The organism is Peribacillus sp. NPDC097284, assembly GCF_044761765.1.
Classification (GTDB): domain Bacteria; phylum Bacillota; class Bacilli; order Bacillales; family DSM-1321; genus Peribacillus.
Genome location: NZ_JBIWCZ010000001.1, coordinates 921,880 through 979,550 on the forward strand (window position 1 = coordinate 921,880; position 57,671 = coordinate 979,550).

The following is a 57,671-nucleotide window of genomic DNA, read 5'->3' on the forward strand; positions in this document are numbered from 1 at the left end:
GTTCAAGATTTTGATGATTAGTACTTATAACAGGTAGTTTAGATAACTGTCCCACCCCATAATCAAGTGTAGGGCTAATAAAGGAAAGAAAAATATTACTCACTTTTGTCATTAAAAATCCTAAATTCACTTTTAAATCATTTTCACTTTCAAAAAATACAGATGAACCTTTGGTATCAAAAATGAAACCTTGAGGAGAATATCTTGCTGCTAGAGTGCCTGAACTTAACGCTGACCATGTTATACAACTTTTAAAATAGTATGATTCATTACTAATTTTCCATCCTAAATTATCTCCTAGTTTAGGGTACATTTTTCTAGTATTATCTTTTATTTCCTGTCCATTATGCTCCCAATTTACAACATAGTCTTGATTTCCATACCATTTACGAAATGTCCCACCCTTATTATATGGAAACCACTTTTTTTGACTTTCAAAAGCTTTACCTCCATCTGGCATATTTCTACCAAACTTCTCCACATTTATTTCATGCCATAATCTCAAGAATCTTTGGTTATCTCCTGTCCTCATTCCAATTTTGATATTTGAAATTTCCCCCAATTTAGAGTAATTGGTAAAAATATATCGCACTTGATTAGAAGCCCAGTAAGCAAGCGGCATACTAGGTATTTGCTGAAAATACTTTTGCGGAAGTATATACCAATTATCACCAATCAGGAATCCCTTTTCTTTTTCAATATGGTTTGAGTAACTTACCAGTCTTTTGTATTTTCCTTTATAGCTGTTTATATATGCATTTCTCATCACATAGCTAGTACTTTGAACAACTTCTCCACTAATTTCCTCAAATGCTCTAGGACCTAAGTGAATCAATGAAGTAACAATTTGATTATCCAGTATTTTTTCTCTGAGCTTTTCATAACTACCTAAAAACATCCAAGAATGCTGATTAATTTCTGCATGATATCCATTTATCTTAGTGAATTGATTACATCTTTCCATAAATACTGCAAATAAATCATTTTTTGAATCTTTAAAGTGCTTTTTTACATATTCACTTAACGTAGGATTCATCCCTTTAGCGCCCATATAAGGAGGGTTTGTAATCACAATATCATACTGGTTACTCAATATTTTCCCCTGTAATAACAATTGTCTTATTTCTTCTATATGGTCATATACTTCAAATGTTTCAAAATTCATTTGTGTAACATTTGACTGCATATTTTCTATTCTTGCAAGGTATTTATCATAATCCAGCTTCTCAGGCTGCAAAATTGAACCATAGTTTTTCGCATCCATAAATCCATCTAGCAATGCGTTTATTTCTATTTTCTCGTTTTCATTCTCGCCTAAAACCTCTGAAATCCCTTCAATTAGTACCTGATTTGATTCTTGTATAGAAATAACATGTAACTTCGGTGGATTACGGAATATACGTTTTGATTTTTCACGTGCCTTCATCATTAGCGCAAAGGAAGCAAGTTGGGCAGCACGATCGTCAATTTCTATTCCAAACAAGTTATTTTCTAAAATTAATGTTGAGATTTCACGTTGAGAGTAGCCTCGTTCTTCATAGATTTTATACAGTAAATCAAACGCATATACCAAGATATGTCCTGACCCACAGGCTGGGTCTAGTACGGTAATGTCTTCTGGGCGAAGGTTTGAATTTCTTAACTCGTCTAGTTTCTTTTGAACGTCTTCTTCTTGTTCCGCTGGTTCTACATAATATGTCATATCTTCTTTTAAGTCGGACTCTGGATGACTTTCTACCCACATTTGGCCCACTGAGTTTTCGACCATATACCGTACGATCCAATGTGGTGTAAATAATTGAGTGGCTGCCGGGATATTTTCTTTAGTGATTTTCTTATTCTTACGCAATCCTTCAAATATTTCATCTTTCTTTTCCGAAATGTAATATTGATAGAGCCATCCGATTACTTCCACTTCTTGAAAGTTACTATCTTCCATTTCTTTGGCAAGTTTATTAATGAAAGAATCCGCATGCAACAATGATTCTGGCAAGAGTAACTCGGTATAATCGGTTACCTTTTCAAACAAGAATGGCATAATGCTATGTAATTCATTACATTGCGCGACCAGTAATTTGCGATATGCTTGGTCACGTTGGCCATTATGTAATAAATCACTGACTTCATTCACAAGATTCTCAGGAAAATCTGCATGACGATATTCCGTTAATAGATCCGGATCAATCTTCCCTTTTGTTTCACTTGATAAGACACGGATGCGGGAAGGTAGGTAGTCATGAACTTCCATGTACCGTAGTGCAACCAAACGGTTAAACCAAGTGTAAGCTACTTCTTCGATCACATAGTCAAAGCCTTTCGTTTCCACTTCTTGAAAGAGCTTTTCAAAACTTTTTTTATAGCTTAAGTCGTATTTCTCGTTATTTACTTCGACATAATCGGAACCTGCGTGCAACATAGCACAACCTTTGGATGTCACTCCAAAGGTTGCGGCACGAAGAATGATTTGGCGACGAAGTTCATTACGAGCGTAAATAGCAAATTCTTTTAACGCGCGTTTGTTCATCTTGTTTTTCTCCTTTATTCCTTCGTTATCTTAATATGTTTCCCAAAATGTAGTTGTTGAAGAAGTTCTTTTTTCATAGCTTCCAGTAGCTCATTTAGTTCGTTTTCATTGGTTATCGTTACTTCATCTTTTTGAAGAAGTTGCGATGGTTTAAATGTAATGACTTCAACTGGATCGTCACCACCACCAATAATCTCCATGTATTCTTCCCATAATTCTTTAACCCGTGTATTTAATCGATCATAACTTGTTTCGGCACTTTGACGATAAACATATACTTGTGATATACGTTCTGTATTCTTTAACTGTTCTATCCTATTTTCCAATTCAGTTAATTGCTTTGTCACTATTTCTTTAATAGTTTCTATATCATAACTGGTTAATAAAACTTCCATTTTTTTTCGGATGTTTTCTAATTCTGTTACATGCTTGGTTAATTCTCGCTTCACAAAGTTTGTTAACTCTTCTTTTAATTGTCCGTTCAAAATGGGTAAATCTGAAATAGACGTATATGGTTTTTCCATCGTTAAAATCGTGATGATTTTGTTTTTTATACTTTGTACGGTTGAATTATCATTTGCGATATCTAAATCATCATGGCGTTCCTTTAATAGATTCACACTATCATCAAAGTGACGAATCATACTTCCATGATAAAAACTACGAATATCCTGAAGTTGCTTAGACCACTCGATAAAATCCTCTTCCATATCAATAAATTCTTCGACTAAGCTTTCACTATTCATTTCGCTTAAAAGCTCATCTAATGAACGACGAATTCGGGAAATCGTCGTTCCTTCAGGATAAGGGTAACTCCTATTTTCTCTTTCTTTTTTACTTAACATGTTCGCAATCGGTTCTTTATACTGCTGGGTGACTTGCTCTCGGATATTGCGAGCAATTTCCTCATACGTTTCGCCAACTTCATAAAAATCAAATGCCTCTTTCATGACATCAAGAACGTCTTTACGAACACGCTGCGGTACGATTACAACTGCTTCAATAACCATTTTCTCCCGTTCCGAAACTTTCATCATTTTTGGAACTAATTGAGGATAATCAGCTGTAATTGTTTCACTTAGATATGAAACCTTTATTTTGGCATCATGCAATAGACCTGCAACAAGACCTATCACATCTAAGTCATTCCATCCTGTTGGTGCTTTACTAAAATGTTCGACTAAGCTTTTTAAATTAATAATCTCGCGGCCGCGACGCTCATCTAAATAACGAAGAACATCATCATACGCATTTTGATTTTGACGTTGTCCATCTAGTTCAAATGGGATCCCAGTAAGTGCATACTCTGAAATTCTTTTATCTGCATCTTTTACTTGAATTGGGGAGGTAATATAACCTAACTTACCATACGTATTCATGACTAATTTTTCAAAAGCATGATTCACTTGGGTATCAATCGTTCCAGAGAACGTATATTCTTGCCCTTGAATGAAATAAATGGCACTCTGAGCAGCTTCTTTCAGAGCTTCTTTCGCTTTCAACTCAAATTCACTAACTTGCTGGCGCTTCTCTTCTAAAATACGACGTTGTTTATCAGATAAACCGGATCCCATCTTTTTACTAGCATAGGCAGTAATTTGCTGGGCATATTTCATTGGTTCATAAAATTTTTCAACATATTCTTCAGCTATATATAAAACCAAATTACCTGAATTGGCTTCTATACGAGCCTTATCAATCGTATATTCGTCACCTGTATACACTTGTAAAGTTAGTTCATGGGAACGAGTTCCTCGACTAGCAATATTGAAGAATTTATTGAAATCAAAATTCCTTATTTTTTGATAAGAGTACGCACGCATTGTGACTACATCATCAAAAAATAGTTTATGCAATTCACTTTGGATGTTAGCTTCGTTGATGTTTTCATTTTGAATTTCACGATTCATCTCTTGCTCGTCGTCACTTAAAAACACAAAGGTACGATCGGCATTTTCAGATACTAATAATTTCAATCGTAATCGCACAAGGGATCTTTTTACATCTTTCTCTAATTCATTTTTAATACAATCCACACTGTCTACCATCAGCGTTGTAATATTTTCAACAGTAGCTTTAATTTCGTCAATGCCTTTTATCATAAACAAGACTTTCAATACTTCTACATCAAAGTCTTCAATATCACGTTGTTTAGCATTTGTAATCGTGGAAGATACAGATGTGTTTAAGAACCGTTTTACTGAATCATAAAAAGCAGAAAAAGGAGCTAATTCACTTTTTTCTTTATCCATTAATAACTTAGCTACGTCTTGGAATGCATTCAATAATGAACGCTCTCCTCTAGAAAGATGGGCACCTGCTTCACCTTGATGACGGACTTTGTTAAATACTTTTTGAAGTAGTTCAACTTGGTAGGGAACAAAAGGATAAATAGCAGCATAATCTTCTTCATTTTTATATCCATTTAATAAGACAGATTTATCATCAAACATTAGGGTGTTATTTATACTTTGTCCACTTAAATCGAAGTCTACTTTTAGGCTGTCGGCCATGATCGGTTTTTTATCTAAAAGTCGTCGTTTAATGACTTCATCTGTATTAGAACTGGTTAAATGAATTTTTGTTCCAAAACGACCTTGTATTTTTGAAAAGTTATCATAACCTGAGATCTTCGTTACGGTATCTAATTGCTCCTGAGAGGTAACAACCACCCAAACCTTCCCATCACAGTAGTTTCCAATGTCTTCAACTACTGATTGAAGGTTTAACATTAGATCATTATTATCACCTATATATTGCCCGATTTCATCCACTAAAAACGTTAAACGAAAGCGGTCGTCCTGCTTATTTACATAGCTAGCAATTAATTGAGCTAATTCGGTTGAGCTTATTTCAAAAGTGTTTGTCGCAGATTTTAAAAATCCATCAGCCGTGGCTTCATCGTAACCTAAATGGGCTAATGCACTTATAAAAGATTTACGCTTCAATTTAACCCGAGCTCGAACCTCTTTCCAAGGGGAACCGTCTATTTCTTCAAATTGCTTAATGAAATCTTGGTATATTCCTTCTTCTTCTAACTGCCTCTCCATGTTTGCAATCCAAAGCGTCGATGAATAACCTAGATATTCATTAAATACCTTTAAAAACACTTCAACGATCATTGCCTTGTCTTTATTGCCAGCAGCCGCTTTTGAATCGATATTAAATAGAATGGAGTCATTTTCATAATGAGAAGCTAGCTTCATAAGCTCTAATAATCTTGCGTCTATTACTTTTTCTTCAAAGTAATCAACAGCCCGTTTTCCCATTGCTGTTTCATTATTAAGAAGATAGGATAAGATCTTCAGAAAGTGAGATTTACCACTACCGAAGAAACCCGAAATCCAGACTCCAATTTTTGTTGTATCATGAGTCAAACTATATACATAATTCTCATAGAAATACTTCATATTTTCGTTAATTTCTTTCGTCATTACATATTCGTCAAGTTCTTCTTCTACTACCTTCTCATCACTTTGCCCTGCTTGGACTACTCCATTTATTTCACGATCGATTTCTTTTTTAAACAATTCTTTAATTGTAATGGCATCTTGTAACAATCTATTTCTCTCCCTCTTTACCTAAACCTCAAATGCTCGGTAGTACCCATTCGTTTCAAATTCATTAAACAGTTTTAAACCTTGACCTGTATATACTCCCGGATAAAAAAGAATAATAGGTGTATTGGTAACCTGTGCATGTAGCTGATTTAATAATTCATGAGCTCGAATCAGTTTATAGACACTACCTATTCCTGTAATGAATACTAATTGTGAATCCGTTGCAACATCACTAATGATCCTTACCAAAGCTTCTTCTTCAATAGTAGGCCGTATAGCTTCAAAAAGTTCCTCCGTTCCTTCATCCTCTTCAAATTGCTTTAATTCCTCTAAACCTATATCTTCAAATAATGAAATCATAGCTTGAAGCAAGTTTACTTCTTTGACTTTAAAAGGAAGGCTTCTTAACATATGCTTTACGCGTTGGCGAACAAACAACTCATCTTCGGGCTTATAGTCAAAAATAAAGTAGGGCACTTCATTTCCTAATCCCCGCATTTGTAAAAAATCCTCTTTTTGAATTTCTTCAAAAAAACGATTTAACTTTTCTTTAATATCCACATTTCATCCTCCCGTTAATCATTTAAAGTGAAAAGTAAAAAATCACGTTTTTTCTGTAGTTCTACATACTCCTGTAATTCTTTACTTATTGGAATTGAAGTGATGGTATATTCTTTTCCGTTCTTCACTAATAACTCTGCTTCAACAAGTGTTTTTAACGTAACTTGTTTGATTTTATATCTAGTTTGTTTCGACCATTTCCGAACAGATTCATGTTGCTCACTTTTTTCATCTATGAATGTTTCAACATTACCGTCCGTAATGCTATAGTTAAATGTCTTCCATTTGTAATGGATAAGTTCTAATACTAAGTCACGTGGAAAAGCAAAGTGTTTTAAAAATACATATAGCAATAATGCATTTTGATCCGAACGTGATCCATATAATAGTAATGATTTAAAAGTCTGATCTAAGTACTCTGTTCTGTTATAGACCCTTGGAAATATATCTTTTATAGCAGCTGCACTACGGCATTGCAACAGATTATCCGCAAATACTTTTTCGCGAATTTCCTCTTTGTTAAATCCCTGTAGCTGTAGTTCAACAATTATTTTCATTTCTGGGCGATACAATCGTTCTGCTGTAAAGCCACCAGAATACACTTTCATATTTCTCCTACTTTCTTACTTCATTTTCTTCTTCAAGTCTGCCCAACGACGCCATACTTTTAACCAAGCCTGATAATCATAATATCGTTCTCGATCCTCTTCAAATCGTTCTAATATCAGTTGATTTGCATCATCTTCAAATAATAAAAGGGTCTCTTCCATTTGAATAGACTTTAGTTCCTCTACCTGCGGCTCTATAAACGGATCACCAATATCAGTTATTAACCATTCTTCGAAAGACTTCCGAGGCTTTGGTGGGCTATCTATATCACGATCTTCTAATAGAGGAGATACCATACCTCTATAAAACAACTGTAATTCATGGTGTGCACGGGTTATAGACATATACAACATTTTTGCATGCTGAGTCTCATCTTTAAAGGATTCATTACTTACATCTTGAATAATAACAGCATCGAACTCTAATCCTTTTACTAAATAGGAAGGGATGATTACAACTTCTTTGCGAAGTGTTTGATTCCCTTCAACGATGGCTTCTACACTTGATATGTGACGCCGAACTAATTGATCATGTGTATCAATAGCATCCTGCTTCGTATTTGTCAGTATTGCAATTTTATAATGACCTTGCTTCTTAAACTTGTCTATACATAGTACCATCTTATCATATAGATCACCTAGGCTACTTACCTGTTGGATATTTGGAATATTCCCCATACGATTTACTGGAATAACTAACGGGAAATCATAATTACTGTTAATTATAACGCGATTAGCTAAATCCATAATTTGTTTGGTAGAACGATAGCTAACTTGTAAATATAAACGCTTCAATTCATCTTCTTCAAATACATAGCTCTCTATTTCCTCCCACCGTTCCAACCCGTAAAAAGAGAAAATACCTTGTGCGATATCACCTAGAATTGTCATCGATTTCGCATAATCTTTCATGATAGCTAATTGAAAGGGACTGTAGTCTTGTGCCTCATCAATGAAAATGTGCTCATATTCTAATTTTTTTCCATTGATCTTGGCATCTAAATAAATTAATGGCGTAATATCTTCATAAGAGAAGCGTTCTTGCTTAATCATTTTGCCATTCTTCAAAATCAAGGATAATAAGTTTTCTTCAATATCCTTGTGGAACATATCAAACACTCGCTTTTGGAACACCGATTTATACATTAATAATGCCGGAATATCTTCCATTTTCTTTAGAAGTACATTCAATTCACTTTTCATATTCTCTGCACTTATCTTCAAGCGAATATCACGCGCTTTTTCTAAGGAATCATATAAGTTTTTCCGAATATCTCCTTCTGGCAATACACTTACCCATGTACGATATGTTTGTTCGAATTCTTCTTCAATTCTATCTTTATCCGAATTATCATACTTCTTACTCCATTCGGTTATATATCTCTTGACCTTTTTCATGCGTTGATTGAGTGGTAAATGCTCACATGATTCATAGTAACGAATAATATCTTCTTTTTTTAGTATTCTATCTATATCAATTATAATATCTCCATGCGGCAACATGGTTCTTCCTAAATGATCGACAAATTCGTCTAAAAGCCTTTTAAATCGGAGTGAACCTTTATACTTAGCAACCTTAATCAAATCATCACGATTTGAACTTTGTTGCAACGATACATATTGTTCATGCAAATCGGGAATATCATTCACGTCGGTAAAATGTGTAGACGCCCAATCATAAAACGTACGTTGTTCTATCCCCTCTATTTCTATCTCAGGAACAACTTCCTTAATATATGATAGAAAAATTTCATTGGGAGCTAAAATTAATACATCACTAGGACGTAGCTTCTCTTGATATTGGTAAAGTAAATAGGAAATACGATGTAAAGCAATAGTTGATTTCCCACTTCCCGCTGCACCTTGTACAATGACGGTGTCTTTTAGAGGTAAGCGAATGATTTCATCTTGCTCAGACTGTATGCTAGCAATGATATCCCTTAGTTGGTGCCCTTCTCCTGTATGCGTTAATATATTATTAAGATAATCATCCATGTATTTAACTTTTTTTCCATCAGTATCTTCCAGTATTTCTGTCTTCCCCATATCCGTAACTCGTTCTACTATGCTATTATCAATAATAATTCCACGTTTCCCTTTAATTATTACTTCTTGATTCGAAGGTAACAAAAAAGATGGTTGCGTATCTAGATAAGCGTTATACAATTTCCCTAAATCAGTACGCCAATCTACAACGACTAGCTCACCGTTATCATCAATTCCTTTTTTTCCAATATAAATCGTTTCACTGCCATAGCTATCTTCAAAGTCCAAGCGACCAAAATAGGGATTATTACGACTATTTGTTAGATGGGCTACCGTTTTCTCATACATTGCTGCAATTTGAACTTCTATACTATCTGACACATTCCTTTGCGTCTTTTCAGTAACTTCCTCTATTAGTCTATCTATAGTTTGAATCACCTGATTTAAATTTGACTGTTCTTCTTCTATTATTTCACTCACCATTTATCACCTAATATTCTATTTTTTGACCGATCCTTAACTTTCAATTATATTTAGTTCAATAATACCATATACCTATTAATCTATTTATAGAAAAATATACCATTTTTTAAATTAAATAATCCTGCTCAGTATAAAATTGAGCAGGACATTAAGGATAGTATTCTCTTTTCTAAGTTCTACTTAGCCTTCCGCTCAAAGTGATAATGCAGCCGATATTCACATATGCCCTTCGTCATATCAAATAAGGGCTGCTGATCCTCTGATGCAATATCGAAATTTAGCTTAAACGTATCATCTTCATACGAAATGAGTCCCTTAGAACTTCCACTCCACTTGGTCATCGGCATCGTTGCTATCAACTTACTAACTCCAGTTTCATCATACTGCCATAGCTTCTTAGAAGATGTTTCCGCAAAGTCGATTTGTTTACGATATTCGGTTTCAGTTAAGTAACCATGGAAGAAAGGAGCCGCTTGCCTGGATGTAATGGGTTGGAACCAACTATTCTGTCCACGCTCTAACATCGCCAGTAGAACCACCATCTTATAACTCTTCGTCATACCGGTCTTTTCTACTTCCACCAACCATTGTTCATATTTATGAAAAACGGCTGATTCACTTTCCGAAAGCTCCCCCGCCCATTCTAAAAATCCATAATAAGACGAGAACTCCTGCCGATACTGCGGAGAATTAGAGGCCCCTTTTAAATGCAATTCCAAATACGTCGGTCTGCTTCCTAACTCCTGCTTTAATGCTTGATAATCGCTCAGTAGTTTGTCTCGTCTAGGCTGCTTCTTCCTCGCCATTTCATTTAAGAGATTGATAACCTGAACATCCAATTCCATATCACATAATTCAGGCAAGACCGGCTCAATGGCCTTGCCTTTCTTTTTGCTAAAATCTTTATCAAACAAACTCAACTTAACATCTGCGTTACGGTAGTTACCGATCAAATCGATGATTACGCAATGGTCCTTGGTATCATGGAGCCGTAGCCCTCTGCCAATTTGTTGTGTAAAGACGGTTAAAGATTCAGTCGGTCTTACAAACAAAAGCGTATCTACAGCCGGAATATCGACTCCCTCATTGAAGAGATTGACTGTAAAAATAATATCCAACATGCCATCTGCAAGCTGACTTATAGCGTCATCTCGATTAAGACCCACTTGCTTGGAATGAAGGCTAGCCGTTCGAAATCCCTTCCTATTAAAATAGGTAGAAAGAAAATCGGCTTGTTTAATCGAAGAACAGAAGCCTATTGTCCGGGTTTGCTTTTTGTCCGTCCAAGCCTTCAGTACCTTCTCCGCCATTTCATCCCGTAATTGAAGCTGAAGTAATTCGGCTTCATCATACCGATTCCCGAGCCATGTAATCTGACTATAATCTGTCTCATCATATACCCCATAATACTTAAATGGAGAGAGCCAGTTCCGCTCAATCGCCTCCAAGAAATCCAGTCGGAATGCAACATTCCCACCGCAAATCGCATACACATCCTTGTTATCGTTTCGATCCGGTGTGGCTGTTATCCCCAGCATGAATTTCGGCTTAAAGTATTCCAGGACCCGTTGATAAGAGTCCGCTGCCGCATGATGAAATTCATCGACCACAATCAAATCAAACTCTTCAGGATTAAACACTTGGAGATGTCGTTGCATGCTTAATGTATAAATGGATGCAAAAGTGGTGTGTCCGCTCGTTTCCTTCACCTTGCCATTATAGATAGAAAACTCATGATCAGGCATGACCGTCTGGAATGATTTCTTTGCCTGATGCAGGATTTCTTCAAGATGGGCAATAAACAGGACCCGTTTAAAATTACGAGCAAAGAAACCAGCAAGATAGGTCTTTCCTAATCCGGTCGCCATCACGACCAATGCTTTATCATAATCTTCTTCCAGTGTTTTATTCAGTTCTTCGAGCGCTTCGATTTGTGCAAATCGTGGATAGATTTCTCCATACGGAGCCGGTGGGTCACGAATGACTTCCGTTGTTGGAATGGGTTCTGTCTCGCTTGGAAGCATTAAATCCATTTCTTCTGTCTCCGTCCATTTTTGTGCAAGATTTGGCGTATGTATATGAAACTTCTCATACCGATCTTCGTACTCTTTCAGCGTTTCTTGATTCAACGGAATCGTTTGATCGGCATAAAACGTTTCTAAAAAAAGATGTAAGCCTTCGGAAAAGACATCCTCATCATCACTAACGGAAAGACTCCACTCCACCCCATGACTTAAAGCCGACCTTGATAGATTGGAAGAACCAACAAACAAGCAATCCTGATTCTCCGTTTGGAAAAGGTAGGCTTTGGGATGAAAGGACACACCATTACTCTTCCACAGTCTGACCTCAATCCTAGAATCAATCTCTAAAAACATTCGCAATGCTTCTGGCTGCGTCACAAATAAATAATCGCCTGTACACACCTTAATCTCTGCCCCACGTTCAGCTGCCACTTTCAAGGCATCTCTCAGATACTGAACACCAGACTTCATGACAAAGGAAGTCAAAATGCATATCGAAGAAGCAGACTGGATCTGTTCCAATAAGTGCGTTCCAAGTTGATGGGTGATTAACTGAACCTTACTCATCTTCAACCTCAATCAGATAAATCTTCTCCTTAAAGCCACCACGTTTAGCAGCCTTACTTCTCCGCACTTCTTCTATTTCCTCCATTGAAGATCCATGATACTCAGCTAGTGCATGCATGATTTCCAACACATCTGCCAATTCTTCAAGCGCATCTTCTTTGTTATCCGTATCTATATATTCCTGAAGCTCCTCAAAGCTCTTCTTTTTCAATTCATCTATGTATTCTTTATCATTTAACACTCTGGTTGTATATTTCTTACCCGTAGCTTCGATTATTTGTGGGATAAGATCACGGACTAATTTATTGTGGACTGGCATATTACGGCCTCCTTTAAGGTTTATATCATGATTATATCAAAAGACCCTCTTTATTTTGTCATTTCCACACAGGCTCTCAATCATGATATTATTTAAACATAGCAAAACCATAGGAGGATACCATGAAGAAGCTAGTTAAAGTAGTTGCAGCCATTATCGAAAACGAGAAAAATGAAATACTATGTGCGTTACGCTCTCCAGACATGAGCATTCCGAATATGTGGGAGTTTCCCGGTGGAAAAGTGGAAAAAGGGGAAGATGCCTTTTCTGCTTTAATAAGAGAGATTGATGAAGAATTGCAGTGTAAAGTAGAAACAGAAGGGGCGGTATTTAATGATAATACCCATGAATACGACACCTTCATTATTAATTTATTATCCATAAAATGTAGGATCATTGAAGGGACACCAAAGGCAAGTGAGCATTCCAAGTTCATTTGGTTAAAACGGGAAAATTTAAGCTCTATAAAATGGGCACCTGCTGACATCCCAGCAGTCGAGCAATTGATGAACGAAAAAAATAGTCTTCTCAAATGAGAAGACTACACTCTTTTCGTGAATTCTGTATATAAGCTTGCAGGAATTTCATTCTCCAATTCCATTTTAACGGTTATTGGCTTTTCTCCTTCATACTCCACGGTATTACCCTTGCCTATATAAATATAAGGTTCTATCTTGCCATCTATTTCTTTATACTTTCTCACAAATAGGTGTAGATGAACTCCTCTTTCCTGGTTAAATACGATATTTTTTCCTCTATCAGAGCTTGGAGCTGTACTATTTGGTGTCTGCCATTGGAAATATCGCTCATTTATAAATTCATCATGATAGTTAATACTTTCTTTAATGTCCTCTTCCTTATGCAAGTCAATAAATAAGAAATACTCATTCCCATTCGCAAGCAACCCTGATCCCCTAAAGGCACTATGACTTTTACGATAATTTGATAAAAGTGCGACATCACCCATTTGGTATTGTTCATACAATTTTAAATGTGGCACACCATAGTACTCTTCCTTAAATTCTTTCTCGTATCTAATAATCCCGTAAATAATAAGATCTTCGATATATTTTCTATACTCTTCATTCTGTAGAACTGTTTCATATACTGATGTCTTCGATAATAATCCATTTTCAAGTGTAAATAATTTAAGATTTCTTTTCCTTTGACCAGGATCATAAAAATTCTGATTTAGACATTCAAGAGCGTGCAGCACACTATCTTCATCCACCTCTTTAACCCACTTCAATATCTCATGTTTTGCGGTTTCTAAAGAGATCACATCATGATCTAATAAGTATTTAGAGATCACAAATTCGTATACCCTCTTAAGTGGCAACTTACTTGATAATTCTTTTAATGCTCCTTCAAAAGCTTCGTCTAGTAATAAACTTTTTAAGTGATCATTTTTCTCTACTTTTGCTACGAACTGTAAATACGTTTTATCCCGGTTAATAAATTTAATAGGATCAGGAGCTCCGTCAAATTTCATATAGTCCATTAAAAACAATGGGATTTTCCCTTGATTCATTTTCTTGAATTCAAAATACTCTTCCTTCAAATATTTCAAAGAGTTAAAGTTCTCTTTATCAATTTGAGCAAGGATTCGTTCTTCCGAGATTTTATCCATTTGAATATGCGTACAACCTGGTATATTGGCAAAACCAGTTGCGATGGCCACCTTCAAACTTTCTTTATCATAATAACGAGTCCCATTTAAAGCGATCGCAATCAAGAACGTTTTACTATGATTTCCGATAAAATCAAGGACGGTAAGAAAGCTTTTATCTTTATGTTTACGAAGTCCACGTCCCAACTGCTGGATGAATACAATTGGTGAATTAGTAGGCCTTAGCATCAAAACCGTGTTAACAGAGGGAATATCTACACCTTCATTAAAGATATCGACCGTAAAGATAAATTCTAACTCATCCGCATCATCTTCTAGCTTATTCATATAATAGGCTCTTCGCTCGACTGAATCCTCTCCAGATAAACAGATACTATGATAGCCTCTATTATTAAACTCTTGGGCCATATATTGGGCATGTTCGATCGTTACACAAAAGCCTAGACCTTTTCTCTTATCCCCATCATGGCCATAGAAGTTCATATTCTTAATAATAAAGTCTACTCGCTCGTTAACCTTTAATCTCTTTGTGATCTCCGCTACATCGTCTATATCAACATCACTTAAATCGATACCCTCAATGTCGGTAATACCAAAGTAATGAAAAGGAATAACAAGCTCATCTTCTAAAGCCTCATGTAATCGAACCTCTAACGCCACGTTATTATCAAATAAATCAAAAACGTTTTGTTGATCGCTTCTTTCAGGAGTTGCTGTCATTCCTAATGTGAACTCCGGTTCGAAGTACTCCAAAACAGCTTGATAACTTGGACTTGTAGCATGGTGGGCTTCATCATAAATTATATAATCAAATGCATCTCGTTCGAATTCCCGGAAGTATTTAGACATGGTTTGTATGGTTGAGAAAATATAATCCTTATCCTTTTGCTTATGATTCCCTGTTAGTAATCCAAATGATCGTTTTTCATTAGGAAGGAGCTTTTCAAAGGTCTCCTTGGCTTTTTTCAATATTTCTTCTCTATGTACAATAAATAACAATCTTTTAGGCTTAACGACCTTTACATCAAAAGCCGACATATAAGTTTTACCTGTACCTGTTGCAGCTATAACCAGCGCTTTATTTTCCCCAATAGATCTAATTCGTTCGAGATTTTCTACCGCTTGCCTTTGCATCTTATTCGGAACAATATATTCGGAGCTTTCATAAATAAATGGCTGTGTATTGGTAAACCCACTTAATTTACTCAAGAACTCTTCATATTTACTAATAAACACGTCATCCGCAACCACACTACTATTCCATAGACTATCATATTCTTTTAATACATCTTTAAGGAACTGTGCGTCCTCTTTCGTAATGATCTCAACATTCCATTCAATGTTACTCTTGAGAGCACTCTGTGTAATATTCGAAGAACCAATAATCACTTTATACGAGTCCTTAAACTCAAAAATATAAGCTTTTGTATGAAATCCAATCGCCTTATCTGTTTCAAAAACTTTCAAATCGATATGACTAAATTCATTTATTTTCTTAAGTGCCTTAGCTTCGGTGAAATTCAGATAAGTAGAAGTAATAATCTTCCCCTCTACTCCTCTTTTGCCTGCTTCCTTAAAAGTATCCAATAAAAGCTGCAGCCCACTATAATTAATAAAGGCAACACTAAAATAAAATTTTTCACATTCGTTTATAGAAGAAATGAGTTCATTTAATAGATTGGTTGTGTCTGAATTTACGATTAAATTTTTCTCAGTATACATGACTTACTCCTAACTGCACTTTAACATCTTGAGATAAAATACATGTTTGTATCATGATATCATACAATTCAAACCAAAAAACAGCCAACCAAAGGCCAGCTGCTCTCCATTTTATTTCTCTTCCTTTTCCCTCACTCTGTAATTAATATCTCCAGGATCCTTACATAAGGTAAAGCCACTTTCCGGTTCAAATAAAAAGGTCTTTATTCTTTGCGTGCGTGCAGCTAAGGTTGTATGCAGGAAGGCAGATTGATTTTTCTTGAAATCGATTTGATTGAGACTCATTGGTACGGATATACGGTGACCATAATTTGTAAGGACCATGGTCTCTTTTTTACTAATGGGTATTAAGTCACGTATGTGTATATAGGAAAACCAGATGCCTCCGGTTTTCCTGAAAGAGTTGGATGAGAACCAGACCATCCCAAGTTCGGCGTTAATGCAGACTGGTAGCCGGTATTTTCCACCCAGTACAGACTTGGCCCCTTTAAGGGCGCCCTCCAGATTATAGCCTAAATAGATGAATGTATTATTTAAGATAGTCAGAGGACTTTCTTTCACCAGAAACATCTCTTTTCCTTCTATTACTCTAGTCATTTCTTCTCCGTTTACGTGGTATTCCCCTACCATTGCTTCTGTTTTCTGGTTTATTAGGTACCTTTTTCGTATAACCACTTCATCTGCCCCCATCTAATAATTTTTTCTATAACAAGATTTACTGGACATAGGATCAGGTGTATTCCTGCTAGATGTCCTTGTGTAATGATTCCCTACACTTTCTAAAGTAGATTTTTACTCTTCTTCCATCACCCTACATGCTCTATGTGACTAACCCCTGAATCCTGTCCAGTGTCCAATCTTGTTGACTATCTAGTATGTATTTTGCCTAACATCATTGAAATCATTATCCTATTTTATGTATTTTTTGTAAAATAAACCTAATTATTTAGACCTATAAAAAACTTGTTCTTTTTGATTCATATTCCAGTTAAATGAACTTACTCTTTACAAAACAGACCCACAAAGGCATAATTTTTACATTTTCTCAATGAATTCATTTATTTTCACTGATTTTCTAGTCATTTTGTGAAGTTTAATAGAACTTTTAGGTCCGGCTTCTTTGAAAATGACAATTTCATGAAATGTACAGACATGGAGCTCCACCAATTAGTTATTGACAAAAATCGGTTAACCATATATGGTTATACACATAAGTATATAACCATATAAGTCTTATTATGGTGATTCTGAAAAGTGGTGAGGGAAATGAAACCGTTCAATCAGGATAAACCGATTTATTTACAGATACGCGAGAAAATCGAGGATCAGATTGTGAATGATCAGTTAAAAGAAGGCGACCAGGCTCCTTCCACGAACCAACTCGTCAGCTTTTATAAGATCAATCATGCTACGGTGTCCAAAGGGGTTAATCAGCTGGTGGAGGAAGGGATTCTTTTTAAAAAAAGGGGGATTGGCATGTTTGTAGCGGAAGGTGCTAAAAGCAAGCTTGTTCAAAAACGGAAAGAGGCGTTCGTCGATCAGTATGTCATCGGATTGGTTCAGGAAGCAGATAATCTAGGCATCAGTGAACGTGAAATAGTGGAGTTCATTAGACAGGTGAAAGGACGTGGGTTGCATTGACGGTAGAGGTTGTTGTGAATAATCTTGGTTTACGCTACGGGGAGCACCATGCCCTGCAGCATATTGATTTCAAGCTGTCTGGACCGAAGATTTACGGTCTTCTCGGAAGAAATGGGGCAGGAAAAACCTCCTTACTGTCCATTCTCTCCTCATTCCGCTCTCAAACGGAAGGTACGCTTACAATCAATGGTGAAGAGCCTTTTGAGAATGCAAAGGTCATGTCATTGGTTAATTTCATTTACAGTAAGGATTATAAGGAAGAATCCGAAAACGCTAAAAACCTTCTCAAGGACGTCGAAAGGTATCGAGCGAATTTTGATCGTGACTATGCGGACACCCTCCTCACGAAGTTCAATTTACCGGTCAATAAACCTTTGAAGAAATTCTCAAAAGGGATGCAATCTGCCTTTGATGTGGTGGCCGGCTTGGCTAGTAGGGCACCGATCACCATTTTTGATGAAGCCTATCAAGGGATGGATGCGCCGACACGTGAAATATTTTATCGGGAAGTGTTAGAGGATCAATCTCACCATCCGAGGATTATCATCCTTTCCACTCATTTAGTTTCGGAAATGGACTATTTGTTTGATGAAGTAATGATTCTGCATGAAGGAAAGCTGTTACTTCAGGAAGAGTATGAATCGTTCATCACGAAGGGTGCTTCGATCACCGGAGAAACTGATGAGGTAGATGATTTTGTGCGTGGCCTTGAATTGAAGCAGTTAAGTGAACAGCAATTGGGCGGCACCAAGTCTGTAATGGTTTTCGGGGAACTTAGTGAAGCCAAACGAAAAGAGGCGCAGCACCGTGGACTCGAAGTGGGACCCGTTTCGCTTCAAGATTTATTCATTCACTTGACTGGAGAGGATGTCTGAAATGAATCAAAAGCCTTACTTACAAGTAACGAGGGATATGTTTTGGATGCAGTTTGTTTGGACACTCAGCTTCTTTGGCGTCATGTTGCTTATCCATGTAATTAAAATAACCACTTCTCAGTTTAGCGAGGATGAAGTAAGTACATTTTTCGCCTCGTCTTCCATTACTTCCAATATATTTATGCTTGTCATCGGGATTATTTCCTCATCTAGTTTCATCAAACACTATGTAGGCCATGGAATCACAAGGAAAGATTTCTTTTATGGTGCCACTATCGCTTCCATCACCTTGTCGATCATCATTCCCTTAATGTCAGCACTCATTACTCAGGTGATTTCGTTTATCATCAAGCTTGCTGATTTACCGATCGTTTTTCAAGGATATAAGTCGGAGCATATAGATGATGGCGGAAACCTCATTAGTGATATGATCCAATCCGTTATTTTAACACCGATTGTAGAACTTCACAGTGACCCGCTATTAGCCCTATTGATCTTCTCATTAAATATCCTCACCTCTTATATAGTAGGATGGCTCATCGGGGCGGCCTTCTATCGGTTTGGAACCATTGCCGGCCTTGGCAGTATTGCATTGGGGGGCTTAGTTCTTTATACAGAAGACGTTCTCATGCATGCCGGACTCGCAATTGGGATGTATAACTACACCTTCACGATGCCTTTGTATGTATCGGTCTTCGTGGTGCTGGTGATAGTAGGAATAATTCTTTGTATCATTCGGCAATTTACTAAAAGGGTGGCCATTAAGGTTTAATAGGGATGAGGATGATGTTAATAACTATAAACGTAAAAGCCTCACTACATGTCGCATGTAGTGAGGCTTTGTTTTTCAGTTCAGCTGGTGGCTGTCACTCATCTTCATCTTCTTCGTCTTCCCACACGGTTAATCCGCTTAAGAACGTTTCGAAGTCAGGAGCTAATTTAATGATTTTCTCATCTTCCACATCAACGAATATAACAGGCGGGTTTTCTTTCGTCTTCCTGTAATCGAGGGCCGTCCATGTATGTCCATCGCCGGAGATAAGGACAATATTTTTCGGCAAGTCCCATTCTTCGATTAAATATTCGCTATCCAGGATGCCATCTTCTTCGGCAATTCCGCTGATATAGTCCACGTTCACATGGTCATCCGCCCATGATGTCGGAACATCAGTTGGATAGGCGTTGCATTCAATATAGCCACCGTTCTGTTCTTTAAGGAGCGTTATATAAGCTTGCGGTAATTTTACTTTCAGCTGTTTTTCCGCCATTTTGACCATTTCATCTGTTAATGGTGCTAACTTCTCTATTTCTACATCTTCTAACCAGATGCTTTTCCCCATTGTTTGCACTTCCTATACGTTCATATTTTCATTCAAGACACATGTTACATGGTTCATTATTACTTGTATAGGATTTTTATCCTTTTCCTGTTCAATATTCATGTTACGAATGTTTGGACTCCCAAAACTTAAGCTATATGTAAAGAAGATTCACGAACCGAAATACTCAATGATCTCAAAACCTGCATAATCTGTTTTGTCTGGATATTCCACATGTATTCACCAACTTTAATGTGCTTACTGTTCATTTTTTTTCAAAGACCCCGTTAGTTCAAGAAGGATCTTGATTATCATAGGCTCTAGACCAATGAAATGGTTGGATTTCCTCCAGTGTTTTATATACAAGTCTTTGATCTGGGTTCGTAATAGCTGCTTTTACATGAGGACCCCAATACCAAAGTCTTTCTTGGCATACCCCACAAGGAGTTAAGACTTTAAATTCAGCCTTTTCGTTATCTCTTACAACGCAAACAGAATGTGTAATCTTTGTGTTCAGCTTATGTGCCTCAAGGATCGCACCCGTTTCCATACATAATTCTGTCGATGCATTGATGACCTCTGGTGCGACACTTGTCAAGAATTTACCATCTTCCGTATACATCGCTGCGGCACCGCCCCATCCAGAAGGATATCTCCTTGTAATCAATTCGATTGCTGCTTGATACAGTCTTTGTTCAATATTCATGCTTCTTCCACTTTAAGTGTAAACTCTAACAATCCTATACCAATTTAGCATAAATTTACATAATCTAATTTACTTTTTTTGGTAGTATATAAAAAGAGGCTTATTCAGCTAACGTGCAGTGGTTTAATGATCCTTAAATATTTTCAAAAACATCATAAAAGGAAGTGTTTGAGATTGGGTAGTGAAGATAAACTCATTATTTCTACATTAAATAAAGATTTAATAAAGGATATCAATAAGACAAATGATTATTTTACGTTATATGGTAGGGTTGTCCCCCGTTTACAAGCAGGAAAGTGGTCTTATGAAGAAGTTCTTTTTGATAATACTAGACAAACACGTTTTCCAGATGACAAACTTGATTTGAGTCACTATATAAACCAAGAGGATAAAGCTTTGTTTTTAGCTTATATGAATGATACGTGCATAGGACAAATTAGAATCATTCAGGATTGGAATCGCTTCTGTTATATTGAAAACATTGCGACCAAGAAAGAGTATAGAGGCAGTGGCGTCGGAACGTTGCTCTTATATAAAGCAGAAGAGTGGGCAAAACAAAGAAACCTGATAGGCATGTCCTTGGAAACCCAAGATGATAATCTTGGTGCCTGCAGATTTTACGTGAAACAAGGATTCATACTAGGTGGAGTGGACACACTCAAGCAGTCCTATAATCCTGATATTGAAACCACTTTATACTGGTATAAGTTATTCAAATAACGGGGCTTTAGCGGAATCAGTCATACAGTCTTCGTCCATGCTCAATGCTTGATTCTTGTTCCACTGAAGTTCGTACATATCCAAGTTAGGTGGTGAACCATTGTGATTGATTGGCGATGGGTGGAAGTTGATACCTTAGAAAGTCAAGAAAAATGGAATGAAGCAAAATCGCTCCTGATAAAGAGCTGGCGCCAAAATCCACAAGACTTGAAAGTGGCTATTCGACTTGGTTTCTTTTGCTGGTATGTCTTAGTCCAAGAGGGACCTTTAGGGATTAAAGATGTAGATTTTAATGAATTAGAAGCTGTGTTAAAGGAAGTTACGCATTTTGGAATGGCTAATTTTATTACAAATGAGGATTTTCTTTGGTGTTTTGGTTATATGATTTCGCTGTTTCATTTAGTTAACTTTCAGTCCATATTAATGAATAGTTGTAAACTGGCATATAACCTTTGTTATATGCCAGTTTTTTCTTCATATTCGAGTATGTCACCAGGCTGACAATGTAATGTCTGGCAGATTTTTTCTAATGTGTCAAAGCGAATACCACGCGCTTTACCTGTTTTTAGTATGGATAAGTTAGCTTGGGTAATTCCAACTTTTTCCGCTAATACTTTTGAAGAAATTTTTCTTTCTAGCATGACTCGATCTAGATTAATTTTTATCATGAGGAGCTCCCACTTAAATCACGTTGTTAGAATCGTCTTGCAAGGATATTCCGTATTTAAAAACCACATAAAGCGTATATACGATAGCTAATAGAAGAATGTTGCCTAGTAAACCTGGACTGGAATTTGAAAAAACATTACTGACATTGTAAGCGTGTAGTTTTGCAAAGAACAGCTGACTGATGAACTGCAAAATGGTGAAGCTTGTGATTGCGATTAGGATTTGTTTGAGGCACGTAAGATTTTGGTAAACAAAGAAGTCTTGTATATAAATATTACCGATCATTTTACGAAGCGCATACATAATGATAAACAAACAAGCAATGATTGCTAGCGCCACTAAGCAAGAAAGTACTAAAAACCATACTGATGGGTTTGTGTTTAAGTTTGAGTTAACATCTACATACTGTAGTAATTGTTTTTTAACTCCATTCGGAACTAACAATACAGCTCCAGTCCCAAATAGTAGCATTAATCCGGCAAACGCACATAAAAATTGAGCAATCAGAGACATAATTGATAAGAATTTCAAAACAGACTTGGTAAAAAGACTCATTAGATATAGCCCTCCTTTATCACTTTACATTTATTTCCTTTTTATTATAAAACAATAAAGGATTATTGTAAAACAATAATTATGAGTATTGAAAATTTCTCGCAATCTTGTAAAAAGGAGATGCTCCATAACCGAAGCATCTCCCTCTTGTCTCATTTTTCCCTTTCGAATACGACCCTTCCCGCCACGACCGTTTTTACGGCTTTGGCTGTCAGCATCTCCTCTGTCGTGCCATCGAATAGGTCCCGGTCGAATATCGTGAAGTCTGCGACGTAGCCTGGTTTGATGTAGCCACGCTCATGCTCTTTGTTGATTGCCTGGCTACTGCCGATCGTGTACAGTTGGATGGCTTCGAAACGGGATAGCTTTTGTTCAGGTATGTAGCCATCATGCTCGGCGCCTGGTTTTTTTCGTTCGACTGCTGCATAGATGGTTACGAGTGGATCGATGTCCTCTACTGGTGCATCCGTTCCCGCTGCACACATGATGCCCCGGTCCAGCAACGTTTTCCATGGATAAGCTAAGGAAAGACGCTCTTCCCCGAGGCGGTCGATGACCCACGGGAAGTCGGATGGGACGAATGCCGGTTGGATATCCACGACAAGCGGTAGTTTGGCCATTCTTTCGACTAGGTCCTCTCGCAATATGCAACAGTGGATGAAGCGGTCCCGCTTGCCGCTTGGTGCCGGGTATTTTTCAATGACCCGAAGGACTTGTTCTGTCGCCGCGTCCCCAATCATATGGACGGCCACGACTTCGTTATGCTTGCGTGCCAATTTCACCAACGTCTCCAACTCTTCATCGGTTTGGATGAAGAGTCCTTTGTTATTCGGTTGATCGGCATATGGCTGGGATAGAGCCGCCGTCGATCCCCCAAGGGCCCCGTCGGCAAAGATCTTCATCGCTCCCGGTTCTACATAGGGCTCGTCAAACTCTGCGTTGGCTTCGATCATTTTTTCAAATACGGCGTTATGTCGCAATATATTCACGCGGAAATGCTTCTTCTTGCCGACGACGCGATGAAACGCCGTGAGTGGATTCCGAAAGTCTCCGAAATAATTCATTTCCTCTGTGTGCCCACCCGTCAGGCCATAAGAAAGCATGTTATCCACAGCAAGCTTCAGTGTGTTCGTCAATGATTCTATGTACGCTTCCCCTTCTTTTGGCACAGCTTCTGTAACAGGGTTCATCGCTTGGTCGAACAACAGGCCATTCAACCTGCCATCCGCATCTCTCCCGATTTCCCCGCCTGCTGGAGGTTGGCTGTCTGATGTGATGCCACCTGCTGCTAGGGCCGCTGAGTTGCCCAACACGACATGATGGCACACTCGGGTCAACAGGATCGGTTCTTTCCGAATCGCATCAAGTTCCTCGATTGTCGGAATGCGCTGGTCGGCGAAGTTATTTTCGTTCCAGCCTTCCCCATACAACCAGCTATCAATTGGGGCTGTCTTCGCTGACTCGCTCACCATCTCCAGCATCTCGGTTGCCGAACGGGCTTTTGTTAAATCAAGACGAATTAACTTTTCGCCTTGGAAGAGCATATGAAGATGGCTGTCAACGAACCCCGGATACATGGTGGCCCCTTTCAAATCCATTCGCTCATCTGCCTCGACGCTCAGTTCATCGAATGATCCCGTAGCGAGTATGTTGTCACCCTCGACAAGGACGGCTTCAACCGTTTCATGTTCTTTCTCCATTGTGTAAATTGTGCCGCCATACCAAAGTTTCTTCATAGGAAGGATCCCTTTCTCTGCGAGTTTTCGTTTACCTTAACGCGTCGACATCGATACGTCCTGTTTTACTTTCTCCATGGTTGCCAGTTTTCCCTTTATTCAAAAGCAATAGCCCCTCTAAAAATATGACCATCCATCTATACAATCGGCATTTTCCTACAACTATGAATCGTTTAGTCAAAAATAAGGCCCCCTTCATCAAGGTGGGCCTCAGTCAAAGTCACATTATCTATCAAATTTCTCTCGAATAGTGCTGTACTTTCTCTTTATCGATTTCCACCCCGAATCCTACTCCATCTGGAATGATGATTTCAAAGTTTTCATATTGGATGTCATTCACCGTGATAGTATCTTTGAACAGTAATGGGCCAAATAATTCCGTACCGAATTTCATTTCCGGTATCGTTGCATATAATTGTGCACAGATGGCCGTCCCTAAGCTGGATTCGATCATCGTCCCCCCGTATAAGCCGATTCCAGCCGCTTCGGCAATGGCTGCGACTTTTTTCGTTTGAGTCATTCCACCCGCTTTGCACACTTTCAGGGCAATGGAATTACCTGCTCTATGTTTGGCGATTTGGAAGCAATCTTGGATGGAGTTCGCCGATTCATCCGCCATGATTGGCACCTTGAATCGGCTCGTCAAGCGTGCCATTCCTTCGTTGTTCCATGTTGGGAGTGGCTGTTCGATCATGGAGACGCCACCGTCTTCTAAGCGTGCAATGCAGGAATTCGCCGTATCTTCATCCCACGCCTGATTCACATCTACAGTAAGACGTGCTTCATCCCCAACAGCTTTTTTAATCTCCAATACATGTTCAACGTTTTTAATCGGGTCGCCTTTACCGATTTTCAATTTGAAGATATTATGACGTTTCTGGTGTAAGAGTTCCTTCGCTTCTTCAATATCTCTATCCGTATCACCGCTCGCCAAAGTCCAGGCGACTGGCAGCGATTTATGAATCTGGCCGCCAAATAATTCAAAGGCAGGCACCTCTTTGCTTCTAGCCGTTAAATCGACCATGGCCGCCTCTATCAAGGATTTGGCAAAGTAGTTGCCCCTTACGTGTTTCGAGATGTCATACATGATTTTGTCAAAGTGTACGGGTTCCTTACCGATGATCAATGGGGATATATAACGGTCAATATTGACCTTAATCGCTTCCGGCGTGGATTCCCCGTATGAAGCGCCGCCTATCGTCGCGACTTCCGACCATCCTTCATTTCCCGCTTCATCCGTTATAGAGGCCACAACAAGGGTCTGTTCAACAATGGTATGCATCGCCAATTGATGCGGACGGATCGTCGGTAAATCTAGTATATATATATCTACTGAACGTATTTTCATAGTTACCTCACTCTCACCTTATTACACAATAAAATCGGCTTCTGTTTTTTCTTTCACTTCTGCAAGCGTTATACCTGGCATCAGTTCAACCAGCTTTAATTGTTTATCGACCACTTCGAATACCGCTAACTCTGTCACGATCATATCCACGCTTCTGGTCGATGTAATCGGGTAGGTACATGCTTTCAGAATTTTGCTTTGGCCGTCTTTCGAAGTGTGGCTCATCGTTATAATGACTTTTTTCGCACCGACCAATAGATCCATGGCGCCGCCTACCCCCAAGATATTCTTACCTGGAACTGCCCAATTCGCAATGATTCCTGACTGTGCAACCTGTAAGGCACCAAGTATCGCCACATCGACATGACCGCCGCGGATCATCGCGAATGAATCGGAACTATCGAAGAAGGAGGTCCCCACCGCTTCACCGACTGGTAGTTTGCCTGCATTGACAAGGTTCGGATCGATATCTTCCTCTTCAACATCCGTTACACCCAACATGCCATTCTCGGTGTGCAGGAATACGTTCTCATCCTCGAGATATTCGGCTACTAGTGTGGGGATGCCGATTCCTAAATTGACGGTACAAGGACCGTGCAATTCCTTGGCCACACGCTTCGCAATCAGATGCTGCACCTCATGTTTGCTCATTTGTTTATTCATTTGCTCACTACCCCTACCTTTGTCAAGATTTGCTGTGCTTGGATAATGGTATCGATATAAAGATGGGGTGTGACGATTTCCTCTGGATCCAATTCACCAGATTCGACGATCTCATCCACTTCTACGATGACTCTTTTCGCAGCGGTTGCCATCAATGGGTTGAAATTACGAGCCGTTTTGTAGTAAACGAGATTCCCTAGGGTATCAGCTTTATGCGCCCGGATAATGGCAACATCCGCGCGGATCGCTTTTTCCAGAATATAATTCACGCCATCAATATTGCGCTCTTCTTTTCCGATTGCAAGCTCGGTGCCGACGCCTGTGGTCGTGTAATACCCGCCGAGGCCCGCCCCACCCGCACGCAAGGATTCTGCCAATGTCCCTTGCGGCAGAATTTCCAGTTCAATTTCCCCTCTTTGATATTTGGCACCCACATCACGGTTGCTTGTAAAATAAGAGCCAATCCCCTTTCTGATTTTGTTTTGGTTGAGCAGGATTCCCAAACCCTTACCTGCTTCCCCGAGATTATTACTGACAATCGTCAAATCCTTCACGTCTTTTTTAGTCAATCCTTCAATTAGCGTAAGTGGTGCACCCACTAATCCAAAGCCCCCCACCAAAATCGTTTGACCGCTTTTGACGTATGATAAGGCTTCTTGCAGATCTTGTGTCACTTTCGTCATGCCTGTCCCTCCCTTGCCCGTTTCAGGGAATCGCTGATTTCAAACCAGGCTGGAATGCCGGCCGTCAGAATGCATATGTATCCCACATCAGCTAGATCCGCCTCTGAAGCTCCGGCCTGTCTCGCTCTTTCTATCCAGGCAATGGCCTCCTCACCCCTCAATTCGGTAATGTAATTGCCCACCATGTTCAGGTATTTCAATCTAGAAGACACGGTTCCCTCACTAAGGATTTTCTCCTCGATCCTCTCGGCTTCATTCGTTTGAATGACGTTCCATGTATCTACTAAAAAACGTGTATCCAGCTCTCCCATCCAGGCAATCATCGTAGAAATCACGTCTTCAATCGTTTCAGGATCATTTGCTGGCTGTTTAACTGATGTTCCCGATAATTCCAGGGCATATGCCAAAGACTCAAGCGACACTTTAAGTGATGGAAGCCCCTTATATAAATAGGAAACTAGTAGGTATTCGACTAGTTCCGGAATCGATGAACCATAATCCATGGCGCCCTTGGTGTGATACACCATGCTACGTGGATATAGTCTTGCTGCGTTCATGCTGGCCACGAGTACATCCTTCTCTTTACGTGATAACGCGCCATCCTGCATAATTTCACCGCGCAACCCCGTATAGTGGTCTAATACAACTGGACTGTAATCATGCATTTTTTGCACCCAGCCCGGTACTTCATCATAAACTTCCTTAAAATAATCCAACCCTTTACTCATTCATCATTCTCCCTTCTTATGTAGATTGCCATTTTTATAGTTTGATGGTTTTCAGGATGTAGGTCTCCTCACTTCTCTACTGCTTCAAAAATGTAAAAGGTGTTTGTTCGACCCTCTTCAAAAAGGATTGAATATCTTGATTGATGTCATCACGTTTTTCAAAGACCATGGTGTAGTGGTTGCAGTCCGAAACGACCGTTTCGATTCGTTCCGTATACTTCTGCGTTTCCTCATAGTCGGACAGAAGGAATAACGGGGGCATGGACCCGATGTCGCCCTCAGCATACACAAGCAATACGGGGCATTGAATCTGTGAACAGATCTCTTTTGGACTAAAGGTATAAAAGCTTTCAAAGTCAGCGAGGATTCTTGATTCGGTTGATTTATTCTCCCAATGGTCAGCTACAGGAGCCACTTCATATTCGACGGCATCCTCCAGTGTTTCTGTCCACGTGATTCCTAGGTTTCCGTAAATCCTTTTGATTTCTTCGACATAATGTTCTTGAGATTCGTATTCTTTACTCAATCGTCCCAAAGAAGGCTGAACGATCCTTCTCTGGTGTTCGGACATTGTAGCAGCACCATCCAGTAGAATGACGGCTTTTACTGTATCCAATTTACTGGCCACAATGGCCGATATAAAAGCTCCCATGGAGTGACCCAAGAGGATAGGGTTTTCGATATTCATTTCTTCTATTAATGCCAGGATGTCTTCGGCATGACGAAAGATGGAAGGCTCGGGATCTGTATCCGCACTATTTCCCCTTCCCCGCAGGTCGACCGAAATGAATCTGTATTCCCCTTTATAGGCATCCGCGTAATGGTGCATGTTTTTATGTGTACCTGTTAGTCCATGAATCGCGATAATCGGACCTTTTTCTCCCGGGTAATCCACCACTTGCATTTCGTTCCCGTTGATCATTTTTTTATAAGAGTTCATGTATTGGCACCTCACCTTTATCCGTTATACGTATGGAAGGAATCTTTAGTGTTATGAAATAAAGGCTGCCGAAATGCTCTCGACAGCCTAGGAATTCGATTCATCAAGTATTAGAGGGTTCTCAATACAAAATTCAAGGATGCCTCTTTATGGTCCCCCACTTGTTCAAGCTTCGTTAACAAGGAAGTTCGAACGCCTTTGGCTACATCCGTTTCTAACCACTCATCCCCTTCAAAAAAGACTTGAGTGATCAGTGTTTCATGACCTTCATGCTCGAGTTTCATATGGATGTGGGCAGGACGGTATGCATGGTACCCAGCCGCTCTTACAAATTCACCTGTTGGACCACTCGTAGGGATTTGGTAAGGAATAGGAACTCTCGCATGCACCTCGAAGTCTCCGTTCTCGTCCGTATAGAAATGACCTCTTAGGTTAAAGTCAGGTGCTTTTGAATCAAAGTTCGAGTATAGGCCGTCGCTGTCATCCTGCCACCATTCCACTTTTGTATTGGCCAATGGTTGTCCGTTAACGGAACTTGCATTTCCATAAAACACCAACTTATCTCCTGCTTCATCCGGTCTTTCCGGTATAATGAACGGTTGCTTTTCAAGTAACGGCGAACCTTCCACAAAGTAAGGTCCAAGAAGGGAAGGCTCTGTACCAGGCAACCCCTTATATTTAGCTTCCAATACATAGGTCTCGATGAAGACATCCAAAAACAGCGGGATTTCTCCACTTTTACCCAGACGATCTGCCCAATTCACGAAATTCGTATACTCTTCATGATTAAATTGTTGTTCATCTAAAAAATTCTTCAGATGCTTAGCAAAGCTTTCATACGCTTCTAATACACGCTTATTTTGTACAATCGTTTCTGACATCATTGTTTCCCCCTCAGATTTTAAATGGCCAACTATATTTACACTTCGTAACCGCATACATTTGCAAGTGAATCGTATAGGTAATCTTTTCTTGGAGGACTTGCAAAATGAATGAACAAATTGTACGATAACCGTACATAAATTTTCTATTCGTACAACTTTATTTTACACAGGGGGTATCATTTATGTCAACTGAATATTCAGAAAATATAAAAAGTGGCGACTATATCCAATCCCTAGAACGTGGGCTGCTTGTTATTCAGGCATTTTCACAGGAAACTCCGACACTGACCATAAGTGAAGCGGCGAAAATAACCGGTTTAAGCAGACCGACTGTGCGCAGGATCTTACTTACTTTGGTTCACCTCGGGTTTGCAGAGTCGAAAAATGGATCCTTTTCCTTAACCGCCCGAACCCTGACATTAGGCTATGCCTATATTTCTTCGAAGAACATTTGGAATATGGCCTATCCCATCATGCGGGAATTTGTTGCCCAAATAGGTGAGTCCAGTTCCATTTCTGTATTGGACGGTACGGAAATCATCTATGTTGCCCGTGTTCCTACGAAAAGAATCATGTCGATTAATCTGGATGTCGGATCCCGCCTCCCTGCTTATGCGACGTCCATGGGACACGTGCTTCTAGCTAATCTTCAGAAAGATGAACTAGAGAAACGGTTGGATCAAATTACTCTTCAGTCGTTTACAGAAAAAACGATTGCGGACAAGCAGCAATTACTGAGCACCTTGGATGAGGTCCGTGAAATGGGTTGGGGAGGGGTTGATCAGCAGTTCGAAGAAGGACTCCGATCCATCGCTGTTCCCATAAAAAATTCTGAAGGACAAGTCATTGCCGCCATCAATTGTTCCGCACATGCTGGAAGAATCAGTGAAGAAGTTCTCCAAGAAGAATTTCTTCCATTGCTATTAGACACGGCAGCCAAAATTAGTAGGGCCATCGCAACATCGAACTCCTCACATTTTTAATAAATCTGTGTAAAATGCAAACCAATAAAAGCCGCCTGTTTGAAGGGACTCCCTCCTCAGGTGGCTTTTATCATGATTCTACAAATTCTCTGGCTGCCCTTGAATCTCTCATTCCATTGATCACGGAACAATCACAAACTTACAGCTTCACTGGATTGGATGATTCGAAAAGTAATCCCGGATCATCTCTTGCATCTGTTCTTTATTCTCCGCGAATTGCCTGTGCCTATGTCCATTGCCCCCGGAAGGATGCGGGAATCCTAGTAGCAGATTGCTAGCATCGAGGTGATTCTGTTCCGCCAAGTAGGTGAGGACCTTTGAGACGTTGATGCCTAGCGGAATGATGAGGGGCTGGTCCATGTTGCTGATTTCGGTCGCAAACCCTTCCATGATATGCTTCCTTAGGAGCTCCGTCTTTAAGATGTCCGGAGTCGTCCCGCTGTAGTTTTTTCCCTTATAAAACACCGGATAGTTCAGGACGGATCCTGTATGGACCAAGGAATTGGCCTCGGCGAAAAGCTCGATCGTGGAGGACAGCCCCAAGTATTCATGTAAACCCAGCTCATCCAGCATCTTGACGAGGTTCTTTCGCATCGGTCCTTCAAAGCTGGATTGTTTCTTTACTTCGTGGAGGATTTCTTCCTCACTTTCTATGTAATCCTTGACTTCAATGACGGTTGAAAAGGATTTCTTCATTTGATGTAATCCTGGTGTGATTCCGGCGATCACGACTTTGGCACGTTCATTCACATATTCAAAAGGAGCATAATAGATTTCGAGGTTTTTCTTCTCATCCCGATCAAGCAGAAATTGCTCGTTTCTGATCATGTCCACTGTATACGAGGCCGGCAAGCTATACAGCAGATCCTTGTATTGCTTGAATTTCGAAAATTGTACGATACTCATGACTGTTGATCCCTTCTTTTATAAGCTTGGTGTCGTGTAAGAAAATGCTTGATCAAAGAATAGCACCAAATTCATTGCAACTGAATTCAATCGTGAAGGCTTTCTTTGTGGCTATACGATGTAAAGTATACACCCCTTCAATCAAAAGGCTATATGTACGGCCATTATCCACAAGTTTGGCCTCCGAGAAGGTTTGCTTCCATTCTCCATTAGAAGAACTGGCTATATGTGATGTAATCTGATCTACCTTTGAAAACATTTGGCCTTCCCGATTTTCATTATATTGTGTCTCAAACATACCTGAAACCTCTACTGAAAAAATCTTATCGCTAACATAAAGGTGGGCCGTTTTTTTCCTTTCTCCATTCGAACCCATAACGACTTCACTAGTTTGTGAAGGTAGATTACTTAATGCCTCACGTTCACTTGCCAAGAAGAAATCCATATGTTCTTGGATCCTCTGCTTATAGTCTTCTGGCTCAGCCCAATCTTGGGGTTCAAACTCTTCAATCGAAGGTACGACTAGATTGATCCCTATTTTGGTCTCATTCGCCTGATGGACAATTTCCTCATACTGATTGTGGTACTCTTCCTTTTGTTCCTGCGTCAATTGAAGGGGACCCGTTGTTTCCACAACATCAATTGGAGGATTGGATAAAGGTGCACCCTCTATAGTTTGTTCACCCCCTAACACTTTAGACGCCTCTTCACTCTTTGTCTGATTCGCTTCCTCATTTGTACTACATCCCGTTAAAAGCACCGTTCCTAGTATTGCCCCTATGTATAAAACTTGTTTCATCATCATTCCCCCATCCCCATTCACTTGCCATTCATCGTTATAACGATTGTAAACTTTATCCAAATTAAAATGAATAGTTTTTAATTCGCTAAACAATTTTTAAGGCTAGGTTCAAGGAAAAGATTGATTTAAATAGGCTTAGCAACAAATGGATATTTATGTTAAATTAATGACAAGGAAAGACATACACGTTAATTGGAATTTTAGTCACCAAATAGTTGGGTCACACGGTGAAATGAATTTTAGACTAAAGATAAACATACGTATGAACAGTCTTTAGGAGGTGAGTGTTTTGTCCATCGGAATTCTTGCCCTTGTCACTATGGCGTTATGGATTGTACAAATTCATGAATTCTTTAAACCTGAAGAAAAGCAAAACAATAGAAAAATCATAGTCTTAACTTCCTTCGGGTGCTTGTTTACCACGATTTTGACCATCCATCAAATTCAAAACTTCCTTGGGTAAAAGTAAATACCATCAGGAACCGCAGAAGATTATGACATTCAAAAAAAGGAATGTTCAAAGGAATATCAGATATAAATGCTTAGAACCCCCCATCATAGAGAGATTGGGAGGTTCTAGTTCTTGCGACATATTATTTTTTCACAGCATGGATGTAATGAATGGTTTCGAATGCAGACAAATAATCTGTTCGACCACCAAAGAATTTATTTTGAATGGCAACAGGTGATAAATGTTCATAGATGAGTAAACCTGAGTTTTCTAACATTTTCTCCATTTCTTCATAAGTAAAACATGATTTCATGGGCTCGCCACTAGCTGATGCCATTTGAACCATATTTTGCACTCGATTGGACAGCCCTTTTTCTTCAAAAAGGTTGTCATCTGCATAATCAAATACGATCGAACTCCCTGAAGGTAGCTTGGCAAACCATTCATTAATCAAATTGGCATGTTCTTCTTTTGTTAAATAATATGAAACACCTAAAAGACTAAGAAAGGTTTTTTTGTTAGGCATGAAACCTTTTCCAATAAGATCTTGAATGGCAAATGGTCGGGTGAAATCCATTGGAACAAAATGAAGGGTATCCGGGATTGGATAATTTGCATTTTCTAGCCTGATCTTTTTAAAGTCTTGTGTAGCTGGATAATCCACTTCAAATATATCGATGCTTTCGTTTAATTCCGGGTGTCGGAAACAAAAGGTATCTAATCCCGCTCCTAAGATGACATACTGTTGAACGCCCAGCACGATTTCATGGCGTACTACATTTTCGCAATAGGCAGCACGTGCTAAAGGAGTTGGAGAAAGTTGGACTTGTGTAATCCATTTTAAAATTTCATCTGGGTCATCTCGAAATTTCTTTGCTATGCTATCATTAAAGAATGGAATGCCTTTAATCATGTTCTCTTGAATATCCGCAAATTCTTTTTGGCTAATTAAATCTTTTACAATAAAATCATCAAAAATTTTGGGTGTGTCGTATTGACTATGGTAAGCCCGACCAAAGGCTGATATTAAGGAAGTCATACTTGATTCGTTCTTCTTCATACATTCATCCCCCGTATAACAAAAATAAGATTCCCCTGGCCAGGAGAACCTCATTATACACACAAAAATTTTAACTGTAAATTATAGCATAAATAAATATTTTTGTCAATCTATTATATCTCGAAAATCCTACCTGAATATAAAAAAAAAACGCCAAAGTGGCGTTTTTTCTTTAAGCAGTTTTCTTATAATACGAAAGATCTTCTTCGAGCGGGATGTTGGCTGCTCGTTGTTTTTTCGCTGCGACGAAGAAGGTGATGACCAAAATGACGCTGACGATGGCTCCGATGATGTAGGAGGTATCCATCGATAACCGGAAACCGATTTGGGCGTTTAGGATATAGACCAACACCGTATATAGCATGAAGGTTCCTGGCAGTAAGGACACCCAGTAATTCTTCTTCGCGATGTACAGGTACATGGCTCCTACGAATAGGGCGATGACGGCTGTCGCTTGGTTGGCCCATGAGAAGTAGCGCCATAGGATATTGAAGTCGATTTGCGTCAAGGCAATGGAAATGACGAACAGCGGAACCGCGATGACTAAGCGGCTGCTCATTTTCAGTTGCGGGAATTTCACATAATCGGCAATGATCATCCGTGCACTTCGGAAAGCCGTATCTCCGGACGTGATCGGCAAGACGATGACACCCAGTACGGCGATGGTGCCGAATAACGCTCCAAGCGTTACTTTTGCCGCTTCACTTACGATCAATCCCGTTCCACCTGTTGCAAGAAGTTCGTTCAAGCCGACTGGTCCATCAAACAAGCTCATGGCAGCAGCGGCCCAGATCATGGCAATGATTCCTTCTGCAATCATCATTCCATAGAAGATTTTCCGGCCTTGTTTTTCATTTTGAGTCGTACGTGAAATGATCGGTGATTGTGTTGCATGGAAGCCTGATAGTGCCCCACATGAAATCGTTAGGAACAACAGCGGGAAAATCGGCAGGTTATCCGGATGTAAATTGGATAACGTTAGTTCCGGTATCGGCGCTTGTTGGATAATCAAGGCTCCACCCACCCCGACGGAACTGATTAATAATAACGCCCCGAATATCGGATAAAAGCGTCCGATGATTTTATCGATGGGCAGAAGTGTCGCCAGAATATAATATAGGAAAATGGCTATCGTAATGAGCGTCAGGCTCACCGTGCCATTCATCAGGTTATGAAGCAAGGATGCTGGGGACGTGACAAACACCGTGCCCACCAAAATTAATAACAGGATGGCGAATGCATTGACAACATGCTTCATCACTCTGCCGAGGAATTTACCCGCAAGTTCCGGTAAATGGGCTCCACGGTTCCGGATTGAAATCATGCCAGTTAGGTAATCATGAACCGCCCCTGCAAAGATACAGCCAAGTACGATCCAGATAAACGCAACAGGTCCATATAAAGCTCCCATGATTGGACCGAAAATGGGTCCGACCCCTGCGATATTCAATAATTGGATCAATGAATTCTTATTCGTGCTCATCGGCAAGTAATCGACGCCGTCCTGATTCGCATATGCCGGTGTCGGTCGCTCCGCTTTGACACCAAACATTCTCTCTATGAATTTACCATATGTAAAATATCCGATTAGTAATAGAATGACTCCACCTAAAAATGTATACATCTATCTATGCCCTCCTTGGAATCGCTTACATATAGTATAAACGATGAATTGACAGAAAAGAGTGAATTCTTATTATCATGTCGATTTCGGAGGGTAAGAGGTTCATATGTCGAATTAACGTGTAAAATGTTCAAAATTTTGTCACATGTATACGAGAAAGAATCTGAGATTCACGCTTGGATTCATATCAGATTCTTCCTACCCTATCATAACTCCAAGGCCGCTCGAAAAGCTTTGGCATACGTCCGGCTGACGGACAGCATTTCGTCCCGTCCTTTCAATTCAAGCTGGTACGCCCCATTGAACCAGGGGGTAAGACGCAATACATAATTCAAATGCACCAGATAACTTTTATGAATTCTGAAAAATGGGAATTCATGTAACCGTTCTTCTAATTCCTTCATCGTCGTTTTCACTTCATATTCATGGTCGACCGTGACGATCTTCGATACCTTTTCTTCCCGTGAAATGTACATGATGTCATGAGGATGAACATAGAGGATTTCCCCCTCCACTTCGACAGCCAGTCTTCCGGCGCTTTTGACCGGCCTATTCTCCTCTTTCTTTAAGAATAGTTTTTCAAGGCGGCTAACCGTCTCTGCCAATTGTTCTTCATCATACGGTTTCAATAGATAATCCACCGCATCCACACGAAAGGCTTCCACACCGAACTGAGGATAGGCAGTCGCAAAGACGATTCTCGGGACGTTCTTCAATTCCTGGAGGGCCTTCGCTGCCTCCATCCCATTCATGAGCGGCATCTCCACATCGAGGAAAATCACATCAGGCTGCAGCTGCATCGCCAAGACGATGGCCTGTTCCCCAGATTCACCCTCGCCGATTATATCGATGGAGGGATGCTGCTTCAACAGATGAATCAATTCCTCGCGGCTATAACGTTCATCATCTATGACAAGTGTCCGAATGACCGATTTCATGTTCTTCCCCACTTTCTTCATTTACTTTGGAATGCGAAAGGATATTTCCGTGCCTTTTCCTGGTTCACTCCGAATCTTCAAGGCCGATTGTTGCCCCATCATCATCGTGAGCCGTTTGTTCACATTATAAAGGGCAAGGCCTGTCCCGCTTTTGGATTCAACGATTTCTTGGCCAAGCTTTTGTAACTGACCTGGCTCGATACCAGCCCCATTATCCCTTATGACGATTCTAATCGAGGCTTCCGTTTCTTTTTCAAGAAGAATATGTATCGAACAGTTTTCCGTTTTGTTTTTAAACCCATGATGGATGCTGTTCTCGATTAATGGCTGGAGGATGAGCGGCGGGATCTTCGCATTGAGAACATCTTCACCCACTTCATAATGAATGTGCAGCTTATCGACAAACCGCATTTTTTCGATATTCGCATACGCTTGAAGATGTGAAAGTTCCTCCGATAAGGTCGTCCATTCCACCGTCGTACTGGCTAGGTTCTTTCTGAAATACTGGGATAAGTGAAGCAGCATTTTCCTTGCCTTGTTAGGATCAATCCTTATTAACGAGTTGATCGTATTTAAAGCATTGAATAGGAAGTGCGGATTGATTTGGGCCTGAAGGGCTCTAATCTCCGCTTCTTGTGCCAATTTTTGTGCATCATCGAGCTGTGACACTTCCAGTTGATAGCTGAGGAGCATACTCAACCCTGACATCAACTCGACATCCACATTGTTGATTTCTTTTTCATGGCGGAAATATAACTTTAACGTCCCGACTGTCTGATTTCCCTTCTTTAAAGGACCAATGATGACCGCCCCTAACGGACAATCGGAAACCTGGCAATGAATATCCCGCTTTCCCACTACGATCAGTTCCCCACCCTCGATCACCTGGCGTGTGATTTCTGTCTGGAGCGGCCGTCCCGGCGAGTGATGGTCATCCCCCAAACCGATATGGGCGAGGATCTTCGTTTCATTGGTAATCGCGATGGCACTTGCCTTCACTTCATCAAACAAAATCCGGCATACCGCGGCAGCCGACTTTTCGTTCATACCTTGGCGCATGTACCCGAGGGTTTGCCTTGCAATCCTCAATGACTTCTGTGCCTGCAAGGCAGCAGCCTTCTCCTCTTCATTCAGAACGCTTCGAATGATTAATAGAAACAAGGCACTGCCTAGGCCATTGGCGATAATCATCGGAATACCAATATGCCCGACAAGGGAAAAGGCCTGTTCGGTCGGTTTCGACAGAAGAAGAATGATGAACATCTGCATCGCTTCGGCGAGGGCCCCGATCATTAAAGCCTTGGAAAGTTTAACATGTTTGTTTTTCTTATAAAAAAGACCCGCAAGCAGCCCGGCAAGTATCGTGGCGACCCCACAGGAAAGCGCCGTGAATCCTCCCAATGCAAAACGATGAATCCCCGCGACGATCCCAGCACCAAGTCCGATGCGCCATCCCCCGAATAAACCGGCAAGTACAACGCCGATCACGCGGGAGTTGGCAATGGCCTCATCTTCCCCGACAGACCCGACCCATCGGTTGAACTCAAGCGATTCGGGACTCAATGTCAGTCCGGTATAGGTGCCAATGATGCCGAACACCCCAAAGAACAAAATGGCTTTGACCTGTTGCTTCCGGTTAAAATGATCCTCATTCAACATTTGTCGAAAGAAACGAAAACGGGTCACGATAAAGGCAATCGTCACGATGATCCCGAGCCGTTCCGTCATGGTAATCAACAATTCCATGATGATCTGCCTCCCCCAATCCCTCTTGCAATCCCTGTATGGATAGCTTGTACTCTACACAATACCTTCTATTATTATACGCTCGATGGACGGGTTCTCCATACCTTTTCTAAAGACCCCATCAAAAAAGCCGATTGATTTTAAAATAAAATCAATCGGCTTATATGAGTGGTACTGTATGGGATTTAAGCATTTACGGCTTTACGTGCTTGACTTTCATGCAATTTCTTCATGGCAAACCTGGCTACTGGTTGAGCGATCAACGTTTCAACCCAGAATGCGATAAAGAAGTTACGTGGCCAGTCATAAAAGAACGTATGAATCGGCTTCCAGCTAATTTCCCCCATGCCAATCCAAGATCCGATAACTGTCAGTAAAACGGACAAGATGGTTACGCTAAATAATATCGTGAACAGCACCCGTGCATTAAAGCCGTCCGTCGGTCCAGCAAACTTTTGTACAAGCTTAGTAACAAGTGGATTTACCACAAATGGTACCAATATAATGACACAAACCCAAACAAACGGAATCACTTTTAACGTATCAACATACACGTCCTTCGTGAATCCAAATTTAAATGCCATAATAAGTGGTGCGATAATGTTGACAGAAAGAATGGAAATGATGGCTAAAAACAATATAAATTCTTTTCCACCTCTTGGTAATCTTGTTTCCCCGTGCATATGGATCCATCTCCCATATAAAAAAATATTTCAGATGGCAGACGTATCATGAGACATATATTTTTGGCCCCCAAAAAAGAAAGACCAATATCTCTACACACTGATATAGCTAGTTTATCACTTTTCCCAAATTAATTCCAAGTCCTTTTTTCCATGAAAAACACAGGCTACATGCATCAAAAATACCATCCATTCACACCATAACAGATATAAATGGAGTGATGAACATACAGAAAATATATTTTTTATTGTAACCTAGAGGAAGGGGTGTTTATCTTCCGATTCAAAAGGAGTATAATGGAAAAAGAGTCAGGTATTTACCTGCTCACGATTCCTTAGGTGACCGCCTTTTTAGGCCCCCTCTCCTAAGGTTTTTTGTTTTTTTAATTGAACAAGGTTGCCATATGGTCCCTTTATTTTTTTGATTGGGAGGTTTACATCATACTTCGTCCCTTCCCCCGTGCTAAAATAGGAGAGTGGTCCGCTACATTCCACTTTTAAGAAAGACGCCGGGAAGTTTATTATTTTGAAACGGAGATGAGGGAGATTAAACAGCAGCGGTTAGTAGTTAAACGCAAAAGAACGCTAATAGAAATGATATTAGATATCATTTCGCTCTTATTTCTTATTTCAAGTGTTGTATACATAATGACGGAATGGTCTTCTCTACCAAGTCAAATACCCTTTCAATTTAATTCGTTCGGGAAAGTGAGTATTTTGGGTTCAAAGGAAAGCGTACTTGCCCTTCCGCTATTTGGTCTGATCATCTGGATTGGCTTGACGGTCCTTGAAAGATTCCCACATCGCATTACCTTGCCTTTTTTTCTTCAAGAGAATAAGGAAATGGAGTTCAGGAATAATCGGATTCTGATCAACATGACCAAGAATGTACTGGTCATCTTTTTCACTTATACGAACTGGACTAGCATACAATTAGTTTTAATCTGAAAAATGACAATGGCGCTCAAATGAGCGCCATTTAAACGTTTCTATTTAAAAAATCGACTTTCATTTCTATAATATATATTTTTTTCAAAATACTAGTTTACTAGAGTGTGGATTAGGATATACATGATACTGTAAGCAACACAAAAAACTTTTATAGGAGTGATTAACATGGCTGACAATAACAAAATGAGTCGGGAAGAAGCAGGTCGCAAAGGTGGAGAAGCAACTTCAAAAAATCACGACAAAGAGTTTTATCAAGAGATCGGTGAAAAAGGCGGAGAAGCGACCTCCAAAAATCATGACAAAGAGTTTTACCAAGAAATCGGTGAAAAGGGCGGAAAAGCCCGCAGCGATAACAATAACAATTAAACCATTCCATAAAACGAGTAATTGTCTTAACGGGCAATTATTCGTTTTTTTTGTTTGTTTTGTCTTTATCGGTCGATTCTTGGTATTTATCGGTCATTTATTGCTTTTATCGGTCAATTCACATGATATATCGGTCAATCCCGGCTTTTTATCGGTCTAACTGCCTCTCAGCGCCAGTACCATCCAGAAGAAGTGGTATACCGTGACGGCGGCATACGCTACCAAACAAAGCAAGATTCCGCCATTCACCACTTTTCTACGTTTTAACTGCGGATAGATCCACAAGAGAAGCAAAGGAAGGAACAGTTTGCATCCGTAGAAGAAGGAGCGATTCCAATGATACACTTCTTTCATGAGGGGGTTCAGTTCTCTTATGTATCCTGCCTGGATGCCAAAATCGGTTACCACAGCATCGAACAGACATAGCACGAAAATCCATACGAGCATATTCTTCATCTTCTCTTTCGAAATCCTTGCTTCATCCACCATGATCTCCTCCTACCACTATCTTTTCAAAAGTACGAATGGAACATACCTTATCAAGAAGGAACATTAAAGATGCCAGACAAATTGTTCTTAGTAAAGAACAGTCAATCCATACTCCCTTAAAGGAGCATGTTGATCAGGGAGTATCCATACAGGTCGTTTTGGATGGAAAAAATACAATTCTATAGTTTCCATCCAGCTCTTCTTTGATTTTTTCCGTTAATCGTAATCCCTTTTCATTATGTTCTTTTTCAAGAGTCATTCCGTCTGGAAGCATGATATCCGTTTCCCAATCTATCCAGTCTCCATACTCTCTCACCCAATCTGATAGCTCCATTTTCAGTTCATCTGAAATGGGGACTTCATCTAAATCCAGGTTACAGCCACAGAGATGGCACCATATCGGATCTGCGCCGATATCTGCTTCCAATTTCAATATGGACGGTTTCCGTCGTGCACATAAGCAATCCAGCTTCACTTATCCCCCTTTGGTTCTAAATTGGACGGGTTATCCACATAAGAACCAAGGATGAACCCGCAATTCGAACAATAATGAGAGGTGATCTTGGACGGCTTATTCTTTAAATGATCATAGGAGAACATTTGAACAAATTTGAACCCTGTCCCAAGTATCCCTTTCTTAATCGAGTATGAGTTACATTTCGGGCATTGATCCTCACTCAACTTTTTTCACTCTCCCTTCATCTATTTCTTCCACATTTTCTTCGGTTCCGTCTTCTTTGACCGCTTTCACTTTTACGTCCTGCACATCGCTAATGGCGTACCAGAATCTTTTCCCCTTCTCCACTTCGATGATTTCAGCAGGTTCATCTCCTGCAAACATATGTGAAATGGAGTCATCGGTAAGCGTCCCAGAGTAAATGTATGGTTCTTCGTTCATCGCAGACCATTGGACAGGATCATCCCATTCTGCACCTCTTGTTTGCTTCCACTCCCACTTCCCATTTTCTTTTTCTAAATAGGCAATAAAGATTTGGTCTCCATTTGGATTATGCTCGTAAAAATGGCGATAGCATCATCATGTTGGTTCATTGTATGGACTTTTGTATATACGAGAGAATAGGCATAATCAAATTCATCCCCATACTCATCCTTCGTTTTTTCCATTTCGGCGTGAAAAAAATCCTCGAATGAAGGTTCTTCCGACTTTGAACAGCCGATTAGAAAGAGTGAGCACAGCATGCCCACAAATAGAATTCTGCTTTTCGATTTTGTTCCTCCTCTATGTAAGTAAAAAAGTCGGTTATTTAATAATTTTACCATTAATGGGATTTTTGTGGCTCATTTTTACAATCCGAGCAAACATACTATTAACGAACCTACAGAAGCTGAGGAAGAAGATGAGAAGAACATGTTAATCAATAGAATTAGATACAAAAAAATAAGCTTGGTTCTCTAGCTCCAAGCTCATTTTTCACATGGCATATAGGTGTACCTTTTTCGTAAGCGTTATTATATTTAATTCATTAAAAAATTTTCCATATAATAAACTCCTTGGGCACATACAAATCCTAAAATTATATGTCTAGATTTAGGACCATCTTCCTCCAAGACCCTCAATCTACTCATTATAATAAGCAAGATCGACACCATGATAATCATTAGTGAAAAAAGATGCGTATTATGAAATGTAATGGCTTTAGCATTTAAAAGTATCAACAAGATTAAAAAGTAATAAAAAGCTGGTTTAAACTTCATCTTTTCCCTCTTTCCAATTCCCCATTAAGCTACTAGTTAGATAACTAGCCAACCGTGCTAATTATAGCTAAGAAATCGTTCCAAAGGGTAGGAATTCAACCATGCTAGGTGATAATTCGACCACACAACGTAAGTATTCAACCACGGATTCCATTTATTCAACCGCCCAACGCGATAATTCAACCACTCACCTAAACATCATTTATAAAACATGGAATCTCGCTTCATTCCGAACAGGCTGGTGAATAGTGTCAAACCAGCTACGACCGGTATGATCCTGAAGCTATCTCTTGAAAGCAGCCAATATGGGTCGGGAAAATAGGCTGCGCTTGGAAGAAAGGTGTACACGATTGGTACGTATAAGGATAGAATCAGACATGGAAGGGTGACGCAGATAAAAAGAGGCATATGAAGCTTGAATGTCCATCCCTTCACGAAAAGCAGGGACACGTATAGACCAAACACAAGGGGGACCATGCTATCGAACCAGAAAAGTGGCTCGATGATAAAAGTGGCTTCAACTTTCTTCTGAATGGTCAATCCAAGGGTATAACTGACAACAAGCAGGACAAATAACCCCGCCAACCAAAGTAATTTCACCACATAAGTAAACCAAGTAGGATAAGGACGCATCTAAACAACTCCCCGCATAAGTCACCTTTATTTTACCATTTTTCCCAATATTGTAATGTGTTAATTGGAGATAAAACCAAATAACACTGCCTTTTATCATTAGTAGGCAGTGTTCCTATTTTCAGTCTAGAAGGAATACTTCATCTCCGACCCCTATTTCCCCTGTTCGAGTGACAGAGGCATACACGCCAAAATGGTTATCACAATTCTTTTGGACCGCTTTTTGCAAAGTGGGGTCCCGTTTTGCATCGTCCGGATTCACCGTGATGATCATGCACCTTTCACAGGGCCTTCTCAATTCGATTTCCACATCCCGGCCTATTTTCATCCGTTTTCCGAACCAGGTTTGTTCAATGAATGGGATTTTATCGGTTAACGAGATGACGAAGTTGGGCCGAAACCGTAGGTGGTCAAGATGGTCTTTCCCCCATATCGTTTGTAATTCGTTCAGGGACGCATCCGTCACCAGTTGAATAGGCTCCGCTTCTATCGCTCCCAACGGTACATGGGTAGGCGAATATTCAATGAAAGAAACCTTCCGCTTCGATTCATTTTCCATGGCCCTGAGTAAATCCTCATCCCCCCAAGTGATGACCTTTCCTTCCGGTGAGGTAATTTCCACTGTGGGATAAGCAACCATCGACTCTTCCCCGACAAATCGCGCTTGATATTGAACCATTTTCTGATGTTGAGTGATGGTCAAAAATTTACCTGGCCTCGTTTCATCCAAAAACGCATGACTGCGATCTCCATATACCCCGTACTGCATGACATTCGTTTTTTGGACGCTCTCCCCACGAAACGATTTAACAGGATGCCGCACGATTTCCTTAATATGACCGACTAACATGGTATCCCCCCTACGTACTGTCCATTGAAATTCTGCCATAATGCCATGGATGTGATGGGAAGCACGCAACAAAAAAGAACGGACTCTACACATGAGTAGAACCCGTTCCTTTTTTATATGCTTTCTTTATTCCTTTTAGAACCATTACTATGTCCCTATCGTAAATACAAGGGATGAGCCGGATGCAGCTGCTGCAGAAGCGCCATTTTTCATGACACTGTTTGTTTTGGTTTGGACATCAACTATCAAAATCAGAAATATGGTGTCTAGCATATGAAAAACCGAAACATAGACTGTTATCGGTTTCCTTATATATGTGAGCATAGGATATCATGACGAGTGTACTTGTCGATCGCTTTTAACCTCACCCGTTGCTTTTTGATCGATTTTGATAAAGATTCGTTCCAATTCACGTTTGTCTTGAAGCAAGGTATTTCGGTTCTCTTTAAGCAGTTGATTAAATGATTTTGTTCTTCTAGGCATTCTTCCATTCACCTCTTAGCTGATTGAATTCTTTTTGGAGTACAATAACTGGTAACTCATATAATTGTTTATCGTTTTTCGTGAAAATGCCGAATTTCAATAGTTCTTGGATAAGCTGATCTTTATTTGCTTCTCCCTTTTTATCTATTTGGGTTCTCATGAAAACCCTCCTTCATAAATAAACAGACTCTCTCCTAGGTTGGGATACATCATATTCGATTGAACGGAAAAATCTCCACTTTCTCTTCCCCATATAAGAGCATGATCTGCAAAATCTTCGCATTTCTTTACTGAATTATATGCAGTAGGTACATGATGGGCTTATAGAATCCAATCACCATTTATGACCACAGCATTCTTTCATTTTTTCTAAAAAAATCTGTATCGCGTCACAAGGATTTCTATAACCCAAATCGCCCGAACTCAAACATATAATCTTCATTTCGCGCAAGATTTACTCGATTGCTTCATAAGGGCATTCCTCTTTATTCCATGTATATACACCGATAAAGGGTCAAATCAAACTCCTTTAAAGTATCTACTTCTCCGGTATCCAGCCTCTCCGTATATACTTTCAGCCTACAGTTGTCAGGCAATTCTTCATAATTACGGCCATATTCTCGGTAGTACCGGATAAAAAACCGATAAGTACCTTCTTCCTCTCACCTTCCTAATTGAGAACTTTTTTCACTATACCTTCACTATAAATGAAAATGATTCTCAATGTCAATTATATATATTCGACTGATTCAATAGAGGGGGAAGTTTACTTCATAAGTCATTTGGTGAAAGGCTCTAGTGGCCACCAGGTACCCAAAACCACCACGGTTTGTATGTTAACCGCATTGGCAAAATAGTCATCATCTTCTTGTTCCTCTATTGTTCGACTCGTTCATTGCAACTATGTTATCAATAAGCGGAGACCCATTAAATTGCGTACCAATTAAATGTCCGCCATGATCTCCTTGAGTACTAGGAGCTTTAACTCTATCTTCCCCCCCAGCAGCTAACTGATGTTTAGTATTACGCTCTCCCATCTCTAAAGTTAATTCTCCGGAAACTCTCTTAATTCTTCCTAAATCATCTGTTTGATATAAATATCCATTCGTTTCATATTGTACATTAGGTTTCAATTTGAATTCTTCTAAAAAATGACTACCATATTTAGTTACAGCAACAGCCTTACTACCCTCACCCTTCGCCGTAATCTTCTGCGCAAGATCCTTTACCGACGTCTTATCCACACCAATAACTTTATAAGTATTTCCAGTCGTATCGGCTACTGTCCTAACCTTAACCCCAATTGGCACTTCCACTTTCCCGATGGCCTTGCTCATATCCTTGATTGAGCCTTGGACTTTCTGGACTTTATTTTGCACAAATTCCTTGCTGTAGGGGATGAACTTTGTCCCGTTTGCCATTTTGTCTGCGACCTTCGTGCTCGCGGCTATTCGTTCGGCATTAAAAGTTTAGGAAGATCGAATGGATATGATAATGAGACTTTTTTTATTTGCGCCCACTTTTCGTACATAAATTAATTTATAAAGAGTTCTCTTTCGATATAGAAAATCCCGAACAACTAGGCACTTTTTTATTAGTGTCCGTTATCCGGGATATAGTTGTTATTTTTCTTTAACAGCTTCTTTTATTTGTTCAATTACTTGATAGAGCCACTGAAGTGGTTGTAAATCAAGAGCAGGAAAGTATACACCATCTGCACAACTTTGAATATATTCATTCTTTTGAATATCTGAATACTTACTACTTCTAATAAAATCTGTTAAAAAGACAATAGCAGATTCTAGATATTCTATACTTTCTTCTGTTAATAATTCTTGTAATGCCACTTCTGAAGAATCAATATCTTGATGAAAAGTTCCGGCCAAGAACTGAAAAACTGATTCTTCTAGTTTGTTAGAAGACAACATAACATCTCACCTCTTGAGTATTAATTTGGATAGCCAGTTAAAATGTAATTTCCTTCTCCATCCTTTTTCAAAATAATTCTAGCATTTGACATATTTTCAACAGTGGTAGAACCTCTTTTTACTCCACGCCCAATAACTTCGGTTCCTTCATAAGTCAAAACTAAGTTTGACTTACTTTGTGAATTACTCATCCAAGATTTAATCGCATTTTTGTTATTAATTTCGCTTAAGGCTGTACTAACAACTTTCTCAGCAATAGCCCTATCTTTAAAAGTAGAAGACCCATTAATTCTAGGATTATTCTTTATTCTCTCTAATAACTCTTCATCAGTTTTTCCAACATGTCTTTCAATCAAATGCCCACCTTTTACCTCATGTGCAGCCAATCCTCCACCAGGTGCAAGAGAACTCTTTTCTCCTGATTTACCATTCCCCGTACCCTTACTACCTTCACTCTTCGCCGTTATCTTCTGCGCAAGATCCTTTATCGTCGTCTTATCCACACCAATAGCTTTATAAGTATTTCCAGTCGTATCGGCTACTGTCCTAACATTAACTCCAGTTGGCACTTCCACTTTCCCGAGGGACTTGCCCATATCTTTGATTGTGCCTTGGGCTTTCTGGACTTTATTATGTACATATTCTTTGCTGTAGGGGATGAATTTCGTCCCGTTTGCCATTTTGTCTGCGGCCTTGGCTGCCCGCCTACGAACTCATTACATCTATCTTCTTTACGGCAAAAAGACCTTAACTGATATTAAGGTCTTACATTCTCTTTCTGGCTCATCAAAAATCTATTCTTATTCTCCAAAAACTTTATGATTAATATTTTCAAATATTAATACAATATATCTCCAATATTAAATCTGCTGTTTTGCTGTTACTCATAGAAATTTCACCTAACAACTAGTGAATTTAAATTGCGACATCTTGATACCCTACTTTTTACTTTTTCATTTATGAGACGAACCCCTAAACCAGTTTTATCATCCCACGTACAATCGAATGATACTCTTATATCACGTTCATCGCGAAGGAAATCATACGGAACAGAGATACCTTTTCGTATATAAAATCTATATGGAGCCTTTAAAAAACATCTACATCGTTTTCGTTTAATACTGCTTTTATTTCATTACCTTCAAAAACAACCATATAGTCATTTGGTAAAGCAAGCACTTGAATGATTTCTGGTTTAATTTTTAGTAGTTGATAAGCATATAGAGCATACAACTCCGTGTTATTATTATCTTCTACAGGACCTATATACCAACCTGAATCTCCTTTTTCTACATCTCCATTTCTTTGTAAATATATTTTCTCGAGTTCTAGTACACCTTTAGAAAGTATGATTTTATCACTAAATTTTATTGATAAACCTTCGACATTTATCTTTCTCAAAAAATGACCTTGTTCTAGTTGTACCCACAATGCTAAAGTTAAATCTTCTGTTATATCTTCAAATGGATTTCTAGTATAATCAGGAGAAGTCAATATAAAACTCCCGGTTTCTCTCTCATGTAAATAAAAGACGGACCAACCTACTTGTAGAGAGAAACCATGAATTAATTTATTACGATCTACCTGTTCTAATATAGCAAACAAAGTTTCTACTTGAGGTTCTAATTCTTTTTCGGCAGTCACTATAATGATTTTACCCATAATAATCTTTTCAAATTTGTTCATTACTTCAACCTCTCTTCTATAGCTACTTTTAGAGCTTCTCTAGCTTGTTCCTCTTTTTCTATCATTTCCATTCTAACATTAACAGGAACCTCTCCCATCTTAGAATGCCCTTTCCATTCAGCCCAACTATGAGCCCCCTTAGATGCATTCGAAGATTTTCCAAGACCAACAAAATTATCTTTTAGATTTAGAATTTCTATTTGTTGTTCTCGAGTTAACCCACTGAATCCATCCATTTCAGTTATTTCTTTCATTGAAACAATATGGTCTGCTTCAAACTTATCAACTTCATACCCGTATACTGGGTCTACTTTAGGACCATCTGGATTAACCATTTTTCTTATTTCGTTACTTGGTGTCTTTTTCCTCAAATTTTTATATTCACCTTTTGTAATACCCTTACTACCTTCACCCTTCGCCGTAATCTTCTGCGCAAGATCCTTTATCGGCATCTTATCAACCGAGATATGTTTGTAAGTATTTCGTATCCGGTACTTCCCTAACTCTAAACAGGCATACAATTACAATTAATTGTATGCCTGTTTGAATCGATAGTAGAACTTATAAGCATTTCATCATCTCAAGCTAATTTTCTTGCAATTAATTTCTTTTTTAAATTCTGCCATTTCTCTTCCTGATGTATTACTATCCTTCTCTAATTAAATCGGATTATCTGGAAATTCATTATGGTACTTCTCGATTAATGCTTTATAATTTTCATCATTTGGCACCTCATCTAAGTATTTATTTTTCCAAATAATCATTTGGTCACTAAAACTATATTCAGTATCGAACCAATTTGTATAATCATAATGCATTTTAAATTTCCCACTATTCTCAAGAGACATTGTAAAAGAGTACCAAAGCTCTTGCTGATTATTTTTAAAGATATTCCTTAGTTCATCGCACAACTCAAACAGCTTTCGTTTATTCTTTTTGAATTCTTCTTTATCAATAGAATAGTTAAATGGAATTTCCACACTATAATTAAAAAATTCTTTATTTTCAGGAGTATTATAAAAAAAATAAGTTCCTCCACCGGTTTCTGATATCTGTGAATAAAAATAAAATTTATCCCATTCTTCTGGAATCATTTCATTAACTGTTTCTGCTATTTCTCTATATAATTTATTCATTTCTTTTTCCACTTTCAATCAACTCCCAGCACTATTTCTAATCGTTTTCTCAAATATCCCTTTTCCTTCAATTTCATATAATATCTCAAAGTAACTTGGTCTTAGTGACTCTCCTGAATAAATTGGCTCAATTTTTACAGATACTTTTTTCGGTGGAATTTCTTTCAAAGCAGTTGCCCACTCATTCTCCATTTTATACCACTCTCCACCCGAGCGATTAATTTGTCTATTTTGAGCTACTAAATTGTCAATATCCCCAGAGCCATGAAATTGGGTTCCAATCAAGTGCCCACCATCATCATCCATTAACCTATCTTCCCGGCCTGCTGCCACTTGCATTCCCGGATTTCGTGTACCTTTTTGAAGTATCAATCCTTCTGCCTCAACATCTACTATTCTACCAATTTCATCTGTTGTATATTTATAACCATCCTCTGTAACATAGCGTACGTTGGGCGCAAGTTCTTTCCTTCCATTTTTCCCTTTGATAATTTGCTTCCCAAGATCCTTCTCTTTTATTTCAGTTATCTTACCAATATTACCCGCACCCTTACTACCTTCACTCTTCGCAGTAATCTTCTGCGCAAGATCCTTTATCGGCATCTTATCCACATCAATAGATTTATAAGTATTTCCAGTCGTATCTGCTACTGTCCTAACCTTAACTCCTGTTGGCACTTCCACTTTCCCGAGGGCCTTGCCCATATCCTTGATTGTGCCTTGGGCTTTCTGGACTTGGTTTTGCACAAATTCCTTGCTGTAGGGGATGAACTTTGTCCCGCTTGCCATTTTGTCTGCGACCTTGGCTGCCCCCGCAACTCCGGCGATACCAAGGGCGTTCATCAGGCTGTTTTGACGCTGTTCATCAGTGAGTTCGTTTCCGAACATGTCCTTGCCGGTCACGGCTTCACCGAGACCGTTGGCGGCGGTTAATCCATATAATCCGTATTCGGTTTGCTTGAGGACATCCAGCCCTTTACTAGATTTATAGGCGTCCAATGCATGGTCTGCAGCGTTGAGCCCCTTCACGGTTTTGTAGACGGCACTTCCACCCTTGACCGCACGCCCTGCCCAGCCGACGATGGGGATGAATCCGGCGGCAGCCATCGCGCCCGCGGCGATTCGTTCAGCTTCGGAAAGTTTACGACCTGTTACGGGATCGACTCCCGTTGTTGCTCTTACTGAATCATAATACCCCGTGATTTCCCCTGTAAAGGTTTTTGTCGTGTCCCAGGCTTTTTCATACCATGGGCGGTTCTCGAGTTCTTCCATTTCCTGTTCGAGTTTCCGCGCTTCCTCTTCTTGCTTCTTGAAGTCCCGGTATCCTTGCATATTCTCGGCCACTTCATCCTTCACTTGATAAGCTTGGCTCGCTTGAAAGGCACTTTGGTTGAAGTTCATCGGGGAAACGGTGCCATCCTGACTGGTGGCTTCAAGTAAGGCCTGGAAAAGGCTAATGGCTACACTTTCCTGGGCTTCGGTCACTTGGTATTCTTCTACTAATTTATTATCTACTTCGTGCACTTTCTTGATGGTATCGTTCTTTTCTTTTTCGGCCTTTTCCATTTTCTCATGGAAATCGCCTTGGTCGAACACCTGTAGTGAGAGGATATCATCAATGTTCTGGAAAATCTTTTGGAGATCGGTGGACTGCTGGTTCACCATCGATTTGGCGTTGGAGAGACCGTGGGTCACTTCCCCCTCTAAAAACGGCACCTCGACCACGGTTTCACCGGATAGGTCGGCGTCTTCCAATATGGCCGGAATGCCTTTCAGAAAGCTGATTTGGGTCGTGAATAATTCGATCCAGGCATTGGCCACCTCTACTTGTGCTCGATAAAAGTTCTTGATAGCCGTCGCCCCGGCTCCGGCCAGCTCTTCATCCAAATCGACGATTCCCTGAAATTCCTTTTTCAGTGTCTCTACTTGCCCCAATAGGTCTTCATATTGCTTGGCCCGTGACTTGACTGCTGACTTCAGAGGTTTGGCTTCGAAGATTGTCATAATGGCTGATACCCCTGTGCAGTATGGGTGATGGCTTCATCCTGCTCTTTCAGTAAATCCACGTTCGCCTGGGTGTCTTCCAGGTTCTTTTTGACGATCGTCAGGTATTGATTGAAGGTCTTTTCCAGATTGGTCTCCCGTTCTTCCCATTTCGATGTGAAGCTCAGATCGTTATTGCCGAGCTGGTCGGCCGGCAGTGCTCCGATTGTCGTCCCATCCACGGCCGTTTTTACCTGGCTTACTTGTTTTGTCACGACTGCATGATTCAGTTTAATTGTCGTCATTTAAAACACCCACTTCTTTAAATCCGATACTTTACTTTCCACTTGGTCAAGGAATTCTTCCCCTTTACTCAACAGGTTGCTCGCTTCACGGGCAGCAGCTACGGCTGCTTCCAGTATGGCTTTTTGCCTCTCCAGGGAATTGATTTTCTCTTCAATTTTCGCTTGATAATCATCATACTCATCCCGAACGATTGTCAGCATGACCTTGTATGCACCACTTCTTGACTCTTTAAAATCCGTTGCACGATTTCCAGTCCAACTTTTTCCTAGCTCCGGTTTTTTTATTTCTTTGATTTCCACCAGGCTTGCTTCCTGTTCATTTTTGATTTGCGTTTTCGCCTGCTTCAATCGGCTAATTTGCTCTTCCAAATTAGCTATTCCACTAGAAAATGCCGAGCTATAATCGCTTATTACATCTACAAGTCCCAACAGGATCACCTCATCATTCGTTAACGGCTTTACCATTTGTCATATTTTTCATATTTTCTTATTATAAGGAATATAGTCCGAGAGATAAATAGGGATAAGTATGCTATTTATAGCTCCCGTTAGGAAAATGGATGCACTCATTTCATTTCAATTTCCAGTCTTTTTACCCTTATTTTACCAATATTAAACAATTAGAGTTTAAAAAAAGGAATGAAGAGCCTATGATCGCGATTTTTAACGGTTTTCCTTCTATTAATATGTAAAAAACGCTAGCCCTCTCGCATACTTGTCCAAACCAATATACGCAATCCACATAGAATGATTATAACTACTTATATAGAAAGGAATGAAACAAATCATTGTTGGATAAAGATGCTCATGATTCTCCCACTGGCCCAAAAGGGAAAATAATAACTGGTCATACAAAGGAGTTTCAATCAGACACAATTGGTTTTCTTACACGGCTAGCTAAAGAATATGGGGACGTTGCAAAACTTCGGTTGGGGCCTTTCCAAAACGTTTACCTCATTTCAGATCCGGATTTAATTAAACAAATCCTTGTAACCAAACAAAAGTCGTTTTTGAAATCAAAAGACTTCGATAGCTTAAAGCCGCTCATTGGAGAAGGGCTCATTACGAGTGATAAAGATTTTCACATGCGCCAGAGAAGGCTTATTCAACCATCTTTCAAAAAGACCCATATTAGCAATTACGCACAAGATATGATTGATATAACCAAGGAATATATCTCAACCTGGAAAAACGGGGAAGAAAGAATAATCACCGAGGACACGATGAGCCTTGCTCTTGGTATAGTCAGCAAGACCATGTTCAGCACGGAACTCAAAGATGGATATAACCTGATTGGGGAGCCGATAGATGAAGTGATGAAGGTTGCTGTCAAAAGAATGAGGAATCTCTTTCAATTGCCTCTATGGATTCCAACAAAAAGCAACCGGGAATATAAAAAGGTGCTCGAACGACTGGATACCGTGATATATAGCATAATTGAAGGACGTAGAGAAGATGCAAAGAGTCATGAAGATATGTTGGGAATCCTGATGGAAGCCCGAGATGAAGTGGATGGTTTAGGGATGTCAGATCAGCAAGTACGCGATGAAGTAATGACGATCTTCCTTGCCGGTCACGATACGACCGCTACCTTACTTTCCTGGACACTCTACTTACTATCGCAGAATCCTGAAGTGGAAGCTAAGCTTTTCCATGAAATAGATACCGTAATCGGAAACCGCACCCCCACTCCTGATGATTTCATGAAATTAACATACACTCAGAATATTATCTGGGAATCGCTTCGCATCTATCCACCACTCTACGTCATATCACGGAAAGCTGCAGAAGATGTGTCCATCGGAAACTACCATTTTAAAAAAGGCGAGATGTTTTTGTTAAGTTCCTATGTGATGCATCATAAACCAGAATATTTCGATCAACCCGAATCCTTTATTCCTGAGCGTTTTGAAAACAACTATTTGAAAACGATTCCCCCGTTTGCTTACTTTCCATTTGGCGGAGGGCCGAGGGTGTGTATTGGCAATCACTTTGCTGTTATGGAAGCTGTTCTGGTCCTGGCCTGCATCGCTCAACGATATCGAATAAAGCTCGCGCCCGACCATCATGAAGTAAAACCCCTGCCATTGCTAACACTCAGGGCGAAGAGTGGATTGCGTATGATAGTGGAGGAAAGGAATAATGGATAAGGAAAGGTCATGTCAACGACAAGTGGATACCATTGTCGTTGATATGACCTTTTGTTTGGACTGCTCCTTATATGAGGACACTTCTGGTTGATCGTTTTTTGTCGAAAAATCGATATATTGCCGATATCCACAGATAAAAGTTCGGTTTGCGTAGATAAATCGTAGAAACCGAAGATAAAAGTCCGAGATGGGAAGATAAAATGTAGAAATGTGCAAAAAATGATTTCCGTCACTAAAGAATGGGGTACTTCTATTTCAAATTTAGCCGTTCCCATTCACTTAGGTACATTCGCTTCATAATTCCTTGGGGATTGCCTATCTTACAAATAAACTCCAGGCTGTTTCCATCCGGATCATTGAAATGGATTTTGGCATGAGCATAATCTTTATGAGGCATCACAAAAGGTTCGATGGGTTCAAACCCAAAAGCCTCCCTTGGCTCGTATCCCTTATTCTTCAGCCAAGCAACCGATCCTTTTAATCCATCTAAGGATACCTCAAAAGCGATATGCCTTATGGAAGGATGATACTCCACTTCCACCTTCTCGGTTTCCCATAATCCCAACCAGCTTTTATCCTTTTCGATCCATAAGAAAGCCAAGCTATCTTCGACTCTATGGTCGAACTCCAACCCAAGTCCTTCATAAAATTCAATGGAACGATTTAAATCTCGAACGGGTAAATGTGCTTCAAATAACCCTTTGATCATCGGCAAAAGCTCCTTATTATGTTTGTCCCGTGTTTCATTCGACTCAAAAATAAGAAATCCTGCATAATCGCATGTGAAAGATGGACAAATTGTTCATGAAAAAGGCGCTCCCCATTGGAAACGCCCCTGATCGATACTATGAATTATTTAAAACTGCGTTTCAGGAAGGCTTTCGTCCGGTCATGCTGTGGGTTCGTCAAGACGTCGTCCGGGTGTCCGGATTCGATGATTTCCCCATTGTCCATGAAGATGACCCGATTGGCCACTTCTTTGGCGAATTCCATTTCATGTGTGACGACGACCATCGTCATGTGCTCTTCAGCCAGGTCCTTCATTACTTTCAACACTTCGCCTGTCAATTCCGGATCCAAGGCGGAAGTCGGTTCGTCGAACAGCAGGATTTCAGGATTCATCATCAGAGCCCGGGCAATCGCTACCCTTTGTTTTTGACCACCGGAAAGCTGGGCCGGAAGTGCCGATGATCGATTCGAGAGCCCCACTTTCCCCAATAACTCGGTGCTTCGTTGCTGGATGACGTCATAAGATTCCTTTTTGGCCATTTTTGGAGCGATTTCAAGATTTTCTTTGACCGTTAAGTGCGGGAAAAGGTTGAAATGCTGGAACACCATCCCCATTTTGGAGGTGATTTGCTTGAGTTCTTTCGGATTCGAGTAAACCCCATCCTTCACCATATATTCGCCGGAGACAGCAATGCTGCCACCATTTATTTCTTCAAGATGGACGAGGCTGCGGAGCATCGTGCTTTTCCCGGATCCCGAAGGACCGATCACGGCGACTACATCGTTCTTATTCACATCCAATGTTATCCGTTTTAGTACATCTAGCTTGCCATATGACTTTTTGAGGTTGGACACTTCAAGGATAGCCACATTCACCACTCCTTCTATTCGATTTTGTAGCGTTTTTCGAGCCATTTAAAGAACATCGTTAATACGAGTGTAATCAACAGATAAATGATTCCTGCCAAGAAGAACGGAACGATCGTAAAGTCACGGTTCACCGCAGTCTGGGCAAAGTGTAGCAATTCCGGTACAGCCACGGCATAGAGCAACGCGGTATCTTTGACCAGTGTGACCGATTCATTCGAGACCGCAGGAAGTGCGACACGGAACATTTGCGGCAGGATGATTTTTCTCATCGTTTGCCATTTATTCAATCCAAGCACTTGGGCGGCTTCATATTGACCTTTTTCAACTGCCAACAGACCGCCGCGGAAGATTTCGGCGTAATAAGCTGCGTAGTTCAAGATGAAACCTAAACAAGCCGCAACGAAACGATCCAACACCATGTATTCACCAATTACGGGCAGCATCGGCAATCCAAAGCAGATAAATAACAATTGTAGCAATAGCGGCGTACCGCGCATCAAATATATGTAACCCTCAGCAAGCCAGGCGACAGGCTTGAATTTACTCCTGACAAGAAGGGTTAGCAGGAAGCCCAGTGGAATGGAAACGACAATGGCAATCAAAAACAAGAGGACCGTTATTTGGGCCCCTTCTAGCATGGGCTTCAGTATGGAAGTAAGATAATCTATAGACATGAATCGATTCCCCCAAAAACAAAACAGGGTTCCCAAAAGGAAATCCTGTTTGCCTAATATTTGTTCGTTCTTATTTTAATACCTTATTTTCGCCAAACCATTTCTCAGAGATTTTAGCGGCTGTGCCATCTTCATTCATTTCATCCAGTGCTTTTTGAAGGTCTTTCAGAAGATCTTCCTTTCCTTTTTTCACGCCTACTCCATATTGCTCCGGAGAAAGTGATTCATCCAGTACCTTGAATGTAGCTTCTTCTTTGGACATATAATAATCAATGACCACTTCATCAATGACTACGGCATCCAAACGGCCAGCCTTCAAATCACTTAGGGCCAAGACGTTATCGGAGTATTCCGTGATCGTCTTGACCTCGGATTTAATCGGATTAGCATTCAATGCATCTGATGCGGAAGAAAGCGATTGAAGACCGACGACTTTACCTGCTAAATCATCAAGCTTAGTCAACTTGGAATCTTCAAGCGTCACGACCACCTGTGCATTTTCCAAGTAAGGTTTTGTGAAAAGGACCTTTTCCTTACGCTCATCCGTAATGGTGTACCCGTTCCAGATAAGGTCGATACGTCCACTACTTAACTCGGATTCTTTCGTTTTCCAGTCAATTGGTTGAAATTCAGCTTCTACACCCATTTTTTCAGTGGCGGCTTTGGCATAATCGATGTCAAAACCAGTAATTTCATTATCCTCATCACGGAATCCCATCGGGGCAAATTTATCATCGATTCCAATCACCAGCTTGTCTTCTTTTTCCTCGGAATTGGAGGAACAGGCTGCAAGAAGTGAAAACATTGCGATTATCGTTAATATGAATATACTTGAACGTTTCATTTCAGAAAAACCACCTTTGGCTGATTGTTGTTCTCTATGCTTTAGTTTACTAATGTACTAAAGTTAACATACACTAAAACTGATTGTCAACGGAATTTTTTAGGATGTTAGTCCCTCCTCGAAACCAAGACCATTCCCCCACTCCTGCCTGACTTCTTTGTACCTTCACACTCAAAATTTCAAACTTCTTGCAAAAAGTATGGAAAAACGGCAACAAGAGTTTTACTATTATTCTTGGGTATATATTCAATACGTATTTTGATTGAGCTAGATAGGAGAAGAGTGAGCATGAACAGACGCGAAATAATCGTGAAAGAATTTAAAAACAAGCCTTATAATAAGCAGTATCTCCTTTCTTTTCTAGAATCGTTGGGTTACAAAGACATAGAGGTTACGTTGACGGATGATAAGAAGTATTTGAGATACTATATGAAAGAATCGGAAGAGGCCAGAACCTTATTCATCAAGTGTGACCCGGCTGGAACGATCAACCAGATATCTTTATATAAAGGAAATCTTAAACAGTTTAAATCCGCTCCACTCGGCTACGGGTTATTATTACTAGCCATTGTCGTTGTGGCTATCGGCACTTGGTTCTTGATGACCAGATTTTAACAATAATAAAAAGGCAGGCACCGATTGAGGCGCCTGCCTTTTTTTGCATCAATCCACATCCCGGCCACGAGAGCTGACCCAGATTTCATACCATTGCTGCCTGTCGAGCTTAAGCGATAGGCTATTAACCGCTGATTGAATGCGTTCAATCCGTCCGGATCCCACGATTGGCATGATGCCAGCCGGATGCTTCATCAACCATGCGTACATGACTTCGTCCATATCGTTCGCCCCGATTTCAGCCGCGGTTTTCTTCAGCGCGTCTCGCACCCGGATTGCCTTTTCCGTTTCACTGGTGAAGATAAGTCCTTGATTGAGCGGCGACCAGGCCATTGGCGGCATCTTCTTCTCGATGCACTGGTCCAGTACGCCATTCTCGAAGTTGTCTCGGTACATGACGGAAAGCTCTACCTGGTTCGTCACAAGCGGCATGTCCAAGGATGCCTGAAGCATGTTCACTTGTGATGGAAGATAGTTGGATACGCCAAAATGCCTGACTTTCCCTTGCTTCTTCAAAAGTGTAAAGGCTTCCGCTACTTCATCGGGATCGAGGAGCACATCCGGGCGGTGCAACAAGAGGACATCAATATAGTCCGTGTTCAGTTCCTTTAAGGATCGC

General features: G+C 40.0%; 60 protein-coding genes and 2 pseudogenes (2 of these 62 only partly in view). 12 read left to right on the plus strand and 50 right to left on the minus strand.

Translation table 11 applies throughout. The features are described 5' to 3' along the window. The 7 genes from pglX to ACIQXU_RS04600 form a co-directional block, all read right to left on the minus strand. A protein-coding gene (pglX, locus tag ACIQXU_RS04570) for a BREX-1 system adenine-specific DNA-methyltransferase PglX (protein WP_402986996.1) crosses the window boundary here: on the minus strand, positions 1–2,524 show its 5' portion. 1,025 nt of this gene lie to the left of the window's left edge; the window shows 2,524 of its 3,549 coding nt (coding positions 1–2,524); the start codon lies at positions 2,522–2,524; its stop codon lies off the left edge, out of view. Between the two features lie 14 nt (positions 2,525–2,538). Continuing rightward, positions 2,539–6,084 (minus strand): BREX system P-loop protein BrxC, encoded by a 3,546-nt coding sequence (gene brxC, locus ACIQXU_RS04575; RefSeq protein ID WP_402986998.1) that lies wholly within the window; start codon positions 6,082–6,084, stop codon positions 2,539–2,541. A gap of 21 nt (positions 6,085–6,105) precedes the next feature. Beyond that, positions 6,106–6,645, minus strand: a complete 540-nt coding sequence (locus tag ACIQXU_RS04580) for a DUF1788 domain-containing protein (RefSeq protein ID WP_402987000.1) — start codon at positions 6,643–6,645, stop codon at positions 6,106–6,108. Positions 6,646–6,659: 14 nt separating this feature from the next. Continuing rightward, the gene (locus tag ACIQXU_RS04585) at positions 6,660–7,253 is read right to left on the minus strand and encodes a DUF1819 family protein (RefSeq protein ID WP_402987002.1); all 594 of its coding nucleotides are present in this window, start codon (positions 7,251–7,253) and stop codon (positions 6,660–6,662) included. Positions 7,254–7,268: 15 nt separating this feature from the next. Next, the gene (locus ACIQXU_RS04590) at positions 7,269–9,719 is read right to left on the minus strand and encodes a HelD family protein (RefSeq protein ID WP_402987004.1); all 2,451 of its coding nucleotides are present in this window, start codon (positions 9,717–9,719) and stop codon (positions 7,269–7,271) included. Positions 9,720–9,898: 179 nt separating this feature from the next. Next, positions 9,899–12,313, minus strand: a complete 2,415-nt coding sequence (locus ACIQXU_RS04595) for a DEAD/DEAH box helicase family protein (protein WP_402987006.1) — start codon at positions 12,311–12,313, stop codon at positions 9,899–9,901. Beyond that, positions 12,306–12,632: a phosphoribosyl-ATP pyrophosphohydrolase gene (locus ACIQXU_RS04600; protein WP_402987008.1), complete on the minus strand. Its 327-nt coding sequence runs from the start codon at positions 12,630–12,632 to the stop codon at positions 12,306–12,308. The genes ACIQXU_RS04595 and ACIQXU_RS04600 overlap by 8 nt, the downstream gene beginning before the upstream one ends. 122 nt (positions 12,633–12,754) lie before the next feature. Between ACIQXU_RS04600 and ACIQXU_RS04605 the strand changes: the two genes are divergently transcribed. After that, positions 12,755–13,168: a (deoxy)nucleoside triphosphate pyrophosphohydrolase gene (locus tag ACIQXU_RS04605; protein WP_402987010.1), complete on the plus strand. Its 414-nt coding sequence runs from the start codon at positions 12,755–12,757 to the stop codon at positions 13,166–13,168. A gap of 5 nt (positions 13,169–13,173) precedes the next feature. On the opposite strand, the gene ACIQXU_RS04610 is transcribed toward ACIQXU_RS04605, so the two are convergent. Together ACIQXU_RS04610 and ACIQXU_RS04615 are read right to left on the minus strand one after the other, a co-directional pair. Next, positions 13,174–15,984: a DEAD/DEAH box helicase gene (locus ACIQXU_RS04610; RefSeq protein WP_402987011.1), complete on the minus strand. Its 2,811-nt coding sequence runs from the start codon at positions 15,982–15,984 to the stop codon at positions 13,174–13,176. Between the two features lie 111 nt (positions 15,985–16,095). Continuing rightward, positions 16,096–16,659: a competence protein ComK gene (locus tag ACIQXU_RS04615; protein ID WP_402987013.1), complete on the minus strand. Its 564-nt coding sequence runs from the start codon at positions 16,657–16,659 to the stop codon at positions 16,096–16,098. 591 nt (positions 16,660–17,250) lie between these two features. Between ACIQXU_RS04615 and ACIQXU_RS04620 the strand changes: the two genes are divergently transcribed. The 3 genes from ACIQXU_RS04620 to ACIQXU_RS04630 are packed head-to-tail and all read left to right on the plus strand — an operon-like array spanning position 17,251 to position 19,272. Further along, positions 17,251–17,625 carry a GntR family transcriptional regulator gene (locus ACIQXU_RS04620; RefSeq protein ID WP_402987015.1) on the plus strand — a complete coding sequence of 125 codons (375 nt, stop codon included), beginning with the start codon at positions 17,251–17,253 and terminating at the stop codon, positions 17,623–17,625. Further along, positions 17,622–18,500 carry an ATP-binding cassette domain-containing protein gene (locus ACIQXU_RS04625; protein WP_402987017.1) on the plus strand — a complete coding sequence of 293 codons (879 nt, stop codon included), beginning with the start codon at positions 17,622–17,624 and terminating at the stop codon, positions 18,498–18,500. Before ACIQXU_RS04620 ends, ACIQXU_RS04625 begins: the two co-directional genes overlap by 4 nt. Before the next feature lies 1 nt (position 18,501). Further along, positions 18,502–19,272 (plus strand): hypothetical protein, encoded by a 771-nt coding sequence (locus ACIQXU_RS04630; RefSeq protein ID WP_402987019.1) that lies wholly within the window; start codon positions 18,502–18,504, stop codon positions 19,270–19,272. 94 nt (positions 19,273–19,366) lie between these two features. Here ACIQXU_RS04630 and ACIQXU_RS04635 read toward each other — a convergent pair whose 3' ends face one another. Both ACIQXU_RS04635 and ACIQXU_RS04640 read right to left on the minus strand, forming a co-directional pair. Next, positions 19,367–19,840 (minus strand): SMI1/KNR4 family protein, encoded by a 474-nt coding sequence (locus ACIQXU_RS04635; protein WP_402987021.1) that lies wholly within the window; start codon positions 19,838–19,840, stop codon positions 19,367–19,369. Between the two features lie 271 nt (positions 19,841–20,111). After that, positions 20,112–20,525 (minus strand): cytidine deaminase, encoded by a 414-nt coding sequence (locus ACIQXU_RS04640; RefSeq protein WP_402987023.1) that lies wholly within the window; start codon positions 20,523–20,525, stop codon positions 20,112–20,114. 174 nt (positions 20,526–20,699) lie between these two features. On the opposite strand from ACIQXU_RS04640, the gene ACIQXU_RS04645 reads away from it, so the two are divergent. Both ACIQXU_RS04645 and ACIQXU_RS04650 read left to right on the plus strand, forming a co-directional pair. Beyond that, the gene (locus ACIQXU_RS04645; protein ID WP_402987025.1) at positions 20,700–21,245 is read left to right on the plus strand and encodes a GNAT family N-acetyltransferase; all 546 of its coding nucleotides are present in this window, start codon (positions 20,700–20,702) and stop codon (positions 21,243–21,245) included. 102 nt (positions 21,246–21,347) lie between these two features. Beyond that, entirely contained in the window at positions 21,348–21,746 is a 399-nt protein-coding gene (locus tag ACIQXU_RS04650) for a hypothetical protein (protein ID WP_402987027.1), read from the plus strand. Here ACIQXU_RS04650 and ACIQXU_RS04655 read toward each other — a convergent pair. The 10 genes from ACIQXU_RS04655 to ACIQXU_RS04700 all read right to left on the minus strand — a co-directional run bounded on the left by ACIQXU_RS04655 (position 21,701) and on the right by ACIQXU_RS04700 (position 29,448). Beyond that, positions 21,701–21,913, minus strand: coding sequence for a helix-turn-helix domain-containing protein (locus ACIQXU_RS04655; protein ID WP_402873324.1), 213 nt, complete (start codon positions 21,911–21,913; stop codon positions 21,701–21,703). The genes ACIQXU_RS04650 and ACIQXU_RS04655 overlap by 46 nt on opposite strands. 13 nt (positions 21,914–21,926) lie before the next feature. Beyond that, positions 21,927–22,469: a DUF2975 domain-containing protein gene (locus ACIQXU_RS04660; RefSeq protein ID WP_402987029.1), complete on the minus strand. Its 543-nt coding sequence runs from the start codon at positions 22,467–22,469 to the stop codon at positions 21,927–21,929. A gap of 152 nt (positions 22,470–22,621) precedes the next feature. Beyond that, positions 22,622–24,205: an amidohydrolase gene (locus tag ACIQXU_RS04665; protein WP_402987031.1), complete on the minus strand. Its 1,584-nt coding sequence runs from the start codon at positions 24,203–24,205 to the stop codon at positions 22,622–22,624. 31 nt (positions 24,206–24,236) lie between these two features. After that, the gene (locus ACIQXU_RS04670; protein ID WP_402987033.1) at positions 24,237–24,386 is read right to left on the minus strand and encodes a hypothetical protein; all 150 of its coding nucleotides are present in this window, start codon (positions 24,384–24,386) and stop codon (positions 24,237–24,239) included. Positions 24,387–24,437: 51 nt separating this feature from the next. Continuing rightward, the gene (locus tag ACIQXU_RS04675; protein ID WP_402987035.1) at positions 24,438–25,553 is read right to left on the minus strand and encodes a muconate cycloisomerase family protein; all 1,116 of its coding nucleotides are present in this window, start codon (positions 25,551–25,553) and stop codon (positions 24,438–24,440) included. Positions 25,554–25,574: 21 nt separating this feature from the next. Further along, entirely contained in the window at positions 25,575–26,216 is a 642-nt protein-coding gene (locus ACIQXU_RS04680; protein ID WP_402987036.1) for a 3-oxoacid CoA-transferase subunit B, read from the minus strand. Continuing rightward, positions 26,213–26,899: a CoA transferase subunit A gene (locus ACIQXU_RS04685; RefSeq protein ID WP_402987038.1), complete on the minus strand. Its 687-nt coding sequence runs from the start codon at positions 26,897–26,899 to the stop codon at positions 26,213–26,215. Before ACIQXU_RS04685 ends, ACIQXU_RS04680 begins: the two co-directional genes overlap by 4 nt. Further along, positions 26,896–27,627 (minus strand): carboxymuconolactone decarboxylase family protein, encoded by a 732-nt coding sequence (locus tag ACIQXU_RS04690; protein ID WP_402987040.1) that lies wholly within the window; start codon positions 27,625–27,627, stop codon positions 26,896–26,898. The genes ACIQXU_RS04685 and ACIQXU_RS04690 overlap by 4 nt, the downstream gene beginning before the upstream one ends. A gap of 76 nt (positions 27,628–27,703) precedes the next feature. Further along, complete coding sequence (locus tag ACIQXU_RS04695; protein ID WP_402987042.1) at positions 27,704–28,567, minus strand: alpha/beta fold hydrolase; 864 nt, start codon at positions 28,565–28,567, stop codon at positions 27,704–27,706. A 110-nt stretch (positions 28,568–28,677) separates the two neighbouring features. After that, positions 28,678–29,448, minus strand: coding sequence for a dioxygenase family protein (locus tag ACIQXU_RS04700; RefSeq protein ID WP_402873304.1), 771 nt, complete (start codon positions 29,446–29,448; stop codon positions 28,678–28,680). A 185-nt stretch (positions 29,449–29,633) separates the two neighbouring features. On the opposite strand from ACIQXU_RS04700, the gene ACIQXU_RS04705 reads away from it, so the two are divergent. Next, positions 29,634–30,434: an IclR family transcriptional regulator domain-containing protein gene (locus ACIQXU_RS04705; RefSeq protein WP_402957437.1), complete on the plus strand. Its 801-nt coding sequence runs from the start codon at positions 29,634–29,636 to the stop codon at positions 30,432–30,434. A gap of 147 nt (positions 30,435–30,581) precedes the next feature. Here ACIQXU_RS04705 and ACIQXU_RS04710 read toward each other — a convergent pair whose 3' ends face one another. After that, positions 30,582–31,340, minus strand: coding sequence for a uracil-DNA glycosylase family protein (locus tag ACIQXU_RS04710; RefSeq protein ID WP_402987044.1), 759 nt, complete (start codon positions 31,338–31,340; stop codon positions 30,582–30,584). 52 nt (positions 31,341–31,392) lie between these two features. Further along, positions 31,393–32,139 (minus strand): hypothetical protein, encoded by a 747-nt coding sequence (locus tag ACIQXU_RS04715; RefSeq protein ID WP_402987046.1) that lies wholly within the window; start codon positions 32,137–32,139, stop codon positions 31,393–31,395. Between the two features lie 292 nt (positions 32,140–32,431). Here ACIQXU_RS04715 and ACIQXU_RS04720 point away from each other — a divergent pair, with 292 nt between their 5' ends. Continuing rightward, positions 32,432–32,605, plus strand: a complete 174-nt coding sequence (locus ACIQXU_RS04720) for a hypothetical protein (RefSeq protein WP_402987047.1) — start codon at positions 32,432–32,434, stop codon at positions 32,603–32,605. A 130-nt stretch (positions 32,606–32,735) separates the two neighbouring features. On the opposite strand, the gene ACIQXU_RS04725 is transcribed toward ACIQXU_RS04720, so the two are convergent. The 5 genes from ACIQXU_RS04725 to ACIQXU_RS04745 form a co-directional block, all read right to left on the minus strand. Then, positions 32,736–33,653: a class I SAM-dependent methyltransferase gene (locus ACIQXU_RS04725; RefSeq protein ID WP_402987049.1), complete on the minus strand. Its 918-nt coding sequence runs from the start codon at positions 33,651–33,653 to the stop codon at positions 32,736–32,738. A 172-nt stretch (positions 33,654–33,825) separates the two neighbouring features. After that, on the minus strand, positions 33,826–35,277 hold the full coding sequence (locus tag ACIQXU_RS04730) for a carbon starvation CstA family protein (RefSeq protein WP_402987050.1): 1,452 nt from the start codon (positions 35,275–35,277) through the stop codon (positions 33,826–33,828). Between the two features lie 206 nt (positions 35,278–35,483). After that, positions 35,484–36,215, minus strand: coding sequence for a LytR/AlgR family response regulator transcription factor (locus ACIQXU_RS04735; protein WP_402987052.1), 732 nt, complete (start codon positions 36,213–36,215; stop codon positions 35,484–35,486). A gap of 21 nt (positions 36,216–36,236) precedes the next feature. Further along, positions 36,237–37,964 (minus strand): LytS/YhcK type 5TM receptor domain-containing protein, encoded by a 1,728-nt coding sequence (locus ACIQXU_RS04740; protein ID WP_402987399.1) that lies wholly within the window; start codon positions 37,962–37,964, stop codon positions 36,237–36,239. A gap of 182 nt (positions 37,965–38,146) precedes the next feature. Beyond that, positions 38,147–38,644 (minus strand): hypothetical protein, encoded by a 498-nt coding sequence (locus ACIQXU_RS04745; RefSeq protein WP_402987054.1) that lies wholly within the window; start codon positions 38,642–38,644, stop codon positions 38,147–38,149. Between the two features lie 648 nt (positions 38,645–39,292). On the opposite strand from ACIQXU_RS04745, the gene ACIQXU_RS04750 reads away from it, so the two are divergent. Together ACIQXU_RS04750 and gsiB are read left to right on the plus strand one after the other, a co-directional pair. Further along, on the plus strand, positions 39,293–39,592 hold the full coding sequence (locus ACIQXU_RS04750) for a hypothetical protein (RefSeq protein WP_483878327.1): 300 nt from the start codon (positions 39,293–39,295) through the stop codon (positions 39,590–39,592). 168 nt (positions 39,593–39,760) lie between these two features. Further along, positions 39,761–39,955, plus strand: a pseudogene (gene gsiB, locus ACIQXU_RS04755) (glucose starvation-inducible protein GsiB); the annotation flags it as partial. A 162-nt stretch (positions 39,956–40,117) separates the two neighbouring features. On the opposite strand, the gene ACIQXU_RS04760 reads toward gsiB, so the two are convergent. The 17 genes and pseudogenes from ACIQXU_RS04760 to ACIQXU_RS04840 all read right to left on the minus strand — a co-directional run bounded on the left by ACIQXU_RS04760 (position 40,118) and on the right by ACIQXU_RS04840 (position 51,635). Then, positions 40,118–40,450 (minus strand): DUF5658 family protein, encoded by a 333-nt coding sequence (locus ACIQXU_RS04760; protein ID WP_402987058.1) that lies wholly within the window; start codon positions 40,448–40,450, stop codon positions 40,118–40,120. 133 nt (positions 40,451–40,583) lie between these two features. Further along, positions 40,584–40,925: a hypothetical protein gene (locus tag ACIQXU_RS04765; RefSeq protein ID WP_402987060.1), complete on the minus strand. Its 342-nt coding sequence runs from the start codon at positions 40,923–40,925 to the stop codon at positions 40,584–40,586. Positions 40,926–41,123: 198 nt separating this feature from the next. Further along, entirely contained in the window at positions 41,124–41,348 is a 225-nt protein-coding gene (locus tag ACIQXU_RS04770) for a hypothetical protein (protein WP_402987061.1), read from the minus strand. Positions 41,349–42,364: 1,016 nt separating this feature from the next. Continuing rightward, positions 42,365–42,799, minus strand: coding sequence for a hypothetical protein (locus ACIQXU_RS04775; protein ID WP_402987063.1), 435 nt, complete (start codon positions 42,797–42,799; stop codon positions 42,365–42,367). 121 nt (positions 42,800–42,920) lie between these two features. Then, positions 42,921–43,649: an MOSC domain-containing protein gene (locus ACIQXU_RS04780; RefSeq protein ID WP_402987065.1), complete on the minus strand. Its 729-nt coding sequence runs from the start codon at positions 43,647–43,649 to the stop codon at positions 42,921–42,923. Between the two features lie 330 nt (positions 43,650–43,979). Next, complete coding sequence (locus ACIQXU_RS04785; protein WP_402873267.1) at positions 43,980–44,132, minus strand: FbpB family small basic protein; 153 nt, start codon at positions 44,130–44,132, stop codon at positions 43,980–43,982. After that, positions 44,125–44,292: a Fur-regulated basic protein FbpA gene (locus tag ACIQXU_RS04790; RefSeq protein WP_402987067.1), complete on the minus strand. Its 168-nt coding sequence runs from the start codon at positions 44,290–44,292 to the stop codon at positions 44,125–44,127. The genes ACIQXU_RS04785 and ACIQXU_RS04790 overlap by 8 nt, the downstream gene beginning before the upstream one ends. Before the next feature lie 700 nt (positions 44,293–44,992). After that, a complete protein-coding gene (locus ACIQXU_RS04795; protein WP_402873261.1) occupies positions 44,993–45,553 on the minus strand; it encodes a DNA/RNA non-specific endonuclease in 561 nt (186 codons plus the stop codon). 201 nt (positions 45,554–45,754) lie between these two features. Then, positions 45,755–46,060, minus strand: a complete 306-nt coding sequence (locus ACIQXU_RS04800) for a contact-dependent growth inhibition system immunity protein (protein ID WP_402873258.1) — start codon at positions 46,058–46,060, stop codon at positions 45,755–45,757. A 20-nt stretch (positions 46,061–46,080) separates the two neighbouring features. Then, positions 46,081–46,740, minus strand: a complete 660-nt coding sequence (locus ACIQXU_RS04805; RefSeq protein WP_402873253.1) for an RNase A-like domain-containing protein — start codon at positions 46,738–46,740, stop codon at positions 46,081–46,083. Between the two features lie 235 nt (positions 46,741–46,975). After that, positions 46,976–47,120: pseudogene (locus ACIQXU_RS04810) on the minus strand (DUF6985 domain-containing protein); the annotation flags it as partial. Positions 47,121–47,149: 29 nt separating this feature from the next. Continuing rightward, positions 47,150–47,746 (minus strand): immunity protein Imm33 domain-containing protein, encoded by a 597-nt coding sequence (locus ACIQXU_RS04815; RefSeq protein WP_402876156.1) that lies wholly within the window; start codon positions 47,744–47,746, stop codon positions 47,150–47,152. Then, the gene (locus tag ACIQXU_RS04820; RefSeq protein ID WP_402987068.1) at positions 47,746–48,198 is read right to left on the minus strand and encodes a hypothetical protein; all 453 of its coding nucleotides are present in this window, start codon (positions 48,196–48,198) and stop codon (positions 47,746–47,748) included. The genes ACIQXU_RS04815 and ACIQXU_RS04820 overlap by 1 nt, the downstream gene beginning before the upstream one ends. Positions 48,199–48,405: 207 nt before the next feature. Next, positions 48,406–48,894 carry an antitoxin YezG family protein gene (locus tag ACIQXU_RS04825; RefSeq protein ID WP_402876146.1) on the minus strand — a complete coding sequence of 163 codons (489 nt, stop codon included), beginning with the start codon at positions 48,892–48,894 and terminating at the stop codon, positions 48,406–48,408. Between the two features lie 6 nt (positions 48,895–48,900). After that, positions 48,901–50,886, minus strand: a complete 1,986-nt coding sequence (locus ACIQXU_RS04830) for a T7SS effector LXG polymorphic toxin (protein WP_402987070.1) — start codon at positions 50,884–50,886, stop codon at positions 48,901–48,903. Beyond that, on the minus strand, positions 50,883–51,170 hold the full coding sequence (locus tag ACIQXU_RS04835) for a YwqI/YxiC family protein (RefSeq protein WP_402874275.1): 288 nt from the start codon (positions 51,168–51,170) through the stop codon (positions 50,883–50,885). The genes ACIQXU_RS04830 and ACIQXU_RS04835 overlap by 4 nt, the downstream gene beginning before the upstream one ends. Beyond that, complete coding sequence (locus tag ACIQXU_RS04840; RefSeq protein ID WP_402987071.1) at positions 51,171–51,635, minus strand: YwqH-like family protein; 465 nt, start codon at positions 51,633–51,635, stop codon at positions 51,171–51,173. 323 nt (positions 51,636–51,958) lie between these two features. On the opposite strand from ACIQXU_RS04840, the gene ACIQXU_RS04845 reads away from it, so the two are divergent. Next, complete coding sequence (locus ACIQXU_RS04845; protein WP_402987072.1) at positions 51,959–53,320, plus strand: cytochrome P450; 1,362 nt, start codon at positions 51,959–51,961, stop codon at positions 53,318–53,320. Between the two features lie 250 nt (positions 53,321–53,570). Here the strand turns inward: ACIQXU_RS04845 and ACIQXU_RS04850 are convergent, their stop codons facing one another. From ACIQXU_RS04850 to ACIQXU_RS04865, 4 genes are all read right to left on the minus strand, one after another. After that, positions 53,571–54,029 carry a VOC family protein gene (locus ACIQXU_RS04850; RefSeq protein WP_402987074.1) on the minus strand — a complete coding sequence of 153 codons (459 nt, stop codon included), beginning with the start codon at positions 54,027–54,029 and terminating at the stop codon, positions 53,571–53,573. A 143-nt stretch (positions 54,030–54,172) separates the two neighbouring features. Further along, on the minus strand, positions 54,173–54,919 hold the full coding sequence (locus ACIQXU_RS04855; protein ID WP_402957679.1) for an amino acid ABC transporter ATP-binding protein: 747 nt from the start codon (positions 54,917–54,919) through the stop codon (positions 54,173–54,175). 14 nt (positions 54,920–54,933) lie between these two features. Then, positions 54,934–55,593 carry an amino acid ABC transporter permease gene (locus tag ACIQXU_RS04860; RefSeq protein ID WP_402874253.1) on the minus strand — a complete coding sequence of 220 codons (660 nt, stop codon included), beginning with the start codon at positions 55,591–55,593 and terminating at the stop codon, positions 54,934–54,936. A 70-nt stretch (positions 55,594–55,663) separates the two neighbouring features. Continuing rightward, a complete protein-coding gene (locus ACIQXU_RS04865; RefSeq protein WP_402987076.1) occupies positions 55,664–56,437 on the minus strand; it encodes an amino acid ABC transporter substrate-binding protein in 774 nt (257 codons plus the stop codon). Positions 56,438–56,725: 288 nt separating this feature from the next. Here ACIQXU_RS04865 and ACIQXU_RS04870 point away from each other — a divergent pair, with 288 nt between their 5' ends. Next, positions 56,726–57,052: a hypothetical protein gene (locus ACIQXU_RS04870; protein WP_402874247.1), complete on the plus strand. Its 327-nt coding sequence runs from the start codon at positions 56,726–56,728 to the stop codon at positions 57,050–57,052. A gap of 48 nt (positions 57,053–57,100) precedes the next feature. Here the strand turns inward: ACIQXU_RS04870 and ACIQXU_RS04875 are convergent, their stop codons facing one another. Further along, positions 57,101–57,671, minus strand: the 3' portion of a protein-coding gene (locus tag ACIQXU_RS04875) for an aldo/keto reductase (RefSeq protein WP_402874244.1). The gene runs 329 nt beyond the window's last position; 571 of the gene's 900 nt are visible here — the last part of the coding sequence; the start codon falls outside the window, past its right edge; the stop codon is at positions 57,101–57,103.

Excerpts from the sequence above, each read along its gene's own strand:
- ACIQXU_RS04585 (WP_402987002.1), bottom strand. The coding sequence starts at position 7,253 with ATGAAAGTGTATTCTGGTGGCTTTACAGCAGAACGATTGTATCGCCCA.
- ACIQXU_RS04595 (WP_402987006.1), bottom strand. The coding sequence starts at position 12,313 with ATGAGTAAGGTTCAGTTAATCACCCATCAACTTGGAACGCACTTATTG.
- ACIQXU_RS04600 (WP_402987008.1), bottom strand. The coding sequence starts at position 12,632 with ATGCCAGTCCACAATAAATTAGTCCGTGATCTTATCCCACAAATAATC.
- ACIQXU_RS04605 (WP_402987010.1), top strand. The coding sequence starts at position 12,755 with ATGAAGAAGCTAGTTAAAGTAGTTGCAGCCATTATCGAAAACGAGAAA.
- ACIQXU_RS04610 (WP_402987011.1), bottom strand. The coding sequence starts at position 15,984 with ATGTATACTGAGAAAAATTTAATCGTAAATTCAGACACAACCAATCTA.
- ACIQXU_RS04620 (WP_402987015.1), top strand. The coding sequence starts at position 17,251 with ATGAAACCGTTCAATCAGGATAAACCGATTTATTTACAGATACGCGAG.
- ACIQXU_RS04630 (WP_402987019.1), top strand. The coding sequence starts at position 18,502 with ATGAATCAAAAGCCTTACTTACAAGTAACGAGGGATATGTTTTGGATG.
- ACIQXU_RS04635 (WP_402987021.1), bottom strand. The coding sequence starts at position 19,840 with ATGGGGAAAAGCATCTGGTTAGAAGATGTAGAAATAGAGAAGTTAGCA.
- ACIQXU_RS04640 (WP_402987023.1), bottom strand. The coding sequence starts at position 20,525 with ATGAATATTGAACAAAGACTGTATCAAGCAGCAATCGAATTGATTACA.
- ACIQXU_RS04655 (WP_402873324.1), bottom strand. The coding sequence starts at position 21,913 with ATGATAAAAATTAATCTAGATCGAGTCATGCTAGAAAGAAAAATTTCT.
- ACIQXU_RS04660 (WP_402987029.1), bottom strand. The coding sequence starts at position 22,469 with ATGAGTCTTTTTACCAAGTCTGTTTTGAAATTCTTATCAATTATGTCT.
- ACIQXU_RS04665 (WP_402987031.1), bottom strand. The coding sequence starts at position 24,205 with ATGAAGAAACTTTGGTATGGCGGCACAATTTACACAATGGAGAAAGAA.
- ACIQXU_RS04675 (WP_402987035.1), bottom strand. The coding sequence starts at position 25,553 with ATGAAAATACGTTCAGTAGATATATATATACTAGATTTACCGACGATC.
- ACIQXU_RS04680 (WP_402987036.1), bottom strand. The coding sequence starts at position 26,216 with ATGAATAAACAAATGAGCAAACATGAGGTGCAGCATCTGATTGCGAAG.
- ACIQXU_RS04685 (WP_402987038.1), bottom strand. The coding sequence starts at position 26,899 with ATGACGAAAGTGACACAAGATCTGCAAGAAGCCTTATCATACGTCAAA.
- ACIQXU_RS04690 (WP_402987040.1), bottom strand. The coding sequence starts at position 27,627 with ATGAGTAAAGGGTTGGATTATTTTAAGGAAGTTTATGATGAAGTACCG.
- ACIQXU_RS04695 (WP_402987042.1), bottom strand. The coding sequence starts at position 28,567 with ATGAACTCTTATAAAAAAATGATCAACGGGAACGAAATGCAAGTGGTG.
- ACIQXU_RS04700 (WP_402873304.1), bottom strand. The coding sequence starts at position 29,448 with ATGTCAGAAACGATTGTACAAAATAAGCGTGTATTAGAAGCGTATGAA.
- ACIQXU_RS04705 (WP_402957437.1), top strand. The coding sequence starts at position 29,634 with ATGTCAACTGAATATTCAGAAAATATAAAAAGTGGCGACTATATCCAA.
- ACIQXU_RS04710 (WP_402987044.1), bottom strand. The coding sequence starts at position 31,340 with ATGAGTATCGTACAATTTTCGAAATTCAAGCAATACAAGGATCTGCTG.
- ACIQXU_RS04715 (WP_402987046.1), bottom strand. The coding sequence starts at position 32,139 with ATGAAACAAGTTTTATACATAGGGGCAATACTAGGAACGGTGCTTTTA.
- ACIQXU_RS04725 (WP_402987049.1), bottom strand. The coding sequence starts at position 33,653 with ATGAAGAAGAACGAATCAAGTATGACTTCCTTAATATCAGCCTTTGGT.
- ACIQXU_RS04730 (WP_402987050.1), bottom strand. The coding sequence starts at position 35,277 with ATGTATACATTTTTAGGTGGAGTCATTCTATTACTAATCGGATATTTT.
- ACIQXU_RS04735 (WP_402987052.1), bottom strand. The coding sequence starts at position 36,215 with ATGAAATCGGTCATTCGGACACTTGTCATAGATGATGAACGTTATAGC.
- ACIQXU_RS04745 (WP_402987054.1), bottom strand. The coding sequence starts at position 38,644 with ATGCACGGGGAAACAAGATTACCAAGAGGTGGAAAAGAATTTATATTG.
- ACIQXU_RS04750 (WP_483878327.1), top strand. The coding sequence starts at position 39,293 with ATGACGGAATGGTCTTCTCTACCAAGTCAAATACCCTTTCAATTTAAT.
- ACIQXU_RS04760 (WP_402987058.1), bottom strand. The coding sequence starts at position 40,450 with ATGGTGGATGAAGCAAGGATTTCGAAAGAGAAGATGAAGAATATGCTC.
- ACIQXU_RS04770 (WP_402987061.1), bottom strand. The coding sequence starts at position 41,348 with ATGAACGAAGAACCATACATTTACTCTGGGACGCTTACCGATGACTCC.
- ACIQXU_RS04775 (WP_402987063.1), bottom strand. The coding sequence starts at position 42,799 with ATGCGTCCTTATCCTACTTGGTTTACTTATGTGGTGAAATTACTTTGG.
- ACIQXU_RS04780 (WP_402987065.1), bottom strand. The coding sequence starts at position 43,649 with ATGTTAGTCGGTCATATTAAGGAAATCGTGCGGCATCCTGTTAAATCG.
- ACIQXU_RS04785 (WP_402873267.1), bottom strand. The coding sequence starts at position 44,132 with ATGCCTAGAAGAACAAAATCATTTAATCAACTGCTTAAAGAGAACCGA.
- ACIQXU_RS04790 (WP_402987067.1), bottom strand. The coding sequence starts at position 44,292 with ATGAGAACCCAAATAGATAAAAAGGGAGAAGCAAATAAAGATCAGCTT.
- ACIQXU_RS04795 (WP_402873261.1), bottom strand. The coding sequence starts at position 45,553 with ATGGCAAACGGGACAAAGTTCATCCCCTACAGCAAGGAATTTGTGCAA.
- ACIQXU_RS04800 (WP_402873258.1), bottom strand. The coding sequence starts at position 46,060 with ATGTTGTCTTCTAACAAACTAGAAGAATCAGTTTTTCAGTTCTTGGCC.
- ACIQXU_RS04805 (WP_402873253.1), bottom strand. The coding sequence starts at position 46,740 with ATGGCAAACGGGACGAAATTCATCCCCTACAGCAAAGAATATGTACAT.
- ACIQXU_RS04815 (WP_402876156.1), bottom strand. The coding sequence starts at position 47,746 with ATGAACAAATTTGAAAAGATTATTATGGGTAAAATCATTATAGTGACT.
- ACIQXU_RS04820 (WP_402987068.1), bottom strand. The coding sequence starts at position 48,198 with ATGCCGATAAAGGATCTTGCGCAGAAGATTACGGCGAAGGGTGAAGGT.
- ACIQXU_RS04830 (WP_402987070.1), bottom strand. The coding sequence starts at position 50,886 with ATGACAATCTTCGAAGCCAAACCTCTGAAGTCAGCAGTCAAGTCACGG.
- ACIQXU_RS04835 (WP_402874275.1), bottom strand. The coding sequence starts at position 51,170 with ATGACGACAATTAAACTGAATCATGCAGTCGTGACAAAACAAGTAAGC.
- ACIQXU_RS04840 (WP_402987071.1), bottom strand. The coding sequence starts at position 51,635 with ATGGTAAAGCCGTTAACGAATGATGAGGTGATCCTGTTGGGACTTGTA.
- ACIQXU_RS04850 (WP_402987074.1), bottom strand. The coding sequence starts at position 54,029 with ATGATCAAAGGGTTATTTGAAGCACATTTACCCGTTCGAGATTTAAAT.
- ACIQXU_RS04860 (WP_402874253.1), bottom strand. The coding sequence starts at position 55,593 with ATGTCTATAGATTATCTTACTTCCATACTGAAGCCCATGCTAGAAGGG.
- ACIQXU_RS04865 (WP_402987076.1), bottom strand. The coding sequence starts at position 56,437 with ATGAAACGTTCAAGTATATTCATATTAACGATAATCGCAATGTTTTCA.
- ACIQXU_RS04870 (WP_402874247.1), top strand. The coding sequence starts at position 56,726 with ATGAACAGACGCGAAATAATCGTGAAAGAATTTAAAAACAAGCCTTAT.